This is a genomic window from Paenibacillus sp. GCM10027628 (assembly GCF_042676385.1).
In the GTDB taxonomy this organism is placed as follows: domain Bacteria; phylum Bacillota; class Bacilli; order Paenibacillales; family NBRC-103111; genus Paenibacillus_E.
In genome coordinates this window covers 1-57,506 of sequence record NZ_JBHTHA010000024.1, presented here as the reverse complement: position 1 = coordinate 57,506, position 57,506 = coordinate 1, and the positions used below count along the sequence as shown (strand labels likewise).

Annotated in this window: 56 protein-coding genes and 1 pseudogene (1 of these 57 running past the window's edge); 25 read left to right on the top strand and 32 right to left on the bottom strand. The window is 48.2% G+C overall.

Annotation, left to right across the window (positions count from 1 at the left end):
* From ACFQZT_RS18255 to ACFQZT_RS18230, 6 genes are all read right to left on the bottom strand, one after another.
* Positions 1-664, bottom strand: partial view of a sugar ABC transporter ATP-binding protein gene (locus ACFQZT_RS18255; protein WP_379302278.1) — the 5' end (the start) only. 845 nt of this gene lie to the left of the window's left edge; the window shows 664 of its 1,509 coding nt (coding positions 1-664); it begins with the start codon at positions 662-664; its stop codon lies off the left edge, out of view.
* A gap of 67 nt (positions 665-731) precedes the next feature.
* Positions 732-1,841, bottom strand: coding sequence for a sugar ABC transporter substrate-binding protein (locus ACFQZT_RS18250; RefSeq protein ID WP_379302277.1), 1,110 nt, complete (start codon positions 1,839-1,841; stop codon positions 732-734).
* 274 nt (positions 1,842-2,115) lie between these two features.
* Positions 2,116-2,871 (bottom strand): sugar phosphate isomerase/epimerase family protein, encoded by a 756-nt coding sequence (locus ACFQZT_RS18245; RefSeq protein WP_379302276.1) that lies wholly within the window; start codon positions 2,869-2,871, stop codon positions 2,116-2,118.
* Complete coding sequence (locus tag ACFQZT_RS18240; protein WP_379302275.1) at positions 2,868-3,809, bottom strand: aldo/keto reductase; 942 nt, start codon at positions 3,807-3,809, stop codon at positions 2,868-2,870. The genes ACFQZT_RS18245 and ACFQZT_RS18240 overlap by 4 nt, the downstream gene beginning before the upstream one ends.
* A gap of 291 nt (positions 3,810-4,100) precedes the next feature.
* Positions 4,101-4,745 (bottom strand): ribonuclease H, encoded by a 645-nt coding sequence (gene rnhA, locus ACFQZT_RS18235; protein ID WP_379302274.1) that lies wholly within the window; start codon positions 4,743-4,745, stop codon positions 4,101-4,103.
* Position 4,746: 1 nt separating this feature from the next.
* Positions 4,747-5,244, bottom strand: coding sequence for a hypothetical protein (locus tag ACFQZT_RS18230; protein ID WP_379302273.1), 498 nt, complete (start codon positions 5,242-5,244; stop codon positions 4,747-4,749).
* A gap of 157 nt (positions 5,245-5,401) precedes the next feature.
* Here ACFQZT_RS18230 and ACFQZT_RS18225 point away from each other — a divergent pair, with 157 nt between their 5' ends.
* The gene (locus ACFQZT_RS18225; protein WP_379302272.1) at positions 5,402-5,629 is read left to right on the top strand and encodes an alpha/beta-type small acid-soluble spore protein; all 228 of its coding nucleotides are present in this window, start codon (positions 5,402-5,404) and stop codon (positions 5,627-5,629) included.
* A gap of 137 nt (positions 5,630-5,766) precedes the next feature.
* On the opposite strand, the gene ACFQZT_RS18220 is transcribed toward ACFQZT_RS18225, so the two are convergent.
* The gene (locus tag ACFQZT_RS18220; protein ID WP_379302271.1) at positions 5,767-6,765 is read right to left on the bottom strand and encodes an ABC transporter substrate-binding protein; all 999 of its coding nucleotides are present in this window, start codon (positions 6,763-6,765) and stop codon (positions 5,767-5,769) included.
* A 216-nt stretch (positions 6,766-6,981) separates the two neighbouring features.
* Between ACFQZT_RS18220 and ACFQZT_RS18215 the strand changes: the two genes are divergently transcribed.
* Genes ACFQZT_RS18215 through ACFQZT_RS18205 form a run of 3 tightly spaced genes read left to right on the top strand, consistent with a single transcriptional unit; the run spans position 6,982 to position 9,878 of the window.
* Positions 6,982-8,001: a FecCD family ABC transporter permease gene (locus tag ACFQZT_RS18215; RefSeq protein ID WP_379302270.1), complete on the top strand. Its 1,020-nt coding sequence runs from the start codon at positions 6,982-6,984 to the stop codon at positions 7,999-8,001.
* Positions 7,998-9,047, top strand: coding sequence for a FecCD family ABC transporter permease (locus ACFQZT_RS18210; RefSeq protein WP_379302269.1), 1,050 nt, complete (start codon positions 7,998-8,000; stop codon positions 9,045-9,047). The genes ACFQZT_RS18215 and ACFQZT_RS18210 overlap by 4 nt, the downstream gene beginning before the upstream one ends.
* 21 nt (positions 9,048-9,068) lie before the next feature.
* The gene (locus ACFQZT_RS18205) at positions 9,069-9,878 is read left to right on the top strand and encodes an ABC transporter ATP-binding protein (RefSeq protein ID WP_379302268.1); all 810 of its coding nucleotides are present in this window, start codon (positions 9,069-9,071) and stop codon (positions 9,876-9,878) included.
* A 70-nt stretch (positions 9,879-9,948) separates the two neighbouring features.
* Here ACFQZT_RS18205 and ACFQZT_RS18200 read toward each other — a convergent pair whose 3' ends face one another.
* The gene (locus tag ACFQZT_RS18200; protein WP_379302284.1) at positions 9,949-10,317 is read right to left on the bottom strand and encodes an O-methyltransferase; all 369 of its coding nucleotides are present in this window, start codon (positions 10,315-10,317) and stop codon (positions 9,949-9,951) included.
* A 286-nt stretch (positions 10,318-10,603) separates the two neighbouring features.
* Here ACFQZT_RS18200 and ACFQZT_RS18195 point away from each other — a divergent pair, with 286 nt between their 5' ends.
* Complete coding sequence (locus ACFQZT_RS18195; RefSeq protein ID WP_379302267.1) at positions 10,604-11,863, top strand: methyl-accepting chemotaxis protein; 1,260 nt, start codon at positions 10,604-10,606, stop codon at positions 11,861-11,863.
* A 71-nt stretch (positions 11,864-11,934) separates the two neighbouring features.
* Here the strand turns inward: ACFQZT_RS18195 and ACFQZT_RS18190 are convergent, their stop codons facing one another.
* Positions 11,935-13,740 carry a M3 family oligoendopeptidase gene (locus ACFQZT_RS18190; protein WP_379302283.1) on the bottom strand — a complete coding sequence of 602 codons (1,806 nt, stop codon included), beginning with the start codon at positions 13,738-13,740 and terminating at the stop codon, positions 11,935-11,937.
* 156 nt (positions 13,741-13,896) lie between these two features.
* On the opposite strand from ACFQZT_RS18190, the gene ACFQZT_RS18185 reads away from it, so the two are divergent.
* From ACFQZT_RS18185 to ACFQZT_RS18175, 3 genes are read left to right on the top strand one after another with little or no spacing between them, the layout of a single operon-like run.
* On the top strand, positions 13,897-14,061 hold the full coding sequence (locus ACFQZT_RS18185) for a YycC family protein (RefSeq protein ID WP_379302266.1): 165 nt from the start codon (positions 13,897-13,899) through the stop codon (positions 14,059-14,061).
* 3 nt (positions 14,062-14,064) lie between these two features.
* On the top strand, positions 14,065-14,298 hold the full coding sequence (locus ACFQZT_RS18180; protein WP_379302265.1) for a hypothetical protein: 234 nt from the start codon (positions 14,065-14,067) through the stop codon (positions 14,296-14,298).
* Between the two features lie 38 nt (positions 14,299-14,336).
* On the top strand, positions 14,337-15,446 hold the full coding sequence (locus tag ACFQZT_RS18175; RefSeq protein ID WP_379302264.1) for a GGDEF domain-containing protein: 1,110 nt from the start codon (positions 14,337-14,339) through the stop codon (positions 15,444-15,446).
* A gap of 63 nt (positions 15,447-15,509) precedes the next feature.
* On the opposite strand, the gene ACFQZT_RS18170 is transcribed toward ACFQZT_RS18175, so the two are convergent.
* The gene (locus ACFQZT_RS18170) at positions 15,510-16,211 is read right to left on the bottom strand and encodes a DUF2225 domain-containing protein (protein ID WP_379302263.1); all 702 of its coding nucleotides are present in this window, start codon (positions 16,209-16,211) and stop codon (positions 15,510-15,512) included.
* A 46-nt stretch (positions 16,212-16,257) separates the two neighbouring features.
* Entirely contained in the window at positions 16,258-16,650 is a 393-nt protein-coding gene (locus tag ACFQZT_RS18165) for a globin domain-containing protein (protein WP_379302262.1), read from the bottom strand.
* Between the two features lie 281 nt (positions 16,651-16,931).
* Here ACFQZT_RS18165 and ylbJ point away from each other — a divergent pair, with 281 nt between their 5' ends.
* The 4 genes from ylbJ to ACFQZT_RS18145 all read left to right on the top strand — a co-directional run bounded on the left by ylbJ (position 16,932) and on the right by ACFQZT_RS18145 (position 22,429).
* Positions 16,932-18,170 (top strand): sporulation integral membrane protein YlbJ, encoded by a 1,239-nt coding sequence (gene ylbJ, locus ACFQZT_RS18160; protein WP_379302261.1) that lies wholly within the window; start codon positions 16,932-16,934, stop codon positions 18,168-18,170.
* A 46-nt stretch (positions 18,171-18,216) separates the two neighbouring features.
* Entirely contained in the window at positions 18,217-20,772 is a 2,556-nt protein-coding gene (glgP, locus tag ACFQZT_RS18155) for an alpha-glucan family phosphorylase (RefSeq protein ID WP_379302260.1), read from the top strand.
* Between the two features lie 143 nt (positions 20,773-20,915).
* Positions 20,916-21,593, top strand: a complete 678-nt coding sequence (locus ACFQZT_RS18150) for a PilZ domain-containing protein (protein WP_379302259.1) — start codon at positions 20,916-20,918, stop codon at positions 21,591-21,593.
* Between the two features lie 23 nt (positions 21,594-21,616).
* Positions 21,617-22,429 (top strand): NAD kinase, encoded by an 813-nt coding sequence (locus tag ACFQZT_RS18145; protein WP_379302258.1) that lies wholly within the window; start codon positions 21,617-21,619, stop codon positions 22,427-22,429.
* A 60-nt stretch (positions 22,430-22,489) separates the two neighbouring features.
* Here the strand turns inward: ACFQZT_RS18145 and ACFQZT_RS18140 are convergent, their stop codons facing one another.
* Positions 22,490-22,804 (bottom strand): YutD family protein, encoded by a 315-nt coding sequence (locus ACFQZT_RS18140; RefSeq protein ID WP_379302257.1) that lies wholly within the window; start codon positions 22,802-22,804, stop codon positions 22,490-22,492.
* A gap of 49 nt (positions 22,805-22,853) precedes the next feature.
* Positions 22,854-23,807: a lipoyl synthase gene (lipA, locus tag ACFQZT_RS18135; protein ID WP_379302256.1), complete on the bottom strand. Its 954-nt coding sequence runs from the start codon at positions 23,805-23,807 to the stop codon at positions 22,854-22,856.
* A gap of 89 nt (positions 23,808-23,896) precedes the next feature.
* On the opposite strand from lipA, the gene larE reads away from it, so the two are divergent.
* The 3 genes from larE to larC are packed head-to-tail and all read left to right on the top strand — an operon-like array spanning position 23,897 to position 26,443.
* Positions 23,897-24,745: an ATP-dependent sacrificial sulfur transferase LarE gene (larE, locus tag ACFQZT_RS18130; RefSeq protein ID WP_379302255.1), complete on the top strand. Its 849-nt coding sequence runs from the start codon at positions 23,897-23,899 to the stop codon at positions 24,743-24,745.
* Positions 24,742-25,530: a nickel pincer cofactor biosynthesis protein LarB gene (gene larB / locus ACFQZT_RS18125; protein ID WP_379302254.1), complete on the top strand. Its 789-nt coding sequence runs from the start codon at positions 24,742-24,744 to the stop codon at positions 25,528-25,530. Before larE ends, larB begins: the two co-directional genes overlap by 4 nt.
* 10 nt (positions 25,531-25,540) lie before the next feature.
* A complete protein-coding gene (gene larC, locus ACFQZT_RS18120; RefSeq protein ID WP_379302253.1) occupies positions 25,541-26,443 on the top strand; it encodes a nickel pincer cofactor biosynthesis protein LarC in 903 nt (300 codons plus the stop codon).
* A gap of 37 nt (positions 26,444-26,480) precedes the next feature.
* Here larC and larC2 read toward each other — a convergent pair whose 3' ends face one another.
* Entirely contained in the window at positions 26,481-26,948 is a 468-nt protein-coding gene (larC2, locus tag ACFQZT_RS18115) for a nickel pincer cofactor biosynthesis protein LarC2 (protein WP_379302252.1), read from the bottom strand.
* A 115-nt stretch (positions 26,949-27,063) separates the two neighbouring features.
* Between larC2 and ACFQZT_RS18110 the strand changes: the two genes are divergently transcribed.
* Complete coding sequence (locus tag ACFQZT_RS18110; protein ID WP_379302251.1) at positions 27,064-28,116, top strand: M23 family metallopeptidase; 1,053 nt, start codon at positions 27,064-27,066, stop codon at positions 28,114-28,116.
* Between the two features lie 8 nt (positions 28,117-28,124).
* Here the strand turns inward: ACFQZT_RS18110 and yunB are convergent, their stop codons facing one another.
* The gene (gene yunB, locus ACFQZT_RS18105; protein WP_379302250.1) at positions 28,125-28,922 is read right to left on the bottom strand and encodes a sporulation protein YunB; all 798 of its coding nucleotides are present in this window, start codon (positions 28,920-28,922) and stop codon (positions 28,125-28,127) included.
* 694 nt (positions 28,923-29,616) lie between these two features.
* On the opposite strand from yunB, the pseudogene ACFQZT_RS18100 reads away from it, so the two are divergent.
* A pseudogene (locus ACFQZT_RS18100) lies at positions 29,617-29,856 on the top strand (transposase); the annotation flags it as partial.
* Positions 29,857-29,892: 36 nt separating this feature from the next.
* The gene (locus ACFQZT_RS18095) at positions 29,893-30,555 is read left to right on the top strand and encodes a DDE transposase (RefSeq protein ID WP_379302285.1); all 663 of its coding nucleotides are present in this window, start codon (positions 29,893-29,895) and stop codon (positions 30,553-30,555) included.
* A 1,435-nt stretch (positions 30,556-31,990) separates the two neighbouring features.
* Here the strand turns inward: ACFQZT_RS18095 and sdaAA are convergent.
* The 8 genes from sdaAA to ACFQZT_RS18055 form a co-directional block, all read right to left on the bottom strand.
* Positions 31,991-32,866, bottom strand: a complete 876-nt coding sequence (gene sdaAA, locus ACFQZT_RS18090; RefSeq protein ID WP_379302249.1) for an L-serine ammonia-lyase, iron-sulfur-dependent, subunit alpha — start codon at positions 32,864-32,866, stop codon at positions 31,991-31,993.
* A gap of 14 nt (positions 32,867-32,880) precedes the next feature.
* A complete protein-coding gene (sdaAB, locus tag ACFQZT_RS18085; protein WP_379302248.1) occupies positions 32,881-33,564 on the bottom strand; it encodes an L-serine ammonia-lyase, iron-sulfur-dependent subunit beta in 684 nt (227 codons plus the stop codon).
* Between the two features lie 300 nt (positions 33,565-33,864).
* Positions 33,865-35,409 carry a choice-of-anchor Q domain-containing protein gene (locus tag ACFQZT_RS18080; protein WP_379302247.1) on the bottom strand — a complete coding sequence of 515 codons (1,545 nt, stop codon included), beginning with the start codon at positions 35,407-35,409 and terminating at the stop codon, positions 33,865-33,867.
* Positions 35,410-35,519: 110 nt separating this feature from the next.
* Positions 35,520-36,479 carry a carbohydrate kinase family protein gene (locus ACFQZT_RS18075; RefSeq protein WP_379302282.1) on the bottom strand — a complete coding sequence of 320 codons (960 nt, stop codon included), beginning with the start codon at positions 36,477-36,479 and terminating at the stop codon, positions 35,520-35,522.
* Positions 36,479-37,780, bottom strand: coding sequence for an alpha-galactosidase (gene melA, locus ACFQZT_RS18070; RefSeq protein WP_379302246.1), 1,302 nt, complete (start codon positions 37,778-37,780; stop codon positions 36,479-36,481). The genes ACFQZT_RS18075 and melA overlap by 1 nt, the downstream gene beginning before the upstream one ends.
* A 21-nt stretch (positions 37,781-37,801) precedes the next feature.
* Positions 37,802-38,626 (bottom strand): carbohydrate ABC transporter permease, encoded by an 825-nt coding sequence (locus ACFQZT_RS18065; RefSeq protein WP_379302245.1) that lies wholly within the window; start codon positions 38,624-38,626, stop codon positions 37,802-37,804.
* 15 nt (positions 38,627-38,641) lie between these two features.
* Positions 38,642-39,580 carry a carbohydrate ABC transporter permease gene (locus ACFQZT_RS18060; RefSeq protein ID WP_379302244.1) on the bottom strand — a complete coding sequence of 313 codons (939 nt, stop codon included), beginning with the start codon at positions 39,578-39,580 and terminating at the stop codon, positions 38,642-38,644.
* 15 nt (positions 39,581-39,595) lie between these two features.
* Entirely contained in the window at positions 39,596-40,888 is a 1,293-nt protein-coding gene (locus ACFQZT_RS18055) for an ABC transporter substrate-binding protein (protein ID WP_379302243.1), read from the bottom strand.
* Between the two features lie 225 nt (positions 40,889-41,113).
* Between ACFQZT_RS18055 and ACFQZT_RS18050 the strand changes: the two genes are divergently transcribed.
* Entirely contained in the window at positions 41,114-42,148 is a 1,035-nt protein-coding gene (locus ACFQZT_RS18050) for a LacI family DNA-binding transcriptional regulator (RefSeq protein WP_379302242.1), read from the top strand.
* 44 nt (positions 42,149-42,192) lie between these two features.
* On the opposite strand, the gene ACFQZT_RS18045 is transcribed toward ACFQZT_RS18050, so the two are convergent.
* The 5 genes from ACFQZT_RS18045 to nagA form a co-directional block, all read right to left on the bottom strand.
* A complete protein-coding gene (locus ACFQZT_RS18045) occupies positions 42,193-42,996 on the bottom strand; it encodes a DeoR/GlpR family DNA-binding transcription regulator (protein WP_379302241.1) in 804 nt (267 codons plus the stop codon).
* Positions 42,997-43,109: 113 nt separating this feature from the next.
* Positions 43,110-44,039, bottom strand: coding sequence for a 1-phosphofructokinase family hexose kinase (locus ACFQZT_RS18040; RefSeq protein WP_379302240.1), 930 nt, complete (start codon positions 44,037-44,039; stop codon positions 43,110-43,112).
* Positions 44,036-44,902, bottom strand: a complete 867-nt coding sequence (fba, locus tag ACFQZT_RS18035) for a class II fructose-1,6-bisphosphate aldolase (RefSeq protein WP_379302239.1) — start codon at positions 44,900-44,902, stop codon at positions 44,036-44,038. The genes ACFQZT_RS18040 and fba overlap by 4 nt, the downstream gene beginning before the upstream one ends.
* A gap of 61 nt (positions 44,903-44,963) precedes the next feature.
* On the bottom strand, positions 44,964-45,923 hold the full coding sequence (locus tag ACFQZT_RS18030; RefSeq protein WP_379302238.1) for an ROK family protein: 960 nt from the start codon (positions 45,921-45,923) through the stop codon (positions 44,964-44,966).
* Between the two features lie 19 nt (positions 45,924-45,942).
* Positions 45,943-47,151: an N-acetylglucosamine-6-phosphate deacetylase gene (gene nagA, locus ACFQZT_RS18025; protein ID WP_379302237.1), complete on the bottom strand. Its 1,209-nt coding sequence runs from the start codon at positions 47,149-47,151 to the stop codon at positions 45,943-45,945.
* A gap of 259 nt (positions 47,152-47,410) precedes the next feature.
* On the opposite strand from nagA, the gene ACFQZT_RS18020 reads away from it, so the two are divergent.
* The gene (locus tag ACFQZT_RS18020) at positions 47,411-48,454 is read left to right on the top strand and encodes an SIS domain-containing protein (protein WP_379302236.1); all 1,044 of its coding nucleotides are present in this window, start codon (positions 47,411-47,413) and stop codon (positions 48,452-48,454) included.
* Positions 48,455-48,694: 240 nt separating this feature from the next.
* On the opposite strand, the gene ACFQZT_RS18015 is transcribed toward ACFQZT_RS18020, so the two are convergent.
* From ACFQZT_RS18015 to trxB, 3 genes are all read right to left on the bottom strand, one after another.
* Entirely contained in the window at positions 48,695-49,405 is a 711-nt protein-coding gene (locus ACFQZT_RS18015) for a DsbA family oxidoreductase (protein ID WP_379302235.1), read from the bottom strand.
* Between the two features lie 100 nt (positions 49,406-49,505).
* The gene (locus tag ACFQZT_RS18010; RefSeq protein WP_379302234.1) at positions 49,506-50,825 is read right to left on the bottom strand and encodes an MFS transporter; all 1,320 of its coding nucleotides are present in this window, start codon (positions 50,823-50,825) and stop codon (positions 49,506-49,508) included.
* A gap of 89 nt (positions 50,826-50,914) precedes the next feature.
* Entirely contained in the window at positions 50,915-51,835 is a 921-nt protein-coding gene (trxB, locus tag ACFQZT_RS18005) for a thioredoxin-disulfide reductase (RefSeq protein ID WP_379302233.1), read from the bottom strand.
* 207 nt (positions 51,836-52,042) lie between these two features.
* Between trxB and ACFQZT_RS18000 the strand changes: the two genes are divergently transcribed.
* From ACFQZT_RS18000 to ACFQZT_RS17980, 5 genes are all read left to right on the top strand, one after another.
* On the top strand, positions 52,043-52,555 hold the full coding sequence (locus tag ACFQZT_RS18000; protein WP_379302281.1) for a CBO0543 family protein: 513 nt from the start codon (positions 52,043-52,045) through the stop codon (positions 52,553-52,555).
* Entirely contained in the window at positions 52,509-53,000 is a 492-nt protein-coding gene (locus tag ACFQZT_RS17995; RefSeq protein ID WP_379302232.1) for a hypothetical protein, read from the top strand. Before ACFQZT_RS18000 ends, ACFQZT_RS17995 begins: the two co-directional genes overlap by 47 nt.
* Before the next feature lie 153 nt (positions 53,001-53,153).
* Entirely contained in the window at positions 53,154-54,020 is an 867-nt protein-coding gene (locus ACFQZT_RS17990) for a VOC family protein (protein WP_379302280.1), read from the top strand.
* 164 nt (positions 54,021-54,184) lie between these two features.
* Positions 54,185-55,072, top strand: coding sequence for a DMT family transporter (locus ACFQZT_RS17985; RefSeq protein ID WP_379302231.1), 888 nt, complete (start codon positions 54,185-54,187; stop codon positions 55,070-55,072).
* A 157-nt stretch (positions 55,073-55,229) separates the two neighbouring features.
* Positions 55,230-55,655, top strand: coding sequence for a VOC family protein (locus tag ACFQZT_RS17980; protein ID WP_379302230.1), 426 nt, complete (start codon positions 55,230-55,232; stop codon positions 55,653-55,655).
* Between the two features lie 7 nt (positions 55,656-55,662).
* Here the strand turns inward: ACFQZT_RS17980 and ACFQZT_RS17975 are convergent, their stop codons facing one another.
* Complete coding sequence (locus tag ACFQZT_RS17975) at positions 55,663-57,213, bottom strand: MDR family MFS transporter (protein WP_379302229.1); 1,551 nt, start codon at positions 57,211-57,213, stop codon at positions 55,663-55,665.
* Between the last annotated feature and the right edge of the window lie 293 nt (positions 57,214-57,506).

The following is a 57,506-nucleotide window of genomic DNA, read 5'->3' as shown; positions in this document are numbered from 1 at the left end:
CGTCGCGCATAATGGTGATCCGATCGGAGATCCGGAACACCTCTTGGAGCCGGTGGGAGATGAAGACGAGTCCCACTCCCGCCTGCTTCAGGCTGTCCATAATCTGGAACAGCCGGTCCGACTCTTCCAGACTGAGCGGCGCCGTCGGCTCGTCGAAAATAATGATCTTCGCCTGATGCGCCATCGCTCTGGCAATCAGAACAAGCTGCTTCTGGGAGATGCTCAGCTCATCGACCTTGCTTCGCACGGAGAAGGATGCGCCGATCTTGCCGAGAATCGCTTCCGCTTCGCGGTGCAGCTTGCGCCAGCTCACCCAGGCTTCGCCTTGAACAAGCTTGTCCATCATGACATTCTCCGTCACGGTCAGCTCTGGGACAAGCGCCGTATCGACTTCCTGATACACGCAATAAATCCCTTGCGCCATAGCTTCCTTTGGCGATCGAATCTTCACCGAATGCCCGCTCACAGCAATCTGACCCTCGTCATTCGTATAAGCGCCGGACAAAACCTTCATCAACGTGCTTTTCCCGGCTCCGTTAGCCCCAAGCAGCGCATGAATTTGGCCGGATTGAAGTTCAAAATCAACTTCCTGCAGTGCCTTAACGCCAGGAAACGATTTGGAGATGCCTTTCATTTGCAGCAAAGGCGCGTGGTCCACCGACATCTGTTTCACCTCTCATGTCAATCTGAAAGTCCCATCGCTGATCGCCGATGGGACTCCATGTTCAACCTTATTTTTTTTCTGCAGCTTTCAACCAGTCCGTATAGCCTTGTTGGCTGCCGCCCCAGCCTTTTACGAACTCGCTAAGCTGAGTCGTATTGACTTGCTTGTCCTTAGGCAATTGATCACGGGACACGTAAACCGGATCAAGAACGACTTTCTCAGGTGTTTGATCGCCGTGCAGCTTTTGATACAGATAACGGACTTGAACGCGGCCGATATCTTTCGGATCTACCGCAGCGGAAGCCACCCACGGGCTTTTCTGATCTTGCAGCAATTGCAAGTCTTCGTCGCTCAGGTCGATACCATAAACTTTAATTTCTGTACGTCCAGCTTGTTGAATCGCCCGTGCAGCGCCTTTAGCGAACTCGTCCCATGCAGCCCAAACCGCTGTAATATCGCCTTTGTTCGGATACTTTTTAAGAATGGCTTCCATTTGCGTTTGTGTATCCAGCGCAGGGTCTTTCGCCGTTCCGAAAGCTGCGACTTCTTTAATGTCCGGATATTTCTTTTGGAAATCTTGATATGCAAGCTGTCTGCGTTCCATCGGAGCAAAGCCCGCTACCCATACTTTAACGATGTTGCCTTTGCCGCCGGCGTCTTTAGCGAGCTGTTCCAGTGTGGACTCAGCCATTTTTTGATCGCCTTGTTCCAAGGAAGTTACGCCCGGTACGCTCAAGATGGAGTCGAAGCTAACAACCGGAATTTTTTTCTCCAGCGCTTTTTTCACGCCGGCTTCCAGCGCCTCAGCTGTTCCGTGGTCGATCAGAATTCCGTCGAATTTCTGGTTGATCGCCGCATCCAAGTTGGATGCCATTTTCGCCAGGTCCGTGTCCGCAACGAATACCGTTACTTTACCGCCAAGCTTTTCAACTTGCTCTTTCACACCCTCTACATATTGAGAGGAAAAGGTTCCTGTATTGAACTGCATCACAAGCGCAATTTTCTTTCCGCTTAAATCTGCAGTTTTAGCTGCAGGTGTTGCGGATCCGGCTGCTGAACTGCTAGCCGCAGGCGTGCTGCTGGCCGTACTGTTCGTGCTCTTGGCTCCACAAGCCGCCAATAAGCTTCCTACTAAAGTGATAATGACTACTAAACCAAAAACCCGTTTCGTTCTCATTTCTTCTTCCTCCCCCAATACCTGTTTCTTTCGTACAATAACCCTAGTCATAAGCTCGGATTATTATACCTAGTTAATCACTTGGAATTAATTATTGTAAGAATATCACCCCTCCCAGAATTCGTCAATCCTTTTTTCTACAAAAAACGGCAATTGCTTTATATTGAAAAACGGATCGCCGGTCGGATAGCCTGATGAACTTCAATGTATGCCAAAAAAGCGTATCTTCGCCAAAAATAGCGGAAATACGCTTTCATATCATCTCATCTTCGCATCAAAGGATTGACTCTTCCATCCGCAGCAAATTCGTTAAACTTAATGCTAAACTATCCATCGGGTTTCCCGGACAATAATCTTGTTCAACAGCAAACCATTCTACGCCACTTTGCAACCCCCACCTTAGAATCGGAGGGAAATCGATCAACCCGGTTCCAATTTCAGCGAAATATTGTTTGCCGTCGGCAGTCATATCTTTTAAATGAAGGATCGGCATATGGAATGCATAATTGCGGATAAATGAAAGAGGGTCTTGGTCGGCCTTTTTCACCCAATACGTATCTATTTCTGCATAAAGGATCGGATCCTCAAGCAAATACTCCAGTGCAAATTTCCCATCCATCGTTGTATGAAATTCAAAATCATGATTGTGATATCCGACCCTGAACCCCGAGCCGCTGACTTTGGAAGCCACACCATGCAAATCGCTGCGCACACTGGCGTAACCAAGCGGATTTTGCAATCCATCCGGCAGCGAGTGGCAAATGATGTCCTTCGTATCGAATAAACGCGCTTCCTCCAATACGGCTTCAAGATCCGTCTTCATCCGTTCCAAACCTACATGCATACCGGCTGTTCGTAATCCGAGTTCCTTCATCACGACCGCAATTTCTGCTGCAGGGTATCCGTGTAATCCATCGATTTGGACGGCGGCCCAACCCATCTTCTTCAACTCTTTCAATACAGTTGGGAAATCCTTCTTCACTTCGTTTCTTAACGTATATAACTGAGCCGCTAACTGATGTCTAATCATTCCGCAATCTCCTCCCTTTGCAAATCAAGCCATTCGAGCTCTTGGCAAGTTAATCGAAGCTGCATAGACTGTATCGAAGATTGAAGCTCTTCAGGCTTTCGCGGTCCAATGATTGCACAAGTCGGGAACGATTGATTAAGTACATAGGATAAAGCAATTTGAATTGGCGTTACCTGCTTTTCTTTGGCAAGCTTCACCGCACGGCGATAACGCTCCCAGTTACTCTCGCTGTAATAGACTCTGACCATTTCCTCATCTGTCCGATTATCCTGCGAGAAATGACCCGAGAAAAATCCGCCCGCCTGAGAAGACCATGCGAAGAGGGGCAGTTGATGATGCGAATGCCAAAGGCAGGTTTCCTCATCCGCTGAAACGCAGCCCTCCCACCTGGGCTCATTTGGCTTAGCAAGACTCAGGTTAGGACTGTTAAAAGCAAATCCGATAAGCTTATGAGAAGCCGCATATTCATTCGCTTCCTGAATTCGGCGGAATGACCAGTTCGAAGCTCCGATAGCTCTTACCCGCTTAGCCTGAATATGTTCATTTAACTCCTCGATAATGGGCCCGACGGCGACGCTCGGATCATCGCGATGCAGGGCGTACAAATCTACGTAATCGGTGCTTAGCCTTTCCAGGCTTTCCATCAGATCCTTTCGGATCGCTTGCGGATTCACTCGCGGCCCTGGACTGCCGTCATCATGATGAGCCCCTTTGGTTAAAATGACGACATCCTCCCGAAGCTGTTTCTCCGCCAGCCATTGACCGAGAATTTTTTCTTTATTCCTATATTGATGGGCAGTATCGAACGTATTGCCGCCGGCAGCGATATATGCATCCAGCATAGTCCGCTCCGGCTCTTCCAATTTTCTTAAATCCCCGGTTCCCATAATCAAGCGGGAAATTGCTTTATCCACTCCCTGTATATGCATATACTCCATCTTCGATACCTCCAACTGTTTTTTTGCTCAAAATTGAATCCGAAAATTTCTGGTATCGATTCCAGATTAGAGCGCAGCTTTGTCATCGTTTCCATCTTTCAACTCGAGGAGCAAACCGCATTACTTTGAAGTTAATGAATCCGTTTTTCTGGTAACGATACCATATTGTACTTAACTCTAAGTATAGGGCCATAAGTGGGAGTTTGACAATACCATTATCATGAATAATCATCACTTACATAAAAGTGCCTCCGACGGGAAACTTATTGCCCGCGGAGGCTTATCGAATCTCTACTTCCTGCCGAAATCAGCCTTGATTTCGCCCCATTTTTTTGTATCCCATTTGACGATTTTGTTGGTGTATGTGTGGGTTTTGAGCCATTTAAGCGCTCGATCCACCAGCGTCCAAATCTCTTCGGTAGAAGCGTCTCTCACCAGATTCGTCGATACTTCTTTTTTACGAATCCAGCTTAGCGCCGTAACCGAGTCTGTATAAATCGTTTTATTGCTGCCCTGCTTTTGCAAATAAGCGAGCCCATGAACAATGGCGAGAAATTCCCCCAGATTATTCGTTCCTTTTGCGATAGGACCTTGATAGAAAATAATCTCACCGGTTCTCGTATCCACGCCTTTATATTCGACGATCCCGGGATTGCCCGAACAGCCCACATCGACGGATATGCTGTCGTAGTCAACTTCCGGGGTCGCTTCTTTGCTTCCCGCCTTACCCGAAGCACTCGAGGCACTCGCTTTCCCGGAAAAATCCAGCGATTTCTGCCATCCTCGCTCCAGCGCCTTCCGGGCTTCATCTTCCGATTCATAGGACTTGAACCGCGCTTGCGGGTAGCCCTTGGTTTGTGTTTGGCACTCCGCCCATGTTCGATAGATGCCGGGTTGGTGTCCTACCCAAACCACATAAAATTTTGCTTGAGCCATCTTACACTCTCCGTACTTTTTCTTGTAATTGATCCACGAGACCTGTTACGACTTTCACCGTATCGGCCAAATAAGGCCTATAATCCAATCCTTGTACAAATTGAAGATAAGTTTCTCCTAGTTCAAGTACTTTCCTGCTATAATCGGCCGTTGCGATCTGATGGCATTCCAGCTCCCTATAGGTACCGTTCGATCGTTCTTCCACCAGCTTGAGCTCTAAGTGCTCGTCGTTCAAATGATGGACGGCAAACGAAAACCCTCTGCACTCCGGATCACCGCAGCCGCATACGAAGAACGGCATCCGCTCCCACTGATCGGCAGGCGCGAACCGATTTGGCTCCGTATCGTGTAGCGTACTATATAGGAAAGCCGGAAGTCCAACGTCGACACATAGCGGCTCTTCTACAATAACGTTGTCTTCTACAGCCAAACGCACATCGGCCTGAATAATTTGCAAATCTTTATCAAACGACCACCCCGTTACAGACACATCAAACATAGCTCCGCCTCCCCCTAAATGTTCGATTTATTCATTATAGCAAAGACTGCGATTTCGTGCCTGAGTCGCTCCTATTTCATGGTGAAAATTTCCAATTTCAGAAATGAGTAGAATTTTCAAAAAAGATTATACTACCTATTACTGGAGGTGATAACAGATGGCTACAGGACAATCTCGCAGCAGCAACCAGTTAGTTGTTCCACAAGCTACGGCAGCTCTAGACCAATTGAAGTATGAAGTTGCTCAAGAATTGGGCATCCAAATTCCTCAAGATGGCTACATGGGCTTCATGGCTACTCGCGATGCAGGTGCAATCGGGGGTAACATCACTCGTCGTCTCGTCCAAATTGCTGAACAGCAGCTTGCTGGTAAATTCAGCAGATAACAGCTTTTCCCTATACTTACTCACAAAGGCTTTCCCTTAAGCTGCTTTTACTTAGGGGGAAGCTCTTCTTTTTTTTAAACCGTACCTAAAAAGAAAAGCCCCCGTTCATGATCAGAACGAAAGGCCAAATTCTTGCATTATGGTTTTACATCATAGATTTTGTAGAGATCGTCCAACATAAGATTCGCCGCTTTCACGCCTCCGGCTGTATTCCAAGTGGCATCACCCACTTTGATCAATTTGTTTTCTTTGACAACCCGAAGGTTTTTCCAAAGCGGATCATTCATCCACTCTTGCTCTTGTTTCGTGCCCTTGCCGTCTCCGGTTTCATAAGTAAAGTAAAATACTTTATCCGCAGCATCCAGCTCCGTTAGACGCTCTTTCGTAATATCTTCGAACGATTTCTCATCGCTTTTTGCGTCGGAACGCGCAATCCCAATTTGTTTAAAAATAACGCCAGTGAACATATTTCCATAGTAATATCTGGTTTTGCCACCCATAAAACGAACAACCGCGACTTTTTCTTTCAATTTATCCCCGGCTTTACTTTTGAAATCTTCAATACGTTTATCGAAGTCTGCAATCACTTTATCGCCTTCAGCTTTTTTATTGATTGTATCCGCATATAAAAGGAAGTTGCTTTTCCACTCCCCACGCAATGTTTCAGAGTACACGGTCGGAGCAATCGCTTTTAACTGGTCGTAAATTTTTTCGTGACGCATTTTATTGCCGATGATCAAATCCGGCTTCAATGAGGCAATCAGCTCCAAATTCGGCTGCGCTTCGCCACCTACCGTTGTCACGCCCTGCATGTCTGCCTTAATATGGTCGAACCATGGACTGCCGTAGTAAGATTCAACCGCACCGACCGGTTTGATACCTAGTGAGAGCAGCGCTTCCGTTCCTTCATTGGTCAAAATAACGACGCGCTGCGGGTGTGCCGGAACAGCAGTTTCGCCCATCGCATGCTTAATCGTACGAGGGGCTTCCGCTTTTGCCGACTCTTTAGGTGCCGCGGATGCCGCTGATTGTGCGCCTGGTTTCTCTCCACATGCACTTAATACCATAGTTAATACCAACATAACAGCAAGAAGCGACCATCCTCTTCCCAGCTTAAAATTTCTGTGCGATAACATGTAGTTCCCTCCATGATTCCTGATTAATTCTTTTTTATGTACGCGATTTAAGCGATCTAGACAGTGATAACGATTATCATTATCTCTCACATCGTACTAGAATGAAAAGCAGTTTGTCAATTGTTTTCATGATAATGATTCTCATATTCATTGACATTCATTGACTCTACTTATTAAAATGAATACAGCAACTACTTGGGAAGTAGGCATTTATCCATGAAATATTCCGATAGGGAACGAACGAAAAACTTCTATAGAAGCGCTGGTCTTATCGCAGCTTGCTGCTGCTTAATCTTCATGATGATCGCAAGTGTCATGTTTGGACTTCACAATTACACGTGGAATCAGGTCATTGAATCTTCACGTCATTTGGACATGTCTAACGATGCAATTGTTATACAGACCGTTAGAATTCCGAGAGCACTAATCGCCGCATTGGTTGGAGGCAGCCTTGCTGTTGCGGGAGCGCTTATGCAAGCCATTACTCGTAACCCGCTAGCATCGCCGAGCCTCTTCGGCATTAATTCCGGAGCGGCATTTGCGATCGTTCTCGCTGCCGGCTTTTTCAATGTTTCTAATCTCTCGCAATTTGTTTGGATCGCTTTTCTGGGTGCAGCCGTGAGTTCCGCTCTTGTTTATGGTTTGGGATCTCTGGGACGCGACGGATTGACGCCGATGAAAATCACACTTGCCGGATCCGCCATGACGGCTTTTTTTGCCGCGTTGACCCAAGGCATATTGCTGGCCAATGGCAAAGCATTCGATCAAGTCTTATACTGGCTTGTTGGCTCCATTGAAGGGCGGACGATGGCCATGTTGCAATCCGTGTATCCTTATATCCTTATTGCATGGATCGGAGCTCTCGTGCTTTCACCTCATATCAATGTGTTATCCATGGGCGATGAAGTAGCTAAAGGTCTTGGGCAAAAGACAGTATTTATTAAATTTATTACGGCCGTTATTATCGTCATCCTCGCAGGAGGCTCCGTAGCAGTCGCCGGACCTATCGTTTTCGTAGGCATTATTATCCCGCATATCGTCCGTTTTCTGGTTGGCATCGATTACCGGTGGGTCATTCCGTATTGTGCCGTTTTAGGTGGAATCCTACTGGTCGGAGCCGACATCGCCGCTCGTTTCATCATCATGCCGAAAGAAGTTCATGTTGGCGTGACAACGGCTATACTCGGCGTTCCTTTCTTTATCTATATCGCACGCAAAGGGGGATTGCTGAAATGAGCCATTTAAGCCGATATGTGTCGCTAAGAAGCAAAGGCTTCTCATTTTTAATCAGTAAAAAATCGATTGCCGTTTCCCTCCTTTTGCTGCTTACCGTCATTGTTGTGATGATTCTTAGCACTGGCATTGGCAGCATAGCTATCCGACCTGCCGAAGTCGTCCGCGCCGTTTTCGGATACAGCACGGACTCCAATAATATGATTGTTCGCTCCTTACGTCTCCCGCGGGTCATTGTTGCCGTTCTCATCGGCGCTTCGCTCGGTGTATCCGGCTCCATCCTGCAGGGTCTCGTGCGCAATTCGCTCACTTCGCCGGATACGATCGGCACGACAGGCGGAGCAACGCTAGGGGCTGTTTCCTTTTTCTTCTTTTTCTCGGATAAAATCAGTATTCACTGGCTGCCGGTTGCCGCCATTATCGGAGCGTTCAGCGCCACGTTGCTGGTGTACGCACTTTCTTGGAAGAACGGAATCACCCCGCTCCGGCTCGTCCTGATTGGGACCGGCTTCACAGCCGCCATGAGCTCGCTTTCTTATCTCATGATGCTTTCCGGTCCGATCATTCTTGCGAATCAATCCTTGACCTTTATGACAGGCAGCATTTATGGAGTCTCCTGGGAAAAAGCCGTCTATCCGCTGCTCCCTTGGGTAAGTCTGCTAATTCCGGTTATCTTCCTGTACTCGCGGCATGTTACGATACAATCGCTCGGCGAAGATATAGCCCGAAGCGTCGGCAGCAGGGTCGCGCGTCAACGTTTCCTATTGATAATGTTGAGTGTGGCTCTCTCCGGGGCTGCTGTCGCATTTGGCGGAGCGATCAATTTTATAGGACTAATGGCCCCGCATATAGCCCGTAAGTTGGTAGGACCCAGCTTTGGCGCGCTTGTGCCTGTATCCGCATTAACGGGATCTCTGCTGTTATTGCTCGCTGATCTGGCAGGACGTTTCTTTTTCCAGCCTCTGGATATTCCAGCCGGTGTTTTCACGGCGGCAATCGGAGCTCCGATTTTCATCTATCTGCTCTATCATAGCAGAAACCGCAGTTAAAACTGAAAGGAGAACACAATCATGATGCGCGAAACAGCTCTGGAAGCACAATCGCTTCAGTTGACATATGGAGAAAGCACGATCTTCAAAAGTTTGAATTTGCAAATCCCAAAAGGAAAAATTACAGTCTTTATCGGCAGCAACGGCTGCGGCAAGTCAACGTTGCTGCGCTCCCTGGCCAGGCTGCTTAAGCCAAAATCGGGAAGCATTCTGCTCGATAGCAGCGAGATCGCCAAACTTTCGACCAAGGAAGTAGCCAGGCGCATGGCGATTCTTCCGCAAGGCCCGACTGCTCCCGAAGGACTAACGGTGCTGCAGCTTGTCAAACAAGGCCGCTATCCTTACCAGAATTGGCTCCAGCAGTGGTCGGCTGAGGATGAGCATAAAGTGCAGAACGCCCTTCGCTTAACGAACATGCTGCCCTATGCCGACCGAAGTGTGGATTCACTGTCGGGCGGACAGCGCCAAAGAGCATGGATAGCGATGACTTTAGCGCAGGATACGCCTACCATCCTCTTGGATGAGCCGACGACATACCTCGATTTAACTCATCAAATCGAAGTGCTGGACTTGCTGTTCGAATTGAACGAGAACGAGCAGCGGACCATCGTTATGGTCCTTCACGACATCAATCTCGCTTGCCGCTACGCCCATCACATCGCTGCCATCAAAGACGGCTCGGTCTATGCGGAGGGAACGCCTGAAGACATTATTAATGAACAGTTGCTGCGGGATGTGTTCGATATGAAGTGCCGGATCACCCTCGATCCTATCTTTGGAACACCTCTGTGCATTCCTTATGGCAGGGGACGTATGCTGTCTCTGGTATGAAAAAAAGGCATCCCGCGGTCACTCCTTGAAAAGTGACCGCGGGATGCCTTTTTAGTAAAATTATAAGTGCTTAAACGGTTCTTGCAAAATTAGACATATTATAATTACTTTCCAATAAAATACTGGCAGCCAGCACATTCTGTTTGATCGTAAAGTCGTACATAATTTCTCCATGCGTCCAGTTCTTTTTGTACTTGAGCGAATCGATGGCCATTTGCCGAAATGACTGGTATTGCAGCTCAGAAAGGCCTTTATTATCAGCGATTGGAAGTACGCCCCCCTTGCTTTCCAGCGGCAGATGCTTAATGCCAAACTTACCGATTACATTGTTGCGAATGTGAATAAATACCGTCCCCGAATTGACATGCAATAACTCTTCCTTAATTTCCTTGAATACCATATCCACCTGTCTTGCCAATGGAATCAGATCCAAATTCATCATCTCTCTCCTTTGTTTATCATATTCTGTCATATTATGTAATCTATGACCATAGACCTATTATACTTAGTGATTTACCATAATTCAATCATTTTTTGCCAATATTTTGAATATTTTATGGATTCTTTATAAAAGCTTTACATTTATTCCAACCCAATATCAACCAAATGAGATGAGAATATGTCGAAATGTTGTAGAATGTTTCCAAATTCAATGTTATAATTTCAAACAAACACCATAGAATTCTGCACATATTTACATTTTTCGCAGAGGAGTCGGTATTGGAATGGGTAGCTTATCGTCAATGTCGTTCAGAAAGAAATTACAGCTCGGTTGTTATGCACTGATTGGATTGAACTCGCTGTTTATGCTGATAGTTACCTTCATGACGGATTGGAACCGCTTACTAGGAATCATTTTCCTGGTCATTATGATTGGAGGCAGCTATCCCTTCATTAAGTGGTTTGAGGGGCAATTGACAGAACCGGTTGCTGATTTGTCCAGAATCGCACTGAACATTTCCAAAGGCGATTTTTCTCAAAAAGTAACCGTAACTTCGGACGACACACTTGGTCAGTTGGGCCAATCCTTCAACAAAATGATCGATAAACTGCGGGATATTCTGAGGGATACGGGTTCGATTTCAAAGCAAGTTTTTCAAACAAGCCGGGATATTTATACGAAAAATGAAAATTTCCGTTCTGTCCTTGAACAAGTCAGCATTTCTGCTCATGAATTGGCTTCCGGCGCTGGTCAAATCTCCGAGGAGGTGTCCGGCGTATCGATCACTTCCAAAGACATCGAAACCAAAATCGTCAGCTATGCAGGGTCCGCCAAAGAAATGAAAAACCGCTCTGACCAAATGATGACCCTGGTCGAGAAAGGACGCACGTCTGTTGAAAGTCAGGGCACCGGCATGAAACGGAACGTCGAAGTGACGAAACAGGTGTCCGAGACGATTGATTTGCTGGCCCGCCAAGCTGCAGGGATTACGAACGTGACGCGCTCGATTTCGGAGATTGCGGAGCAGACGAACTTGCTGTCGCTTAACGCTTCAATTGAGGCAGCCCGTGCCGGCGAGCATGGTAAAGGCTTCGCTGTGGTCGCACAAGAAGTTCGTAAGCTCGCCGAAGAGTCGACTTCCCTGACACGCGAAGTGTTTGGCTTCGTCAAAAGTATCGAGCAAGGCATCCAGGAAGCGATCCGCAGCATTCAAATTAATGAGGATGTCGTTAAGAAACAAACGCTCCTCATCGATCAGACGGAAATCGTATTTGCCGAGATAGTCGGCAGTGTAGGTTTTATTTCTGAGGAAATTACGCGCTTTGCTGAGGAAAGCGAGCAAATGCTTGCCAGCTCCGAGCAAATCGCAGCCGCAATGGAAAATATTTCGGCCATCACCGAGCAGTCGGCAGCCGGCACGCAGGAAGTATCGGCGTCTATGAATGAGCAGATTGCTACCGTGCAAGGCATTGTCAGCCAAGCTGAGGAAATGACGCGCGTCGTCACGCAATTGCAGCAGACGATTCAGATTTTCAAACTGTAAACGAATCCCCCACTATAACAGAAATAAGAAAGAAGGCTCGCCCTTAGATGAACAAGGCGAGCCTTCTTTTCTTATTTTTGAACCTTAGCCTCTGTCAGCGCCATAAACTGTTTCACATCTGCTACCGCCATGTCGACTGCACTTTGCCAGAAATCCGGCTGCGTCACATCGACGCCAAGATGCTTAAGTGCAAGCTCTTCAACAGTCATGCTGCCCGTATCCCGAAGCAAGGCCACATACTTGTCTTCGAATGCCTGTCCTTCTTGGACCGCTCTTGCATAAATCCCTGCGCTAAACAGATAACCGAATGTATAAGGGAAGTTATAAAAAGGGACATCCGTCGCGTAAAAATGCAGCTTGGCAGCCCAGAAATGCGGATGATAGCTGCTTAGCGCATCTTTGTAGGCTACTTTCTGCGCGTCTACCATAAGCTCGTTCAAGCGCTCTGCACTAACCAATCCTTGTCGGCGTTCTTCGTAGAAATTCGTCTCGAAAATGAATCTTGCATGAATGTTCATAAAGAACGCAATGGCGCGCTGAATTTTATCTTCAAGCAAAACAATACGCTCTTCATCGGTCGCTGCGCTCTTCACGACGGCATCCGCTACGATCATTTCAGCGAAAGTGGAAGCAGTTTCCGCGACATTCATGGCATATTCTTGCGCTAGTGCCGGCATATCATTCATCACATGCTGATGATATGCGTGACCCAACTCATGGGCAAGCGTTGAGACGTTATTGAGCGTACCTCCATAGGTCATGAAGATGCGCGTCTCACCGGCCAAAGGAAAGGATGTACAGAAACCTCCTGGTCTTTTGCCCGCACGATCCTCCGCTTCGATCCAGCGATTCTCAAAAGCCTGTTCAGAGAAAGAGGCAAGCTTCGGACTGAAGCGCTGGAACTGATCCACGATCAGCTTCGCTCCATCATCGTAGGAGATCTTTTTGGAGGAGTCGCCCAGAGGCGCGTCCACATCGACCCAAGCCAATTTATCCACCCCAAGCAGCTTCGCTTTGCGGTTTAAGTATTCAACGAAAACCGGCTTGTTGCGGTCGATAACTTCCCACATGACGTTCAACGTTTTATCTTGCATGCGGTTAATGCTGAGTGGTTCTTTATGTACATTCTGCCAGCCTCTGTACTTATAAACCTGTAAACGGAATCCAGCCAAGTGATTCAATGCTTCAGCGGCATACTCCGCTTTATCCGCCCATGCGTTCTCCCATTTCTCGAAAAGCTCCAAACGCTCTTCGCGGTTCTCCGTATGTAGCTTATTAAAAGCTTGACCTGCGGACAATTCGACTTGTTTGCCATCAACTTCAATCGGCATGCGGAATTGACCAACGGTCGTATTATACAAGTCTCCCCACCCATGATAGCCATCTACGGCTAAATCATTGATCAGGGCCTCCATTTCGGGAGATAACTTTTCTTGCGCCAACTTACGGCGTTCAGCCAAATTAAAAGCGACTGCTTGAAAAGGTTCTTTCGCAAGAATCGTTGTCCACACATCATCCGGAATACCTGTCAGAACCTGATCAAAGCGGGTAAGCGAAGATAGATGATCCGCATACAAACTTTTGACTTGTCCGCCTAAAATGACCGCTTTCTTATCTTTCTGATTGTCGGCGAGCAGGCATCCTACGAATGAGTCCGCTTCGTGAACGTGTTTCAGATTACGTTGATATAATTCGACGAGTTCCTGTAGAGAAGCCGTATCTTCTGCACGCTGCGGTGAGGTCACACCTCTCACTTTTTCTTGAAATGAAGCAATTGACGTCTGCAGCTCCTTTAGGAATGCCGCGAAAGCGGAAGACTCGCTGCCGCCAGGAAAAAAGGAGTCCAAATTCCATGTTTGACTGAGTGGTAATTTCAGCAAGCTGATCACCTTTCCTTTCTTTTTTTATTAAATCATACTTGACCCGAATTCGCCAATTGCTTCCAATCTCAGCATTGCTTCTAGGTAAAAAGTATGATATCTATTAAGTATGGTTCCACAAGGACAAATCGGAACAGGATGGTGTGTACGATAATGAAACCGTTACAAATTTCACCGGAAACAGCTCAAAAGCTAGCCGAGCAACTCAAAGTGCCGCTTGAGCATCTGATGCATATGCCACAGCATATCTTACTACAAAAATTGGCAGAGCTTGCCAAGGCCTCTCCGCCTGACAGCAGCGAGCCGGAAACGAAGTAATTCTTGATCCCTTTTGCTAATACTTGGCCCTATGAGATTATCATGAAGGACGTCTATGTGGCGGAATGTCCATTTTGCCGTAGCTCTAATGTGCTGTTACCGCTCAAAATCCACGAACTGCAATCCATTCACGAAGGTAAGAAAAAGCTGCTTGTGTTTCCTTGTTGTCACAATAGACTGACGATCGTTGACACAGACCGCGATTATTTATTGGCGGATAGCGCTATACGAAAGTAATAATCGTAGCTTCCGGGCTTAAGGAGTAGGTTAGCCCTATGAATGAATATCTCATCCCACTTACAAGCGCGTGTACGTTAGTTACCCTAAACTACATCGCAATGAAGCTTCGCAACAAGATGCTCATCGAGTCGTATGAGCACCTTCTTGCCCCGCTTCTTACGGGATTAGCCAGCATCATCATGATGCTGGAGCCTCTGCCTGAGGCGCTTGGCTTAATCGATCTACGCTCACTGCCTATCTTCATGGCCGGTTTACGATATGGACTCCCATTAGCCATCCTTTCCACCGTGCTGCCTTCCTGTTACAGCTTCATTCTTCATGAAAATCACGGTGTGTTCATTATTGCCCAAGACCTAATAGCTCCCGCTTTGCTTAGTTCTTTCTTCCATAATAAAGAATATCGCAGCGGCTTCTTGGACATTCCTATTCGTCATGGCTTGCAAATATGTTTGTTCGTATTTTTCGTACATTTGCTTACTCACGGATATCTCACTGGCGTACTTTCATTGGATCATGTTATGGATCAGTTATTTATGCTCATCATCATGGCGGCTACGTTTATCCTCCTGATCGCCATGGTCAATGATGAGAATAAGAACTGGAGGATGCAGCGGCAATTGGAAATGCAGGCCAATCAAGACGGTTTAACGCGCCTGCCAAATTTGCGGAGTTTTATTTCCATCGCTAAGAATGCAATGAGAATGCGCAAAGTCTCGATCATGATGATCGACATCGATAATTTCAAGCAGTATAACGATCACTTCGGCCACTTGGAAGGAGATCAGTTGCTGCGAGACATAGCCAGTATATTGAGGCATCATGTTCAGGAACAAGATTATGTAGCCCGGTACGGCGGCGAAGAATTCATCCTGTTCAGTACGGAGACGGACCCCATGCACCTTGCCGCGTATGCCCAGCGTCTTTGCGAAGCTGTAGCCGATAGCTTCCACGGGCAGATCCACAGCGACTACCCGCAGATAACGATATCGATCGGAATCTCCATTGCCGGAGCGCTGCAGGAGGAACTACAGCAAATCATATCCGAAGCCGATTACGCACTATATGAATCCAAACGCAGCGGGAAAAATCGTTTCACCTTTTACACGGGTGCTAAGATCGTCAAACAAAAAATGAACGCTTATTAATTCAAGGGAAGCCGTCCAATCCCAGAATCATAAGCGTTCATTTGTTTATTTTGCTTAATTCGTTCATGTTGCTTGTTTCATTTCCTCCGGCAGTTCCATTCTAGCGGCAAGCATGTCTTCTCGAGTTACGACCCATTGCTCGCGACAGGCACGTATCATGCCCGCATCCATTATCTTCCGGTCATTAATCACTCTTGAGAACCATTTTACCGCGTCGTTATAGTAGCTGAGTCTGCGACTAAGCTCTCCCATCAAATACATCAAGCGGGCATTATTCAAATCCATGCCTTCGGTTTCATACACGCTTACGTAAGCATCCAGCGCATAAGCCAGGAAGCGCTTCTCCTGCTCCCAATCGCCTTGTTCACGATACAACCAAGCAATGTGATGAAGCAGTCCGGCCACGACACGTGACTTCTCTTCCTTGATCTGTGCACTGAGCAGCGCAAGCTTGTAACTTAGCAGCGCATCGTCCCAGCTTCGCTCTCCACAATAATCACGCATCGTCCAGTTCTGAACAATTCTGGACTGGAATGCATCCCGCTGCGACGGCTTCCATTTGTCTGAAAAATTTTCCGTATGCGCATAGCCGCATGTTGGACAGATTCGAACCACATAAAACTCGGGATTTATTTCTTTATAATGCATACAGAAATCCGTATCCGTCTTCGATGCTTTTTTAAAGCTGGGACGAACTTTCTTCGTCTTATATGTACGGGTGCAAAAGGTGCACGTTACCGTAATGTCATATAAAGGTTCAATCATCGTGGAACCCCGCCTTTTTCAAATAAAAGTATATAGGAGCAGAGAACTATTCGGTATCGGGTGTATTAACGAAGTGATAGGCGGAGCCTTTTAACCGTTCTAATAAAAAATCCCTTAAGTCGTTCGGTAAGCCTACTTCCGCCATCGCCTCAGCCATACAGCTCAGCCAAGCATCTGCGCGCTCCACCGTAATGGGGAACGGCATGTGTCTCGCTCGCATCATCGGGTGCCCATGCTGATCCGAATACAACGTAGGCCCGCCGAAAAATTGGCTCAAGAACAAGTATTGCTTCTCCATAACGGGTGTAAGATCCGGAGGAAACAGAGGTCCCAGCAGAGGGTGATTTTGCACTTTGGGATAAAAAGCCTCCACCAGCTTGCGAATCATCTCCGCTCCCCCCATAAGTTCATACAATGTACGGCGATCGTTGTCTGCCATGCTGCCTAACCTCACTTATCTGTAAACACTTAGTAATTTTCTAAATCCTCATCAGCCGTGTTCATTAATGTCTCACGAATGACAAACACAAAAGCACATACGACGAATCCAGCAATCACACCTGTCATATGAATCACTCCCGCTGTCAAGGATATACAACTTTTCGTAGTCCTATTTTACCATAAAAGCATGTAGATAACAGTACCAAAGTCCAAGTTTTTTGGGACGGCATGTATGTCCACCTCTTTTCATATAGTGGAATGAAGGAGGTGTGCCGTGCGATGCAAAAACGTAACTTTACCGTAGCATTACTGATCGTTTTCATCATCATTGCCATCGTGTTGTGCTTATTCTTCTTTCCACACGAAGGCATGAAGGCCGCCTTGCGCGGCGTTTCCATTTGGTGGGACGTGCTTTTTCCCGCCCTGTTTCCCTTTTTCGTCATCTCCGAAATTTTACTCGGCTTCGGGATCGTGCATTTTTTCGGGACGCTGCTCGATCCGATGATGCGTCCTGTCTTTCGCATTCCCGGCATCGGCGGTTTCGTGATGGCGATGGGCTTCGCCGCCGGTTACCCCGTCGGCGCCAGATTGACCTCCCAGCTCTGGGAGCAGGGGCTGGTGAATCGGGAAGAGGGTGAACGACTTGTCGCGTTCACCACGAGCTCCGATCCGATTTTCCTGATCGGTGCGGTGTCTGTGGGTTTCTTCCATGACGCCTCCCTCGCCATGATCCTAGCGGTAGCCCACTACGGCGGCTCTGTGATTATTGGCATCCTCATGCGATTTCACGGAAGAAAGAGCATGAGCACGCCTTTGGAAGCCAAAAGCAAGGGCTGGGTGTGGAAGCGAGCTTTTAATGCGATGCACACCGCGCGGCTGAATGACGGAAGATCAATTGGCACTTTGCTTAGCCAATCCATTCTTCATTCGCTCAACCTGATCTTCGTCGTCGGTGGACTGGTCGTATTCTTCTCCGTCGTGCTCGAAGTACTGACAGCGGCCAAGGTCATGAACGCTATGTATCTTCTGATCCGAAGCGCGCTGCAAGTGACTGGGCTTCCGCATGAGCTCTCGCAAGCGGTTATGAATGGCCTCTTCGAAGTCACGCTCGGCGCGAAGGCCGCCGGCTCTGCAGCCGCTGCGCTGGCTTTATCCAGCAAAGTGGCGATCGCCGCTTTCATCCTGTCCTGGGCCGGTCTGTCGGTTCATGCCCAGATCGTTAGCTTGCTAAGCCATACGAATCTGCGTTACTTGCCTTTCGTGACGGCGAGATTCGTACATGCTCTGCTCTCAGCTGCTATTGTGCTCCTTATTTGGGAGCCTATGCAGCGATTTCGTGACGGTGCAGCCGTATTTTTACCGGAATACGACGCCGCATCCCCCCTTTCCAGCTTTCTGAAACTATTGCTTCCCGTCAGCGTGACGATCATACTTTCAACTTTTTCAGTCATCGCGCTCCTGTTTGCCGCATACTCCTTACTTAAACTGATGTATGAAAAGGTTGGTGGAACAAGATAATATGGGTATTCATGAAAATCCAAACAAAGGAAGAGGACACCAAGATATGCTAGCTGCCTTAACGAAACCAATACAGCCGTTACCGCAAGCTATTCAGCGACTTACGGATCTTGCATACAATCTCTGGTTCAGCTGGAATCCAGATGCGCTCAAGCTTTTTGCCCGCATGGATGAAGCGAAGTGGGAGCAATCCGGTCATAATCCCGTGCGCCTGCTTCAAGATTTGGATCCATCAGCGCTGCAAGCTCTTAGTATGGATCCGGATTTTCAGATTGCCTATCAACATGTGATTGCGCAATACGATTCATATATGCATGGAAGCACATGGTTCCAAGAAAATCATGCTGACAGAAGCTATGTGCGGATTGCATACTTCTCAGCGGAATTCGGCTTTCACGAGTCGCTGCCCATTTACTCAGGCGGGTTGGGCATCCTGGCCGCAGATCACTGTAAATCGGCGAGCGATCTTGGAATTCCTCTCGTAGGTGTTGGACTTTTATATAAGAAGGGGTATTTCACTCAAAAAATCGACCTTTCCGGTGGTCAACAGGCCGAGCTGCTGCAATATGATTTCAGCAAGCTGCCAATTAAGCAAGTGATGAAAGATAACCAACCTCTACTTGTTTCTATAGATATGCCGGGGCGGGCAATCTCTTTACAAGTATGGTACGTCCAAGTCGGCAGAAATACTATTTATTTGCTGGATGCCGATCATGACGCCAACAACCAGGCGGATAAAGAGCTTACCGCTCAGCTTTATGGAGGTAACCAAGACACGCGTATCGCGCAAGAAATTGCGCTCGGCATCGGCGGTGTTAAGGCCCTTCGAGCTATTGGGTATTATCCGAACGTGTACCATATCAATGAAGGGCACGCAGCCTTCCTTACGCTTGAACGATTGAAGGAACTACTGCAACTTGGGCTTCCTTTTCATGTAGCGGTCGAGACGGTCCGGGCTGCCACCGTCTTCACAACACATACCCCTGTACCTGCAGGGCATGACACGTTCTCCATCGGGATGGTAGAACATTATCTAGGACCGCTGCTCCAAGATTTATCCCGTCACAAGCAAGAAATCGTTACCCTCGGTCTCGATTACCAAACAGGTCAATTCAATATGACCCATTTGGCGATGAACCTGGCAGGACTTCGCAATGGTGTCAGCAAGCTGCATGGTCAAGTATCCCGTGAGATGTTCCGGGAGTTCCATGGCAATATCGATGCGGAAGAGGTGCCCATCGATTCGATTACGAACGGTGTACATTTGGACACGTGGATTGCGCCGGCATGGAAAGAATTGCTGGATCGCTTCCTCCCCGGCACCTGGAAGCAAGAGCAGGCCAATAAGGATCAATGGCAGACGGTCAAGGTCATACCGGATGATTCGGTGTGGAAGGTGCATATGCAGCTGAAGGAGGATATGATCCGCTTTGCGCGGCGTAATTTAGCTGAGCAGCGCAGACGTAACGGAGAGTCTGAAGAGCGGATTGAAGAAGTTAGACACTATCTGAATCCGAAAGCTCTGACGATCGGTTTCGCCAGAAGGTTTGCCACTTACAAGCGGGCCAACCTGATTTTTAACGATTTGCACCGGCTGAAGAAACTGATCAACGACAGCGAACGACCGGTACAATTTATTTTCGCCGGCAAAGCGCATCCTGCTGATTACCCGGGGCAAGAGCTGATCCGTGAAATTTATCGCATTTCGCAGAAAAAAGAGTTTTTGGGCAAAATCGTCATCCTCGAAAACTACGATATCCATATGGCCCGCTACTTAGTGCAGGGCGTCGACGTCTGGCTCAACAACCCCCGCAGACCGCTCGAAGCAAGCGGAACGAGCGGACAAAAGGCGGCGTTAAACGGTGTGCTGAATTTCAGCGTGCTGGACGGTTGGTGGGAGGAAGGGTACAACGGTTCCAATGGATGGGCGATCGGATCTGCCGGCACTGCGGACTGGGCTGCACAAGAAAAGGAAAATACCGCGTCCATCTATAAAATTCTGGAGCAGGAAATCATTCCGCTCTATTATAATCAAGGCGAGCTTCCGCATCAGTGGATTAGCCGGATGAAGCGGTCGATGGAGACGCTTAGTCCAGTGTATAATACGCATCGCATGGTGCAGGATTATACCGAATTGACCTATTTGCCTACGGCAGACCGAGCCCGGCATTTTGCTGGCAACGGATATGAAGTTGCAACGAGGGTCGCTGATTACAAAAGATTCATCCTCAGTAATTGGTATCATGTCAAAATCATCGGCGTTGATGACCGTTCCGCCAGAATTTCAACCGTGGCTCCGCTGAATCTTAACGATCCGTCTACCAAAGAAATTACGGCTGACGTTCTTTTCGGACCCATTTGGCCACCCGATGCGGCCGTCGAAGTTATTTATTATGAGGAACAAGGAGGCGCTTGGAAACAACGGGTTGTTCCCATGGAGCCCGTAGGCGAAGTTGTCGAACAAACCCAAAAATATCATGCGACCATTCCCAGCCATCTCGTTCACGGCCCGCACTTCTCTATTCGCGTCCGGCCGGTCAGCTCCAATTTTGTCCATGACTTCGAACTCCCATTGGTAACGAGCACGCGATCATGGAAATAGAAAGGTGCGGCGCAAAATTTCCCATATCTCGACAAAAGCCCCGTTTGGGGCTTTTCTTATTTACTTTTATTGATTATTATGAAAGAAGAAATGATGCTATGTTTCACGGTTCATGAATGCAAATCTATCCAACTGGTGATGCTATGGATTGGAATAAAGCACTAGAACTAGAATTGATTGCACCGAAAGCCGATTGTGGACTGATTATCGTCGGCGAATCCAAGGATGGACAACCTTTCTGCTGTGAGGAAAGTTTTAAGATTGAACAAATTGGCGATTCTTCATTCGTTGTATTGTTAGAACTTTCAGGTCTTTATCCACTAGATAAGCTCGAACTTGTGTCCTTTATTGAATTTTCCTTTAAAGACCGCGGACTTTTATATTTTACATACGTCGACCTGATCGGACTCGAATTGAAAAAAACGTGCTGCCTGCTTACACTCTCGATTCCTGATGAAATTTTCACCCAGCAAAAACGTCTTTTCAATCGCTCGAGGCTATCGGTTCGAACCCCCGTTACGCTGCGCATTGTCGGAATTCGCAGGCAATCTGCGCACAAAGGCGTTGCATTTGCCGGACAGTTGCTTGATATTAGTGCTGGAGGTCTTTCATTTGTCACTACGAATCGGCTTTTTTGTCCCTTATTTTTGGAATTCAGTTTTATTCTGCCGCACTTTCCGCAGCCCATTACGGTATTCGGCCAAATAGTCCGGGTCACGAATATCGGCCACGATGCCTATCGGGTCGCCGCCGAGTTCCGGGATACTCCCGAAACGATTCTTAATGAGATTGAGAAATACTGTTCCAAAGAAATTTCTTAGCCCTACTTAGGAGGATTAGACCATTGAAATACAATGTGATTGAACGAGGGGATGAAATCTCCAAGAAGTTAACGGAGCGGTTTCATGCACTCGCTGCTCAGCAAGGTATGCCCAGGGATGAAGTAAATCCGGACATCGTCCTCTCGATTGGCGGAGACGGCACGATGCTTCAGGCGTTTCATAAATATGTGCAGCAGCTACCTCAAATCGCATTTGTCGGTATTCATACGGGCCATCTCGGTTTTTTTGCGGACTGGAAACCAGACGAGCTGGATGATCTGGCTTCGCTGATGTTTAGCGTCACAACTCCTGAGGAGCTTCGTGTTGTTCAATATCCTGTGGTTGAAATCGAAATTACGACAGAATCCGGCGTTGAAACGCATCTGGCGCTCAATGAATTTACACTGAGAGGCATTGAAGTGTCCTTAGTCGCACAGCTTCAGATCAACGATGAGATGTTTGAAATGTTCCGCGGCGACGGCATTTGTATTTCTTCTCCTGCCGGCAGCACAGCTTATAATAAAAGCTTAGGCGGCGCCATGGTGCATCCATCCCTTGAGGCCATTCAAGTCGCCGAAATCGCATCGATTAATAATCGCGTATACCGAACGCTCGGATCGCCGATGATTTTGCCGAAGCATCACCATTGCGATATTATTCCTAAGGCTCACCAGAACATGCTTTTATCGCTTGACCACCTCTATATGCAGCGCAGTGATGTTGTATCGATTCGCTGCCGCGTAGCGTCCAATGTGAAGGTCAAGTTCGCCCGTTTCCGCTCATTTCCATTCTGGAACCGCGTTCGGGAAGCCTTCGTCGGTTATGACGTTAAATGAAAAAGACGCCCCATTCGCTGCTTTAAGCGTTGGCGGGCGTCTTTTGTTTGGAAAAACTTCTTATGAAACCGGTACGCTTGTTTCTACCGGCGCGCTCTGCTTGGTGTTTACCTTCTCAATAATAAAGTAGGCGCAGCCGAAGTTGCAGTACTCATTTAAATAATCCTGCAGCGCGGCAATCGAGCTTTCCTTCGTGGCCTTCGGATGATTCTCTTTGAAGAACCCCCTTAACCTCAATTGGCTATAACCCCAATCCCCTACGATATAATCATAGCGTTCCAGCACTTCGCTAAAGCGGTCCCGGAACACTTCAAAGTTCCAGCCGTTTTTGTGGTCGGTCACTAATTCGTATGTCTTATTTGCGATATGGATCATGATGTTAGGAAGCTCTCCTTTCTAAGACCCGATTATAGGTTAATTTTTGCTATGCATTGGTAGCAGTTGCTGATTGAACCTGTTCATGTGCATGATAAGAACTTCGTACCATCGGGCCGGATTCCACATGCTTGAACCCGCGTTTCATTCCCTCTTCTTTAAGGATAGCAAACTGCTCCGGGGTATAATACTTCTTTACATCCAAATGGGTAGGAGAAGGTTGCAAATATTGCCCAATGGTCATGATGTCGCAGTCAATCCCGCGCAGATCGTCCATCGTTTGCAGCAGTTCGTCCCACTCCTCGCCAACACCAATCATGATGCTGGATTTGGTAGGAATGTTTGGTGCTATACGTTTGGAACGTTCGAGCAGTTCAAGCGACCGGCGATATTTCGCTTTGGATCGCACACGATCCGACATGCGTTCAACGGTCTCGATATTATGGTTCAAAATGTCCGGTTTCGCTTCCAGCACCGTAATGAGCGACGCTTCGCGCCCCAAGAAGTCCGGAATGAGCACTTCGACGGTACAAAGCGGCATTTTGCGGCGAATCGCTTTGATCGTCTCGGCGAAGATCATCGCGCCTCCGTCCTCCAAATCGTCACGGGCAACGGAAGTCACCACACAATGACGCAGACCCATTTGCAAAGCAGCATCAGCTACACGTTCCGGCTCCTGAAGATCGAGTTCGGTCGGAAGGCCAGTCTTCACCGCACAAAAACGGCAAGCCCTCGTACAAATATCGCCTAATATCATAAATGTCGCGGTCCGATTCGCCCAGCATTCGTGAATATTCGGACATTTAGCTTCTTCGCAAACGGTATGCAGCGTCTTGGAACGCATCATGGACTTGAGTTCTTTAAAATTCTCACCTGTGGTGAGTTTAATTTTGAGCCATTCAGGTTTTCTCTCTAGAGGTTTGGTAGGCACCGGTAAATCCCGCCTTTTTATTGGTTTCTCGTTGTTGTTATTATAACATGAATGCTTGACAAAACAATCCACTTTGCCAGTCAGTTGTGATACACTTAGCTAGATGGGCCAAAGACCAAAGCAGTCCGGCATTCATAAGGGCTGTATGGGAGGGAAGAAACATGAGCATAACAGAAATTACACGTGACAAAGACAGACGTTTAGGCGAAATCCTTAGGGGGATGGGCCGTGTGTTAATCGCCTTTTCCGGAGGCGTAGACAGCACTTTCGTCCTGAAACGCGCGCAGCAGGAGCTCGGCGATCAAGTGTTAGCCGTCACCGCAGCGTCTGAAACGTTCCCGTCACGAGAGTTTGACGCAGCCGTCGAACTTGCCGAACAAATTGGCGTCCCACTGTACAAAACAGAGGTTAAAGAGCTGGAGAATGCGAATTTCGTCGCCAACAATCCGGACCGCTGTTACCATTGTAAAACGGGACTTTATTCACATTTGCAGCAGTTAGCCAAAGAATTAGGCTACCCTTATATTCTGGATGGTTCCAATGTCGATGATCTCGGCGACTACCGTCCAGGCCTACAAGCCAAGAACGAGCAAGGCGTTCGAAGCACACTTCAGGAGGCTGGCCTTACCAAGGAGGAGATCAGACAGCTTTCCAAAGAACTTGGTCTCAAAACTTGGGATAAACCGTCCTTTGCCTGCTTATCCTCCCGCATTCCCTACGGGACGAAGATCGAAAAGTGGAAAATCGACCAGTTGGACGAAGGCGAATACTTCTTGTCCCAGCTTGGGCTCTATCAAGTGCGCGTTCGTCACCACGATAAAATCGCCCGCATCGAAGTGATGCCGGATGAAATTCACAAGGTTGTCGAGCATCGAGACGCCATTTACGAGAAGTTCAGCAAACTCGGCTTCACCTACGTGACGCTGGATTTGCAGGGCTACCGGACCGGCAGCATGAACGAAGTGCTGTCCAAGGAAACTAAAGAAAAGGTGAAAGAAGCATCCTTATGATGGATTTGGAAAAGATATTAAAGCTCGTCCAGACGGGTGACCTGGACATCGAAGAAGCAAAACGGCAAATCATCAAGGATGGCAGCGGAAGCGGAAGCGGAAGCGCTAATGCCACCCTTGATCTTGGATTTGCACAGCTGGACATCGAGCGCGAGAAGCGGACAGGCTTCCCCGAAGTGATCTTCGGGGAAGGCAAGACCGCCGAGCAGCTCGAGGCGATTTTCCGGCGGCTCATAGAGCACACCGACCGCGTGCTCGCCACGCGGGTAGATAGTGCCAAAGCCGCCCATGTGGTAGGTGCCATCGAAGGCGTCACCTACCACGAAACCGCACGGGCGCTCACTTGGTTCAAGCGCCCGATGCTTAAAGTCCACGACGGCTACATCGCCGTCGTGTGCGCAGGCACCTCCGACCTCCCCGTGGCGGAGGAGGCGGCTCTTACCGCAGAATGCCTGGGCAGCCACGTCGAACGGGTTTTCGATGTAGGCGTCGCCGGCATTCACCGGCTGTTCCGCCGGCTCGACCTCATTCGCGGTGCGAACGCGATCGTCGTTGTCGCCGGCATGGAGGGCGCGCTCGCCAGCGTCGTCGGCGGGCTTGTGGCCAAGCCCATCGTCGCCGTGCCGACGAGCATCGGGTATGGCGCGAACCTTGCAGGCGTCGCGCCCCTGCTGTCGATGTTAAACGCCTGCTCGCCAGGCATCTCCGTCGTCAACATCGACAACGGCTTTGGAGCCGGCTACTACGCCGGTCTCATCAACAAAAATATGTCGAAACGAGCGTGAGACTCCGATTATGCGTATTTTATATTTGGACTGCTTCTCTGGCATCAGCGGCGATATGACCCTCGGCGCACTTGTTGATGCCGGAGCAGATCGTGCTTACATAGAAGAAGAGCTTACCAAAATCAAACTTGAACCCTATATGCTCGAGTGGAAACGAGTCGTGAAACGCGGTATCTCAGCTCTCAAGCTTGATGTTCTGTTGGATCCGCAGCACCCGCCTAAGCATCATAGGCATTACTCCGAAATTGTCCGCGTCATTCAAGAAGCGGGTTTCAATGAGCGAGTAACCGCACTTAGCTTAGCTATTTTCGAAAAAATCGGCATCGCCGAAGCCAAAATTCACGGTATTCCCGTGGAAAAAGTCCACTTCCATGAAGTTGGAGCTATTGACTCAATCGTTGACATTGTCGGTGTAGCATTAGCCATTGATTCGCTGCAGATCGAGCGCATCTATGCCTCACCTGTCCCCCTTGGTTCAGGCACGATTCATATTGATCACGGTATATATCCGGTCCCTGCTCCAGCTACCTTGGAGATGATGCGCGGTTTGCCCATCGCTTCTACCAACTACAGCTTAGAATTAACCACGCCAACGGGCGCAGGCATTATATCCGGCATCGTAGACGAATTCTCCAAAAGCTTCCCGCCAATGATCGTCGATACGATCGGCTATGGAGCTGGAACCAGAGATTTGCCTAATCAGCCGAATGTACTTCGTGTCGTTGTCGGTAAAGTCGATCCGTTGATTGGCAAATGGCAAATTACCCATGAGCATCTTGCCCATGACCACGGCCATGCACATTCCCATGAGGATCATCATCATCATTCTCACGATGACCATCACAGCCACTCGCATGATCATCATCATGAGCATGAGCATAAACATAATCACAACCATAATCATGCCCAATGAGAAAAACGCCTCATCCTGCTCGCCAGGAAGAGGCGTTTTATCGTTCCATAAACTGTTTTCTCACTTCGTCATAAACCTTTTTGAGCGGCACTTGATGTTGCCTGGCGACTCGCTCACATTCTTTAAACTCAGGAGCATACTGTACCAACTTCCCCTGGTGATAGCCAACTTTAACACTCATGGGCCCCCACTGCGTTTGTACGATTTCGAAATCCCTGGCTAACCGATGACAAGATGCATGCATATACCGGACGCCAAGCGTTGTTGTTTCACTGAATATTACCTCTTCTACCACGTTAAGCAGTTCAGATTCCACAAGAACGTTCAGCATAATGCCGGGTCTCCCTTTTTTCATAATAATCGGCACCACAAAAACATCGTTGGCACCAAGATCAAAGAGCTTGTCCATAATATAAGAGACCCACTCGGGATTCATATCATCCAAATTAGCTTGAATGAGCAGCATCTGATCATCCACATGTTCTTCTCTGTGATTGAAACTCACACACCCCACCCCTTATAGGCATCATAGCAAAAAATGGCTGCAATCTAAAGTGATGGGATAAACATCCCAATAACCGCGCATCCTAAGAACTAACATTTCAGGGAGGATGATAGAAATGAAAAGCAGACCTATTTGGCCTCGGGTTCTTGTTCTGAGCCTTCTTCTATCTGCAACCGAATCGGAAATTCAACTCGTAAGTGCCGCTTCTTCAATTGAAATCCCCATACATGATAATGCGCCAGCTCCATCCAAAAATACAAGCAACCCTAATGCCGAACGCAAAGAGCTTTTTGAGAAAACAAGTACGCTTACAGGGATTCCCTGGACCTATTTGGCTGCAGTAGACCAATATGAACGGACCATGAATCGCGCTAGAAAAAGACCCGCCCACCAAGGTCTAACCAGCATATACTTCGCCGAATCAGACTGGACAGGCCTAATGAACCCTGATCAGCAGGACACGAATCCGCGAAGCATTGCCTTGTTCAACGGTTATGGAAGAGACGGTTCTGGCGATGGCGTGGCAGATCGCAGCAATGACTTGGATGTACTTGCTTCAATGACAGTTCTGATGAGCAAATTGGGGACAAGAGAAGAACAAATGCATATAAGCTTATGGAATTATTATCAAAATTCCCGTAGTGTTGAGCGAATCATACAGTTCGCCGCGATTTATAAGGCATTCGGCAGGCTGGATTTAAATGAGCATGCATTTCCTTTACCTATCGGGGCCGATTACTCTTACCGCAGCACCTGGGGAGATAGCCGCGGTTGGGGCGGGCATCGCATTCATGAAGGTACGGACCTATTTGCTCGTCATGGAGTTCCGGTTCGCAGCACTTGCTACGGCATTATTGAAATTAAGGGATGGAACCCTTACGGCGGCTGGCGGATTGGAATCCGCGACGTAAATAACCTTTATCATTATTACGCACACCTTTCAGGGTACCAAAAAGGCATTAAGGAAGGCGACATTGTGGCGCCCGGTCAAACTATCGGCTGGGTAGGCAGCTCAGGATACGGCAAAAAGGGGACGTCCGGTAAATTCCCGCCTCACTTGCATTTTGGCCTTTACCGGGATAACGGACTTGCCGAGTGGAGCTTCGATCCCTATCCATCCCTTCGTAAATGGGAGCGCGAAGATTATAACAAACTTAAAAACAAGTAAACCGCCTCTTAATGTGGCGGTTCTTCTTTCTCCTTGCTTTCTTGCTGTGGCAACGTATTTTCTCCTTTTGGAGCTGTCGTGCCGACGTTCGGCAAGCTTGGTATAGAAAGGTTCGGTGGAACAGCTTCCTTGTTGCTGCCAACTGGATTCCCTTTATTATCAAAATAATAAGTAGGTACATCACCAACGACCAAAGAATATGAGATAGGGATTTCCGTCTCTACAATTTCCGTATCGGAATCAAATGGAATAATTACGGACACCTCTGCAATAATGCGGACATATACCTCGAAAAGAACCATATTAATTCCTGCGTTCTGGGAACGCGTGTTTAAGTCAACCTTTACACTCCCAACCGGAAGCAGCTTAATAGGAATATCCGGACCGAAAGAGGCCAAAATAGCGCTATTCATTGCCTGCCCAACCGGGATATGATCGGAAATTTTTTGCAAATTGTTCAATTCGCCCTGTACAGTTCTAATCGTATCCGAAGTAATCCGCATGTGTTCCGCATAATTAAGCATAAACCCGGTGATTTTACCGTTTTTGTCTGTTTTCCAATCGATGAGCTGTTCGGCATTTGCATTTCCCGCGACATGATCGGCAATTGCGCTATTTATCGCTTGTGTTGCGATCTGCTTGATACGGACTTTAGCCAAATTCATGAGCGGCGGGCGCAAATTGCGCTCTACAAACATGAATGACTGAACAGCAAACAAGACAAAGATGAGAAGCCCAATAAGCAAAACCCGTTTGCGGCTCGCTTTCCCCGTAGGCCGGCTCCTCCACCGTCGTCTTCGCAGCATTCCTTTCCCCCCCGCCTGCTTGTGCTTGTCATTAGTACCACTTTATGCAGAACTAGGACAAAAAAGAAGAGCCCAAAACTATGGCTCTCCTCTTTAAAGATGAACGAACTAAAGAGCATAGTCTATTTTGACTGTCTTTTGCCCTGCCTTTGCCCTGTCTTTTTGCCCTGCCTTATGCCCTGTTTTATGCCCTGTCTTTTTGCCCTGTCTTTTTGCCCTGCTNTTTATGCCCTGTCTTTTTGCCCTGTCTTTTTGCCCTGCTTTTTGCCCTGCTTTTTGCCCTGTCTTTTGCCCTGCCTTTTGTCCTGTTTTTTGCCCTGTCTTTTGCCCTGCCTTTTGTCCTATCTTTTGCCCTGTCTTTTGCCCCGTCTTTTGCCCTGCCTTATGCCCTGTCTTTTGCCCTGCCTTATGCCCCGTCTTTTGCCCTGCTTTTTGCCCTGTCTTTTGCCCTGCCTTTTGTCCTGTTTTTTGCCCTGTCTTTTGCCCTGCCTTTTGTCCTGTCTTTTGTCCTGTCTTTTGCCCTGTCTTTTGCCCTGCCTTTTTGCCCTGCTTTTTGTCCCGTCTTTTGCCCTTTCGCTTCTGTATATCGTTTTCGGTTTCCTTATCGCCACTATCCCATAGCCTCAGTTTTAATAACTTATAAAAAATGAAATGGCGCAAAATAATTTCCAGTTTTTTGTTGATATAAGATCAAATGTTCGGTATAATAAAAAGGAACAAACGTTCTTTACTTGAGATTCAGAGTGGAGTGAACAGTATGGATTTTGGCAACATGTCATTGGAACAGTTTCGGTTGGAGTTTTCAACTGAGGAAGCATGCATTCAATACGTATATCAAACAAAATGGCCGAAAGGCTATACTTGTCCCCGATGTCATCATCGGCATGCATACATAACCAGGACACGTCGACTTCCGCTTTATGAATGTTGTCATTGCCATCACCAGACTTCACTAACAGCAAATACGATCATGGAAGCTAGTCGGACAGAACTGCGAAAATGGTTCGTGGCTTTCTTTCTGATTTCCCAAACGGATAAAGGGATCAACGCTGTTGAGTTATCAACCATCATTCAAGTTACCTATAAAACAGCTTGGTCCATTTTACATAAAATTCGTCGAGTTATGAACAAAACAGATCAATCTACACTTCTCACAGGCTCAATCAGTGTTAACTCGGCCGTTTATGGACGGCCTTACCATTCATCTGTAAACAAGCACCCTCAAGAGAATTTGCTTCTTGTTGGCTCCTCACTCAACCAGACCGGTGAGCCTTCCTATATTAAAATTAAAGTTGTTACTTCAGAAAATCCAAAAGACAAACATATTAACCAAAGTGTAATGAAATCTTTCACTAAGCAGCATATTGATCAACATGCGAAAAGGATTGACTTTGTCACTGGATTCTATACGCCAAAGCACAAACGTCCGCTTCTTGCTTTCGCTACCCAAGCCAGCAAATGGATCAACGATACCTTTCATGGGCTTGGAGCAGCTTATTTGCAAACTTATTTAGACGAATTCAGCTATCGTTTAAACCTCTCCATTCAGGGTATACCTATTTTTAAACATTTGATCCATCAATGTGTTTCTATGTCTTTTTCTGATCCGACTAATACCCAATGCGCTGCATGATATTAGCCCAAATTATGCATTCTTAAAAGACTAAGTTACTATTCTTAGCATGGCTCGTTTACTATCTTATAGAATTCCATTGCTTCGACTCATGTCCTCTTATTACCTAACATTCCATTTCGGTGCTGTGAAACAAACCGATCTACTTGTTTTTCCCCTCACTGAGTCAATGGGATAATGACCATAGAGAAGCTTTTTCTTATTGCCATACAATCCAATTCAATTGAGGGGAATCGAACCGATCTACTATTTTTACCACTCAACATGAGTCAATGGGATAATCACCATAGAAAAGCGTCTTCTTATTACCAAACGTTCGATTTCATTTTCAGAGAATCAAACAGACCTACTGTTTTTCCCACTCAACTTGAGTCAATGGGATAATGAACATAGAGAAGCGTCTTCTTATTGCCAAACATTCCATCTCAATTGCGGAGAATCGAACCGACCTACTGATTTCCCACTCAACCTGAAACAATGGGTTAATGACCATAGAGAAGCGTCTTCTTATTACCAACCGTTCCATCTCAATTGCGAAGAATCGAACCAATTTACTGTTTTTCCCACTCACTGAGTCAATGGGATAATGGCATGAGGAATATCACTTGGTTCAATTAATACAGGACCAGGGCAGGGGTAAGTTTGTGGGTTGGGTTGGGTTGGGTTGGGTTGGGTTGGGTTGAGTTGGGTTGGGTTGGGTTGGGTTGGGTTGGGTTGGGTTGGGTTGGGTTGGGTTGGGTTGGGTTGGGTTGGGTTGGGTTGGGTTGGGTTGGGTTGGGTTGGGTTGGGTTGGGTTGGGTTGGGTTGGGTTGGGTTGGGTTGGGTTGGGTTGGGTTGGGTTGGGTTGGGTTGGGTTGGGTTGGGTTGGGTTGGGTTGGGTTGGGTTGGGTTGGGTTGGGTTGGGTTGGGTTGGGTTGGGTTGGGTTGGGTTGGGTTGGGTTGGGTTGGGTTGGGTTGGGTTGGGTTGGGTTGGGTTGGGTTGGGTTGGGTTGGGTTGGGTTGGGTTGGGTTGGGTTGGGTTGGGTTGGGTTGGGTTGGGTTGGGTTGGGTTGGGTTGGGTTGGGTTGGGTTGGGTTGGGTTGGGTTGGGTTGGGTTGGGTTGGGTTGGGTTGGGTTGGGTTGGGTTGGGTTGGGTTGGGTTGGGTTGGGTTGGGTTGGGTTGGGTTGGGTTGGGTTGGGTTGGGTTGGGTTGGGTTGGGTTGGGTTGGGTTGGGTTGGGTTGGGTTGGGTTGGGTTGGGTTGGGTTGGGTTGGGTTGGGTTGGGTTGGGTTGAGTTGGGTTGGGTTGGGTTGGGTTGGGTTGGGTTGGGTTGGGGGCTAGTTTTTGTTCGGCACCCTTATTGGAGATTAGAGCTTTTAATCTACTGGGAACGCTTTAAAATTTAACAGAGCCACCTTCATAAAGAATGGTGGCTCTGTACGTTTCTGGATTTGTTCTATTTTTTTCGTAGGTCGCTCATTATTTTGCGTCCGGTTGGCGTTTGAGCCAGGCCGCCGCCGGCGGTTTCGCGATGTTTTTCCGGCATTGACGAGCCGACTTCGAGCATGACTTGCACGACTTCGTCGGATGGAATGACGCTGCGCACACCTGCAAGGGCCATATCAGCGGCGGCTAGTGCCGTTACTGCACCAAAACCGTTGCGGACGATGCAAGGTATTTCAACGAGGCCGCCGACAGGATCGCAGATCAGGCCGAGGGAGTTTTTGAGGGCAAGGCCGACTGCGTGGATCGCTTGCTCCGGCGTACCTCCCCTAAGCTCGACGAGAGCGCCTGCTGCCATGCCGATAGCTGAGCCGACTTCTGCCTGGCAGCCGCCCTCCGCGCCTGAAATAAAGGAGTTATTAGCGATGACGTAGCCGATCGCGCCAGCAGCGAACAAGCCGTAAACCATGTGATCGTCAGACCAGCCGAAACGCTGCTGGCAACTGACAAAAACACCAGGAATAATACCGCAAGATCCTGCGGTTGGCGTCGCAATCACCCGTCCCATGGAGGCATTGACTTCGGAGACGGCAAGCGCGTACGCCATCGCCTCGCTAGCAGCCCCGCCCAGATTCGTTTCATTTTGCTCTCTGTAAGTCATAACTCGCTGCGCGTCCAATCCTGTCAGTCCGCTGCGAGAGGTTGTATTTTCATGCAGTCCTTTGTCCACTGCTGTTTTCATGATCTTGTAGTATTCACTCATTTGAGCAAACACTTGCTCAGATGGCTGGCCTGATTCCGCACATTGCTCTTCGAGCATCACATGTCCTATGGACATGTTTCTCTGCTCGCTAAGTTGTCTTAGCTCTTGCAGTGACGTAAAATTCACGACGATTCTCCCCTCTAACTATGATCTCTGCTTAAATCAATGACATCCACGGATTGAATGGCTGGAAAGTTCAGCAATTCAGCGATCAGGTCCGAGGTGACCGGTACATCCAGCTCCATCACTGTCAGCGCATCGCCGCTGCGGCTTTTACGATCAACCGACATATGTCCAATGTTCGTTTGTCTCTGTTTGAGTAACTGCGAGACATCCGCAACAACGCCCGGCCAGTCATTATGTTTAATAACGAGAGACGGGTATGAACCGGTTAGCTTTACGCTAAATCCGTTGATCTCGATAATTTCAATATTACCTCCCCCGATTGACGTTCCCACAATGGATAATTGTTTGGATGACGATGCGGAGGAAAGAAAGATTTTGGCCGTGTTCGGATGTGTAAACAAACCTTTACCTTGATCAAAGGTGATCTGCATACCACTTTGTTCTGCGATATCTAGCGATTGTGTAATTCTAGGGTCATCGGTTGGCCAGTCCAGCAGCCCGCCGACAATGGCTAAGTCTGTTCCATGACCTTTATACGTCGCAGCAAAGGAACCATAGAACAGGACCAGCGCCCGATCCGGTTGTTCACCGAATAATTGCCGAGCCGCTTTACCGATCCGGACTGCACCTGCCGTATGAGAACTGGAAGGCCCTACCATGGCCGGGCCAATAATTGAAAAAACATCTTTAAACCTCATTCGAGGAAGCCTCCATACCTGTAAAAAATCTTACTCTATTTTATTTCGCTACAGGCTGTCTCGGCTCCTCTTTAGAAAAATGTGGATGCTCAATTTTTGCCCCACCATCATCGCGGCGCTCGGATAAATGCCTCATCATAAGCGAAGCCTGCCACTGTCCCTATCTATATGTATTCTTGCTCATATCGTTAATTGTAATTGTTTTACAGTTAAATGCAAACTATACCATGATATACGAAAGAACCTCGAATCCCCATACATCGGGTTTTCGAGGTTCTTGTAAGGCATTAATGCATAAACCTACTCATCCGCTCCGATATTCACAGCTGTGCCCTGGACTCTGGATTGACCGTCGATGTCAATAGATCCAATGATAGCCGTATCCGTCGAGCCTGCATCGATGGCTGGCGATGTGGACTGCAGATGATAATCGTTGGTTGAAACATTGACGAATTTAGGATCGATAAATAGGGAGTGAGCATCGTTGCCGGTTCCTGATTTGTAAGCGGAGAAGCCAGTGTACTCGGTGTTTTTCCAAGTCCAAGTCGAATTGGAACTGCCTCCTGGAGAAAAATAAAGATTGTAATCGACGACATTGCCTGAATTCTTGGTGTACTCGTTATAGATAAGGACATTGGAGGAGCTGGCTACCATGATATTGTTTTTAATGATGTTATTTTGCGTATCATACTGTACATACAATTGGCCGCTGCCGTCACCGAGTGTGTCGTTTTTGTAGAGGGTGTTGTTGACAATTTTGCAATTGACAGTTGAGCCACGCAACGTGTCATAGCCGCCCATGGCAATGCCGGTCAAGCGATTTTTGTATACCATGTTGCTGCGGATCGTAATGTTACTTGTCGACTTGCCAGCATGCTCGGACGCAATCTCGATACCGATATCATTATTGTAGCTGTAGTTTTGCTCAATGACGCTGTCTTTGCCTCCATCGACGTAAATACCATCTGCCGCATTGCTGTTGTTAGGGAGGGTTTTGCCATAAGACGGGTTATTATTGGACGTTATATTATAAACCTTGTTGCCTTTAACAAGTCCATTTCGGGCCTGATCGTAGGAGACGTTAGGGGACTTGCCCTCGAAACCGATCAAATCGATGCCGATGTTGTCGTTGTCGTGAATGACATTGTTCGTCACGTTGAACGTATCGACGTTGCCATTCAGCACTAGCGACTCGCTGGAGCCGAGCACGAGATTGTACAGCTCGTTGCTGTTAATTGTAATGTTGTTAATGGAATCCGGAGCTTTCGTGCCGTATACGGCAATCCCGTGCGCATCCCGCCCTAGCAGATTGCTTCCCGTTGGCGTGGATGTATTTTTGATATCGTGCACTTTGTTGTTCGATAAGTTAATATAACTTCCGGATCCGTGCACATAAATACCTACCGGCATTACGCCGCTTGCTGACGTGGTATAGTTACGGATTTCAAAGCCCTGGATCGTAATGTAATTAGCATCGGTCAAATCGACGATGCCTTCCGTCCCGCTGACGGATAGACCCGTGCCATCGATAATCGCCGTCTCTGAGGCATAATTCGAGAACGTTATCGCGCCTTGCGCAGCCGATCCGGAACGGGTTATTTTGAGCTTCTGATTATATACGCCTCCGCGCACATAGACCGTGCTGCCAGGCACGGCAACGTCTGCTGCATGCTGAAGCGTTTTCCACGGCGCGCCGCTCGTGCCCGCATTGGAATCACTGCCCGTGGTCGCCACATAATATTCTGTTCCTGCAGCAGCAGCTTTGGTCGCTCCGACCTCTCCGAACACTAACGTCAATGCGGCAATGGACATTCCAACGATCAAATTTTTTCCGATTTTCAACATGAACCATCAGCTCCCTTGGGATTTGTCCTTCGTTCAAACAGTCCGACTGATAAATAAACAACTTTAAGTTAAATCCCCTATCACCCCCTTTATAGAGCCAAGTCGGCGGACTATGCCTCCTGCTCTTCCGCTTGTATGCGCATGACTGCCTCAACTGTCGGCAAATTGCCCGTGCCTCCAACGCCAAGTGTCGATAAAGCTCCGCAGGCATTCGCATATCGAAGCAGCGTTTCTCCCGTATAGCCCTGAAGATAGCCCTGGATGATCCCTGCGTTGAAGCAATCGCCAGCCCCTGTCGTATCTACGGGGGAAATTCGGTAAGGCTTGGTTGAGACGACGGACTTATCACTATTACGCAGCGTTGCTCCTCGCGAGCCTTGCTTTACTGCTACAACCCCCACTGCCGACAGGTGATTGGCAAATAAATCACTGAGATTGCTGCAAGCATATATGCCCAAAACCTCCTCTTCACTCGGAATGAACAAATCCGTATGCATGAGCAAGGCACTAATGCCGTCCCGGTCCCACAAATTACGAACATCCCAGCCGGTGTCAAAGGAAGTGCTGATGCCCTGACAGCGTACTCGTTCGAATAAGGCCGGCCAATGCGGACGCATACCATCCTGCAAATAATAGGAGCCAAAATGCAGATGGTCCGCTTCCTGAAACAGCGACTCTGGGATATAGGCAGGCGTCAGCAGCGGAATGCTGCCCGGGTATGTCAGCAATCCTCGATCCGATGGCGTCGAGAATGAAAGCGTCACGCCTGTTTTCACGCCCGGCAAAGCGGTGATATATTCTGTATTCACACCCATGCGCTTAAGTTCCGCCATACAAAACTTGCCGAAATCGTCATCGCCCACTACGCCGACGAATCTCACATCCAGCCCGAGGCTAGCCAGAGCACATGCCGTAATTGCCGAAGACGAGCCTAGGACGACATTGAAGCCTTCGATCAATTTCTCCCGATTCCACTCCGGCACGACATCTTCGCCAGAAACAATGATGTCGACGTTCAACTCTCCCGCTACAACGACAATAGGAGTACGAGCCCCCTCGTTAGCGGCCATCATCGAAGTGCCGGGATGAAATCCCGCTCCGCTTCATAGAGCTCCTCAAACATATCGCTGATCTCAGCCAAAGAGCATACCGCTGCCGAAAGCGGATCCACCATAAGCGCATATCTGGCCATTTCTTTGTCGTTGCTTAGCACAGCGCCTACAGCAAGCTCAAAGAAAGCCATATTGGTACGGCATAACGAAGCCAAATGTTCGGGCAAGCTGCCGAATTGGCAGGGGTTGATGCCGTTCCTATCAACCATGCAGGCAACTTCAACCACACCTTCCGCCGGCAGGTTATGAATAAGCCCCATATTCGGAACGTTTCCATAAATGACTTTGGTTTCATTCTTGAGCATCGCTTCAATGATGATTGCAGCGTATTCATTGCTGGACTTCAGTTCAATCGGCTGCTCTCCTTCCAACTGCCGAATGATCTTCTCGTCGTTCTCCTTACGCCATATCGGCCAATTATCCGCATAGTAGCCCGTGGCCCCGTTGTAGCCTGAATTGCAGTGAAGGTCGATTAATGCTTGCCGCTTCCGATAATACGGAATGTACTCGGAAAAATGGCCGCTTGATTCAGAAACGAAAGCGCCCAAATATTTCATCGCATCGAAGCGAACCGGATCTTTTCGCAGCAGGTCCGGATTCTCAACCCTTTCACGCAATACCGGATATAGATCTTTTCCTTGATGTGTCAGCTCAACGAACCATGACATATGGTTGATTCCACCGGCTCGCCATTTCATTTGTTCGTAAGGTACACCCGCATATTTCGCCAATTGCCGGGATGTATTTTGAATGGAATGGCAAAGTCCAACGACAGGAATGTCAGTAATGCGGGAGGTGAGCAGCGTAACCGCCGACATCGGATTCGTATAGTTGAGAATGATGCTGTCGGGGCATAGATCCTCGATGTCATGAACGATGTCCATCCAGCTCGGAAGCGTGCGCAATGTTTTGAACAGTCCTCCAGGTCCGAGCGTATCGCCGATACATTGATTGACACCGTATTTCAAAGGGATTTCATACTCGTATCGGACGGTTTGCAAACCGCCGACCTCGATTTGGTTAATGACAAACCTTGATCCGGCTATCACTTCCCTGCGGTTTGTAGAAGCAAGAACGTCCCACTTTTTGCCCGTCATCTCAATGATTCTGAGCACGAGCCGGCGTGCGATATCCAGACGGTTCTCGTCAATATCCACCAGGGCAATCGTACCGCCTTCTATGCCATCAATATTCAAAATGTCCATCGCAATCTCTTGTGTAAAGGCGCTGCCTGCGCCAATGATTGATATTTTCGTCATTGGTATACTCCTTGTGTCCGATTATTTCATGCCTGTCATCGTTAGCCCTTTAATGAACTGTTTCTGGAAAATCAGAAAAACAATAAGTACTGGAATGGTAATTAGTACGGCCGCTGACATCACCACATTGTAATTGACAACATGCGTGCCATTAAAATAGACCAAAGCCAATGGAACGGTCATTTTATTCATATCGTTCAGTACTATAAGCGGCCACAAATAGTTGTTCCACGAGTTCATGAAAGTGAAAATCCCTAATGCCGACAGCATTGGCAAAATAAGCGGCGAAATGATGCCCAGCATCAGCTTAAGCTCTCCCGCCCCGTCTATGCGTGCCGCATCCAGCAGATCCTGCGGAATTTCTTCGATAAATTGCTTAGCCAGAAATACGCCGTATGAACTTACTAAATTAGGTAAAATGATTGCAAACAAATGATTAATGAGACCAAGCTTGGCTGTAATTAAATAGGTGGGGATCATGATAACCTGGAATGGAATCATCATCGTCGCCAAAATCAAAAGAAACAAAATCCGTTTGCCCTTAAATGAATGCTTCGCAAACACATATCCGGCTAGTGTGCTCGTGAACAGCGTCGCCACCGTAATGACAATGGACGTGAATGCGCTGTTGAGCAGCCATTTGCCGAACGGGGCATCGCGCAGCACAATCCTATACCCGTCCAAGCTGGGATGTTTAGGGAGGAAGCCGCTTGACCCCGAGATGATATCCACATTGCTTTTTAAAGAGGACAGCACCATCCATAAATATGGCAGCAGCATGATGGCGGCAATTCCCGTGAGCGCAGCAATCACAATCGTATCGATCCAAACATTTCTCCGATGCATGTATCTAGCCTCCCGTCAATATTCCCACTGCGTACGGCCCCATTTCAGCTGCAGCAATGTAATCAATAAAATGATGACCAGAAACACAGTAGCCAAGGCGGAGGCATCGCCCATATTCGAATTGGAGAAAGCCTGGTCGTAGATATGCAAAGCGAGCACTCTTGTTTCGTTGAATGGTCCGCCTTTGGTCATAATCTGGAATTGCGGAAACGCCTGAAAATAAGAAATCACCGTTGTAACCGTTACGAATAACGTCGTTCTCCTCAATAATGGTAGCGTCACATGCCTGAACAAATGCCAGCGGTTGGCTCCGTCCAAAATAGCCGCTTCGTAATACATATCCGGGATGGAATCCAATCCCGCCATAAAGAGCACAATGTTATACCCGATATCCGCCCACAGCGTCATCATGATAATAGAGAGAAGCGCATAATGCGGATCGCTCAACCATTGAACCGGAGCGATGTGAAACTGTCCAAGCACCATATTGAACAAGCCGTTATGGAAATTGAACATCGTGCTCCATACAATGGCCGTGCCTGCAAGAGGCGCAATCGTCGGCAGAAAAAATACAGTGCGGAACAAATCCCTCAACCAGCCAATTTTAACGCTTTGGATAGCTGCAGCGATCAATAAGGTAAGGATGATATTGACGACGACCGTGATAATGACGAATTTAAATGTGACTTCAATCGACTTCAGAAAAACGGCATCGTTAAACATTCGGATATAATTTGCCGCGCCTACGAAAATGGCGTGATCGCTGAGCGGGTTATATTTGAATAAGGACAAAATTAGACTCCACCCGATCGGAAGGAATGCAAATATACCGAATAACAGCAAAACTGGCATTAGTGAAATGAATATGAATCGTCTTCCGCTACGGTATCGGACTTGACCGGCTTCGGCCGCATGCGGTCGTTTGCTTTTGCTGGTTACTATACTGTTGTCCATGCCTGAACACTCCGATCATTTATGTTGATCTTGGCTATCGTTAATGGCCTTTTCGATTGTACGGAGTCCGTCTTCGACACTTTCCTGGCCGGTCGTCATCAATTGAAAATGATCGTTGACTTGCTTGAAGAAGAAATCGCGATCTGCAACGGGTCCAATCCATTGGCCGTACTGCAGCAAGCCTAAAGAGGTTTTCATATACGGATTTTCCTTGAGAAATTCGGGGTCCTCGGCCACTTCTTTTTTGGCCGGAACAGTGAATGTACTTAAATTCCAAGCGCGTAAATTATCTTTGGCGCCCATGAACCGGATAAAATCCAACGCTTCATTCCGTGCCTTACTCTTCTGCGCCACTACGGCCCCCCAACCGGATTCCGCAGCGAATAACGGTTTCTCGGAAGTAAAGGACGGCACCGGCACATATTCAAAATCATTCAGCTTATAGTTGTTCAGTCCCGCTGCGATCGTCCAAGGTCCGCGATACGTCATGGCGGAATTGCCACGGAAGAAATAATCCGATGTGTCCAGCTCGCCGCCGAAAGTTGTTAAATCCGCCACTTTATCATCGGTCACCAACGATTTAAGCGCTGTCATCGCCTTGACCGCTTCCGGCGTCTGGAAATTCACATGATCGTGATCTCCCCAAATTTTGCCCTTTTGCTGCAAAATGAGCGAGAGGAATGTGAACGTAATATTGTCACTGGAAACGAAGTCAAACCCCTTCACCTTAATTCCGTTGCCATCGCGAACGGTCAGCTTCTTCGCAGTATCGACGAGCTCAGGCCAAGTTTCCGCCGGTTTCGCAATGCCTTTATCTTTCAGCATCTGCGGGTGTATCAGCATGCCGCCGTTTTCAATGTTGTACTCCATCGGCAGCCCGTAGAGTTTATTGTTCCATGTGTAGCCACCTAGGGGAGCGTCGTAATATCCTTTGCGTAAAGCTTCGCCGTCAGGCAATTCGGCGAGAAGGCCGTTCTTGGCATACTCAGGCGCCCATGTACCGAATACTTCAGCGATGTCGGGAGGATTTTGCGCGGAAAAAGAGGCTTTCAGCTTTTGGTTATAGATATCGTACGGGAAGGACTGGTAATCGATTTCTATGTTGGGGTGGGCAACTTGGTAGGCATCGATCAATTTCTTGTAGGCACCCATAAAAGCGTCTTCCTGGTGGCTCCAGAAAACAAGCTTGATTTTCCCTTGCGCAGACGCCGTTGATGATGCATCTTGCTTTGGATCATTCGAACAGCCAACCAATGCAAAAATAGTGCAAACACTTGCAAAAATTGCAGGAATTCTTGAAAAGCGCATAAATATTACCCCTTCCAACTTATATATAAGTTCATTTCCTTTATTTACAAGAAGAATATATCGCAAATTTTGGAAATCGTCAACACATTTTTCTCATATTTTTGCCGCAAATTATTTTATGATTTTGCATACATTTTGAGTTGACCTTCACGATCTTTTTCCTTAACATAGAGAATAAGATTTTGCCGCAAAAAATACGGAACCATGAAAAAGGCAGGTCATGTTATGCCCACATTAAAAGATATTGCCGAGCGCGTAGGCGTTTCCATTTCCACCGTTTCACGCGTCCTGGCCAATGAGTCCAATCGCGCGGTTAACAGCGAAACCAAACAGAAAATTTGGGAAACCGCACGCGATCTGGGCTATCACATCAAGCCCCCTGCGCAAGAGACTGCGCCAGTCACCAAGGGAATCGGGTGCATCGTCTCGACGATGCAGGACCGCCACTACCACCCTTATTTTTCTGTCATATTTGACGGTATCGAGAAAGAATTATCCCGAAACGGCTACAAAATCGCCTTCACGCATACGCAAGAAGATTTGAAAAGGCCCGAAATATTGCGTCAAATTACCGATGAAAATCAAATAGAAGGCGTTATCGTCATTGAAGGTATAGACAGCAAAATTTACAACTATGTGAAAAAGCATATCAAACACATCGTAGGCATTGATGTATCCGATCCCACGATCCCGACAATATCTTATGACCGTGTTGAAGCTGCCCGTATGGCGGTCAAGCACCTGATCGATCAAGGACACCGCGATATTTTGTTTATTGGAGGGACCGGTTTATCTGGGGAGTTCGACCGTGAGAAACGGTATCGCGGCTACAAGCTTGCCTTGGAACAAGCTGGCTTGTCTCCCAGCCCCCAGCATGTACTGAATGCCGAGTGGGAGCCGGACAATGCGTACCAGCTCATGCTGAAGTACGTGGACGAACACCGCGGCCAGCTGCCGACTGCGGTCTTCGCAGCCAGCGACATCATGGCCATGGCGGCAATGCGGGCTATTTCGGAGAAGGGTTACCGCACGCCGCAGGATTTCGCCATCGTCGGCTTCGACGATAACGAGCCTTCCCGGTACACGGTGCCGCCGTTATCGACGATTCACATCCCGACTTACGAGATTGGGATTGTTGCGGCAAAAACGATCCTGCAATGCATCCATTCGCCTTTTCCGCTCCCGATCAAAATTATTTTGCCGTTTGAGCCGATTTTCCGTCAGTCTAGCGATTGGCGGGTGCCGAATTCGGCTCAATAATGCAAAGAACCCAGCCGTCAAACTATGGCTGGGTTCTTTGCAATTTATGTGGTAGAGACAGTTTCATCCTTCGTGACATGAACAGCAATCCGCTGCTCCTTGCATGCTTGTTCAAACCAACCTTCCGGCTGCTTGTTCGTAATGATTCCTGTTGCGGACCGCAAGGGAATAATTGTAAATAAGGCTGTTTTTTCCAATTTGCTATGATCAAATACCGCATACACTTGACTGGAGCGTTCAATAAGCAGTTGAGCAATTCGGGCTTCCAGCTCCGAGTGCATCGTGAAACCATGCTCAAGAGAAACGCCGTCGATGCCAAGAAACATTTTGGTGACGTTGATCTTTTCAATGACACTCTCCGCAAGCGGGCCCGTGAGTTCATAGCTTTTGGGACGCATAATGCCGCCGATGACAACGACCTGAACGCCTTCCGCATCTGCAAGTTCTGACGCGATGTTCACGGCATTCGTAACGATGGTGATATTGCGATGCCTTTTCAGCGCTCTGGCGATGAAAAAAGTCGTCGTCCCGCCCGTCAAGCAAACGACATCTCCTTCTTCGACCAATGTCGCCGCTACTTCAGCGATTCTTTCTTTCTCCTGGCGTTGAAAGAATCGCTTGTCGGCGAATGGGATCTCGGAAGGTGTCTGCATGCGCGAGCCTTCGTAGATCGCCCCACCGATCGTACGAATGATTTGCCCGGATTTCTCCAGCACATCCAAGTCACGCCTTGCCGTAGCTTCCGAGCAGCCGATTGCCTCAATGATTTCTTGAAGTGAGATTTTGCCGTGTAATTTAATAAGCTCCAGCGTCTTCGACCTGCGCAGCTCGCTCTTTGAATATTCCATAAGTCTCTCCTTTGACGAATCCATGTCCGTCATCCATGCTATCCTGATTTTGGAGGATAAAGGATTAGATTGCAAGTGGGCTCGCATGGAGGCAAACTTTTGAAAGAATACTCCTACAAGGCGATGACTTCCACTTGCTTGACGTAATCCAGGAATCGCTCGTATTCGATATGACCTGCTTGATCAGACATTGCGTTTGCAGCAGCAGCAGCTGTTGCAATGCGCAGCTTCTCGGTCGGCGTATCTCCGCGTTCCTCGGCAAATGCCATGCCCGCCACAAAAGAATCGCCGCAACCGACGGTATTGATAGCTTGAATGACAGGCGGAATAACGCGGTATCCTGCACCGTCGATAAAAGCGATCGTACCCCGGCTTCCCAGCGTGACGCAAACCTGCGCGATCCCTGTGTCAGCCAGCTTAGCTGCCGCTAATGCCCACTCGTCTTCACTTAGTGACTCCTGGCCCAACCATTGCGCCAGCTCGTGCTCGTTCGGCTTCACGAAGTGGGGCCGAGCTTGCAAGCCGCTGCTCAAGGCAGCTCCGCTCGTATCGAGAAACGCCCGTGCGTTCGCCGACTGTATAATGCCGATGAGCTCGGCGTACAAGTCCGCGGGCACACCAGGAGGCAGGCTGCCCGAGAGTACAACAACGCTGGATTGCAGAGCGAGCCTGTGCAACGTCTCTTTCATCTCAGTAATATGGGCACCGCTAATTTCCGGTCCCTGTTCAAGCAGTTCGGTCGATACTCCATTTGACTGATCGATGATGTTCAAACAGACCCGCGATTCTCCGGGCACACGGACAAATGAGGTCTGGATGCCGCGTTCAAGCAAGCTCCCTTCAATAAAAGAACCGCTGCTGCCGGCAACGAATCCGGATGCAGTCACTTCCCCGCCAAGCAATCGAACGACTTTGGCTACGTTGTTGCCTTTGCCGCCGGGCTCGGCAATTTGCCGGGCTACGCGATGCACGCTACCCAGTCCGAATTGCTTCACGTAATAAGTCTTATCAATGGCCGCATTCAGCGTAACCGTTGTAATCATCGAACATCCCCAGCCTTGCCGATACATCCGCAAAGCTGCATTTTTTCAATAGCCAGGCGCTTCACGGCTTCTTTTGCCGGAACCATATATTTGCGCGGATCATTTTCATCCGGATGATCAGAGAATACATGTTTGATTGCATCCGAGAAAGTGATGCGCAGTTCTGTGGCGATGTTCATTTTAGCCATCCCTAGCGATACGGCTCTCTTTACTTGTTCAGCTGGAATACCGGAACCGCCGTGAAGCACCAACGGAGCCTCTACGCGATCGGCAATTTGCGCGATCCGTGCGAAGTCAATGTTCGGCTCCCCTTTGTAAATTCCGTGAGCCGTACCGATAGCCGGAGCTAACGTATAAACGCCGGTGCGCTCAATAAACAAGCTGCACTCCTCCGGGTCGGCAAGGAGAGCATCCCGCTCATCGACAACGATGTCGTCCTCGACGCCGCCCACTTTACCCAACTCCGCTTCCACGTTCACTCCCGCAGCAGAAGCTACTTCCATCACTTTGCGCGTACGCTCAACATTGTCCTCAAATGGATGCATGGAAGCATCAATCATGACTGAAGTATAGCCCGCACGGATACACTGTACGATCAACGGAAAATCGGTGCAGTGATCGAGATGAAGCGCAATCGGCAGTCCTGTTCGATTAGCCGCAACGGTCGCAGCTGCTGCGATATAATCGGGGCCTAGGTGCTTGACTGTACCCACCGTGGATTGAATAATGAGCGGGGATTGCGTTTCTTCCGCAGCTTCGACAACAGCTTGAAGCATTTCAAGCGTATGGACATTGAAAGCCGCAACGGCGTATTTGTTTTTTCTAGCAGTTTGCAACATAGCAGTGGATGATATAAGTGGCATAATAAGTTCCTCCTTAGAGTTTTCCTGAGTAAAGTGGTTTCGTAAGTATTGCTGCGTCTATCTACTTTCTATTGCGATGCAGCGCCCAAAGCGCGCTGCCGACAATGCCGGCATCGTCATTAAGCTCGGCACTCTTGATGGCAAAATGATTCTGATAATCCTGAAGCAGCCTGGCATTGAGCTCCTGCTTCATCGGCTCAAAAATAAGGTCGCCCGCTAATGCGCCGCCCCCGCCGATAACGATAACGTCCGGTGAGAGAATCGGAACGACCCAAGCAAGCGCCCGGCCGAGTGCCTTCCCTGTCTGCTCCAATACTTCCTTAGCCAACTCGTCGCCTTCCAGGCAAGCCCTTGAAACATCACTTGCCCGGATTCCCGTAATGTCCGGGAACCAGTCTTTGAGCAAACTTGCCTGCCCCTGTTCCAGTCGGTGTCTGGCTTGACGCGCAATGCCCGTAGCCGATACGATCGTTTCGAGGCAGCCCATTCTCCCGCAATTGCATACGAAGCTTACTTCATCCATCGGAACATGCCCGATTTCTCCAGCCATAAAGCGGTGACCATGATAGATCTCCCCACGCTCCACGAACGCAGCAGCCAGCCCCGTACCAATGGTAATGCCATATACGTAGTCGTGGCCCCTACCAGCTCCAGCGACTGCTTCGCCATAGGCATACATGCGCACATCGTTATCGATATAAACAGGTTTGCCCATCATTCGCTGCAGCTCCGAAACGACCGGAACCTGCTGCCATTGCACGTTAACCGCCCTAATGCTCATTCCCGCTTCTGGGTCCACAAGACCCGGGATTCCTAGACCTACAACTTCCAGATCCTCAGTAGAGATGCCAATCTCTGCTCTCAGCTCTTCGAGAACAGCAGCGATCCCTTCCAAGATAAGCCTCGATCCTTTTTCCGGAGCCGTCGGGTATTTCCGCTTGATAAGCACTTTACCCGTTTCATCCATCAAACCGCATACAATATTGGTGCCGCCAACATCAACGCCAGCTGCGTATTTCACAGACATCCCCCCTTCAAGCTCATTCATTGATTTCTCGCTGATACACCCGTTGGCCAAGTACAAAGGTTTGGCTTACTTGAAACCGGTCATTCACCAGAATGAGATCAGCATCTTTGCCAAGCTCGATCGAGCCTTTGGCACGTTCTATGCCTAATTGTCTAGCCGGATTGATGGTCAAAGCGGGCACCAGATCCGCAAGCTCCATTCCGGTAAATGAAACGGCATTCGCTAAAGCCTCGATCATCGTCAGCGAGCTGCCTGCCAGGCTGCCTTCCGAAACACCATCCTGCTTCAAGAACACTTTGCCGTTCTTCATGATGACCGGCAGCTTCCCCAGCACATATTCGCCATCGGGACAACCGGCGGCACTCATGCTATCTGTGATCAAAACCACTTTGTCTTCCGGTTTCACGCTAAACACCCAGCGCACCAAATCAGGATGGACATGGTAACCGTCGCAAATCATCTCGGTTGCGAGCTGGTCCAGCATCAGTGAGCCTCCGGCAGCGCCTGGCTCTCTATGATGCAGCGGCCTCATGCCATTAAACAGATGGGTGACTTGGGTAGCTCCCCATTCGACAGCGTGCCTCATCGTTTCGAAATCGGCGTCCGTATGGCCCAATGAAATCGTGACGCCTTTACGCACCGCGTGCCTAATGACTTCTTCAGCATGATGAAGCTCAGGTGCGATTGTCATCAGCTTGATTGTCCCTTGCGAAGCCGACCAGAATGCTTCAAACTCACCGATCGTAGGCTCACGGAGATCGGCGGGATTCTGCGCACCGCATCGTGCGACGTTGAGGAAAGGACCTTCAAGATGCACGCCAAGCAGGCTAGCTCCTTGAGATTCTTCTCCCGACTGCATGGCCTGTGCGGCTGCGCGAAGCGCACGGATGATTTCTTCATGCGATGCAGTCAGCGTTGTCGCAAGCAAGGATGTTGTTCCATTCGCCGCATGGAACCTGCACATGCCGGCAATGTGTTCGGGATCCCCCGCCATCGCGTCGTAACCGCCGCCGCCATGAACGTGAATGTCAATGAAGCCCGGAAGCAAAAGCTGGCCGCAAGCATCTATGCTCTCCAGGACATCCTCTTTCTCTGTCACAGGGGCTGCTGACTTGCTTATTGCTGAAATGATGCCATCTCTAATCAGTAAACTACCTTCTTCGATCCAACCTTCAGGCGTTAAAATGCGTGCATTATAAATGCATGTCACTTTATTCAGCATCGACATCTCCCCCTTTTGACGCAGCCAATCATCGCGGACTGACCATTACATATTTATGATTATAATAATCTTGATATCTGATTTTTTCAATCTTTTTTTGATTGCAAATGCGCATATTTCGAGTAATTTTAAATAAATAAGCCTAAAAAAGATCGATAAAATCAAAATTTGATTGTAAAAATCATTTTTAGATTGAAAATTTGATTCTCATGATTTAAACTGTCATTACATCACAACCATTTATAGGAGGTCATTATTCATGAGCTTAACTTATAGTGAAATCAAGCAGCAGTATACGGCATTACAACAAACTTATGACTACTTGTTATCAAAAAGAGAGGAAATTGTCGCGTTTGCCCGCGCACAATCCGTCACTTCGATTACCTTCGTCGGCTGCGGCTCCAGCTATTGTTTAAGTGAATCGGCCGCTTTCTCCACTCGCTTACGAGCCGGTATTCCTTCAAGCGCGCTCGCCGGCGGCGACTTAATGCTAAATCCGCAGCGATACCGAGCTCTGCTGTCCGATACACTGCTGGTTGCTCCATCACGTTCCGGAAGCACCAGTGAGGTGGTCGAGGCGGTACGTTTGATCCGCGCCGACAAGCACATTCCGGTCTTGGCGCTTTCCTGCGTCACCGACTCGCCGTTATCGAAACGGGCCGACTTCTCGTTAGAGCTGCCATGGGCGTTCGACCATAGCGTTTGCCAAACGAGAACCGTTACGAACCTATATACAGCTAACCTTTTATTAGCTGCTTTCCTTGGCAATGATGAGCCGCTGATCGCCGACATTCAGAAGGCGATTCAGCAAGGCGAAGCTTATATGACGCACGTGGAGAGCGGCATCCGCGAAGCGGCGAGCTTCGAATGGACCAATGCCGTCGTGCTGGCTGACGGCGAACTGCAAGGCCTCGCATCCGAAGGTGCGATTGCATTAACGGAAATTGCCAAGGTGCAGGCACACTCCTTCCACCTCTTGGATGTTCGTCATGGTCCTATGGTAACCGTAGGCCCCGATACACTCGTTATCGCCGCGATCTCCGGCGATGGCACTGAGCATCAGCGCAATCTGATGCGTGATATTAAAGGCAGAGGCGCGAAGATCATCGCATTCGCTGATCGTGCAGGAGCTGTGCCGGCGGAACACGTTGATTTGGCTGTCATCTCCGACAATGAACTGGATATTGCAGCGCAAGGTATTCCCTTCATCTTCATTCCGCAAATCGTCGCACTGGCCAGCGCCGAACGTCAAGGCATTAATCCCGATCAGCCTGACGGTCTTGTCGCTTGGGTGAAGCTGTAAGAAAAACCGTCAGGGTCTTCCCTGACGGCTGCACACTTCAAATCCGTAACGATGAAAAACATCGCTATTCACTCGTTTCCATTTACTTTTGCGTCACTAACGCTGAATAACATCGTTCCAGCTTCACTCAGCGTCCCATATCGTCGAACTACCTTAGAATGGTGAGCCACACGTCCTCCTGGCAACAACAAACAAGCCTATCTCCCTTTCCCGGGAATAGGCTTGTTTTTTATAGAGGGTCTATTCAATACTGCACGAGCCGTCAGCGCACATATCGCCGGATCCGCCCGCTGCTCCGTTCAGGACAGTAAGTGGCTTCATCTCGTTCCAAGCTTTCTCGAGCGCATCAAGAAACACGGAAGCCGGTTGTGCGCCGGATACCGCATATTTGCGGTTAATGACATAGAACGGAACCCCGCGAACGCCCAAGCGGGAGCCTTCAAGCTGATCGGCGCGAACCTCATCAGCGAATTGATCGCTCGCCAACATCGCCTCGGCAGCATGAGGGTCCAGCCCTACTTCGGTAGCAATGGCGAGCAAAGTATCCCTCTGACCGACATGCTTCGAATCCGTGAAGTAAGCTTTGAACAGCAGCTCCGCGACCTCTTTGCTTTTGCCATACTGCGCAGCGAAATGCAGGAGCCTATGAGCGTCCATCGTATTCGTGAGAACCAGCGTATCGAAATGAAAGTCCAAACCCTCGGCTTCCGCCTGTTTGCCAAGCTGTGCATTCATCGCTTTTGCTTCATCGCGGCTCATCCCATACTTGGAAGCAAGCATATCATGCACATCATGAGCTACATCCTTCGGTGCGTTCTCATCCAATTGAAAGCTCTTGTATATGATCTCTACCTGATCCTTATGGGCAAACTGAGCAAGCCCGGATTCAATTCGACGTTTACCGATATAACAAAACGGACACGCAATGTCCGACCAAATTTCCACTTGCATATAAATACCTCCTCTTTGTTACTTCATCAATCTATCCCCGCAAATGATTCTCGTGCAAACTGCAACTTGAATAAGCACATTATAAATCATTCTTTGACAACTAGGCAAGGCTGCCTTGTGCACTACGCTTGTACCATACGAGCATTGCAAGAGAGATCAGACTTACGATGAATAAAATACCATACACATGTCGGTATGCTTGAAGGAGAGGGATATTCGCTTGTACATCCAGCAAAATTCCGCAAACTGCGACGGAAATGGATCCGCCGAAAAATTGAATGAGCTGCATCAAGCCCATGCCCGTCCCTATCAATGACTTTGGAAGAATCCGTGACGTTTCGTTGTTTAAGGAAGCAATTGTCGCTGAGAATGCCGGCGAGAAACATAAATATCCGCATAGAATAACAGCTGGGGAGGCGCCTACAATCCCATAGAAAGCAACCATCACCAGGGCTAATAGACAATGCCCGATTATCAAAAATCGCAGATTGCCATACCTGTCAATCCAACGCCCGACGAATCGAGTAAGAAAGACCGACAAAATCGCGCCTGGCGCGATCGTCAAGCCGATCCACATGGCCGACATTTCAAATAGATGCGCTAATACAAGCGGCATGAGAAACAAATTGCCAAGATTCAGCACCAAAATACAGAAGCCGATGACAAGCAGCTTCCGGTACGCTGTTTTGGTCAGCAGCGTAGGATTAATGAATGTTTCTTTCCCCCGCTTCATATGCCAAGCATGCATAATAAGTGACAAGCAGCTAATGACAAGCCATGCGACGGATCGCTGAGTCACAGCTAACAGGAGCGTTGCCGCATTGACAATGGTTAAAATAGAACCAAAGACATCAAAACGGAATTGGACCGCATTTTCTTTAGGCAGCAGGCGCAAAAGGACGGGAAGAATAACCAGCACAAGGCAGGTTATCGCGAACAACCCGTTCCAGCCAAGATATTCGCTGATCAAGCCGCCGACGATCGGTCCTAGCCCGAAAGCCATGGCGCTTCCTGCAGAAATCATAGCGATGGCCGCTCCGCGTCTTTCAATCGGAATATAGCGGCTGGCCAGCACCAGTCCAAGGCCGGCCATCACACCGGCCCCGGCGGATTGAAGAATACGGGCTGTAAGCAAAGCGTTGAAGTCTCGCGCAAACAGCCCGAAGATAGACGAAAGCCCGAGCACCAGAAGCCCTACGGTCAGCAGTCTGCGAATCGGTACAACATCCGAGAGCCTGCTGTAAATGACCGTCGATAAAGCATATCCGATCGAGTAGCTCGAAATGACCCACGAACCAAGGTCCGGAGAGATGCCAAGATCTTGGATAATACTTGGGATAGATACATTAAACATGGTTGTATTCATCACGACGATGAACAAGCCAATGGTCCACACCGGCATTACAATTTTATCATTCATTTGTATCCGTCCAATCTAAACAAGAGATATGAAAATATCCTTTCATTATACAATTATCTGACCAACTGAAAAAGAGCTGCCACGGCAGCTCATCTAGTATAATATCGTTGACAATCCAATGCAGCCATGCAGCCGGAACCGATCGCGTTCAAAATTTGCCGATATCTCCGGTCCTGAACATCCCCACAGGCAAAAACACCGGGAATATCGGTTTCTGTTGTCCCGGGCTTCACTATGACATAGCCATGTTCATCCAAGGGGATCTGATTGGCTAGAAACTCCGTATTAGGCCTGCTTCCTATCGCAATGAATACTCCGTCCGCATCCAATCTTTCCTCCAGTCCCGACACTTGATTGGTTACTTTGAGCCCCTTGACTCCTTTATCTCCTGCAATGACTTCAAGCGGAGTCCGATTCGTCAGCCATTGGATTTTACGGATTTCACGCGCTCTCTCTAGCATTGCCAAAGAAGCACGCCATTTATCGGTCCGATTGATAACCGTAATCTCCGCCGCGTAGTGGGATAAATAGATCGCCTCCTCCATCGCCGAGTCACCTCCGCCAACAACAACAACTTTTTTATCCCGAAAAAAGAAAGCGCTGCAAGGTGCGCACGTGCTTACCCCTAGTCCTTGGAATTCTTTCTCTCCAGGTATGCCTAAAAATTTGGCCGTTGTCCCTGTAGCGATAATTAATGTCTCTGTACTAATCTCGCCCCAGCCTTCAAGCCAAACTCTAAAAGGCCGCTTCGATAAATCAACCTTGTAGACATCGCCAATCTTGACTTGGGCTCCGAACTGCTCAGCTTGTTTAAACATATTATCGAGCAGGTCCGGTCCGCTTATCCCACGAAGAAAGCCTGGGAAATAATCAATTTCCATCGTCGTCGTTAAATGATAGCTGGGCTTCTCGCCTTTAATAACGAGCGGCTTCAGACCTGCTCTTGCCAAATAGACGGCAGCCGTAAAACCGGCAAGCCCACCCCCAATGATGATGCTTTTGTATTCCATATGAACCTCCCGGCACTGTCAACATTTTCATTATTATGACTCTTTGCAGTGAGCTCTATTCGGTAATGAATAAGAGCCGTTATTTTAAACACACTATAGAGAGCAAGCAGCAAATCGAAAGGGGTTAACGTGGTGGAAAAAATATTATTAAGAATTTTGTTCGTGTCGTCGTTAGCGGCTGCCCCGTTCATTTTAAAACGTAAGAACATGCTTATGTATCTCATTGTATTTTTTGCTAAGTGTGTTTTATCCAGTTCACTAGACTCCTATTTTATTAAAAAAGGGAGGATTTCTTATCCAGTCCGCCCCATGGCCAAAACGTTCGACACCAATATTTTGTACGATTTATTATTTTATCCTTTGCTTAGTATAATTTGGGTTAGATCAACCTATAACAGCAAACCGCTGGAAATGTTAACAAGAAGCTTATATTACAGTGTACCGATGTCCGCCTTGCAATGGTTTTTGGAACGAAAAACCGCATTGTTCAAGTGGAAAGCTTGGTCGGTTTGGCATTCATTTGCATCGATTAATTTTACGTTATTTACGATACGAGGATTGGTAGGGCTAATAAGAAGACTAAACCCCATATCTGCAGAGGGAGAACATGAAAGGAACGATATCGAACCCGAAAAAAACATAAATCGGCCTTCATCCGGGCTCATTGCAAATATTGCTGGCACTCGTTCGCCATACCATCACTATGAACAAATCCGATAAAATCGAGAAATTACTATGGAGTATTGCACTCCCAGGGTTTGGTCAACTGCTGAATCAAAAATATATAAAAGGGATAACGCTTGTCATTCTGGAATTTATCGTCAATTTCAAATCCAATCTCAATGTCATTATTATCGACAGCTTTAAAGGGAACATCCAGGCAGCCGTGCAGCATACGGATTATCATTGGTTGATGTTTTATCCGTGCTTATACATGTTCGGTATTTGGGATGCTTATAAAGATGCGGGCGATACGGCTGAATTTGCCTACATTCCATTTGTGTTTGGTGCTTTTCTAGGTACAGTAGGCATCATTTATTCCGATGTTCTCCGACCTTTCGGTGTTCTTATGGGACCGGTTTGGCTGCCTATGATTTTTTCATTCGTTGGAAATGCGATAGGCATTGCTTTGTTTTATTCATTACAAAAGCAGCCGAAAATGTAAGAAGGGATGCTCCCGTCAGCTACGGACCGTCGGGAAATCCCTTCTTTTGGCTTTAAAAAGGAGGGAGCGGAGCGTGCAAAATAATTAATTGACGCAACTTAATAACTATAATAAACTTAATTACAATAAGTAAGTAATTGGGAGTGAACTATGATGTCCGTATCTCTTCATTCAGATATCAAACTTGGAATCGTTAAGCTGAAAGTGTCTGACTTGGAACGTTCTTTACGCTTTTACCAAGAAGTTGTCGGCTTGCAGATTCTTAAAGCTGACTCGAAACTAGCAGAGCTAACGGTAGATGGGCGTCACCCCTTTCTACTGCTCGAAGAAATTCCGAATGCTCATATTACAGCCCGAAGGTCCGCTGCCGGCCTTTATCACTTCGCTATCCTGCTGCCCACTCGTCAAGATTTGGGAGCTTCCTTGCGGAATCTGGTACAATCCGGCATTCATATCGGTCAAGCCGACCATTTAGTTAGTGAAGCTCTATACATTACCGATCCGGATAATAACGGCATTGAAATTTACTGCGATCGCCCGCGTGACACTTGGCGCCGCGATGCCGAAGGCAACTATATTATGGCTTCCGATCCGATTGACTGGGACGGCCTGCTGAGCGAAGCGTCGGATGTGCCTTGGAACGGCTTGCCCGTGGGCACGACAATGGGGCATATTCACTTCCATGTGAAAGATTTGTCGGCGTCCAAACGATTCTACTGTGACGTTCTCGGTTTCGATATCGTTGCTGATGCTTCAGCGACCATGAGAGCATTATTTATTTCCGCCGGAGGCTATCATCATCATATCGGCATGAATCTTTGGGCCGGCCAGGATGCTCCCGTACCCGCTCCGAATGCAACGGGGCTAGATTATTACACGATCATTTTTCCAAATGCGAATGAGAGAGCGCTTGCTGTACAGCGTTTACAGAATGCCGGATATTCCGTTTCAGAACAAGAAGGAGCCCTTGTCGTTATTGATCCTTCAAGTATCCGGTTGAGAATGGTAAGTGAGGCGTAGCAAGTCCTTATTTAACGACAAATTCGATCGAATTCAGCGATCTCCATTTCCCAGCCCCTATTAACCTTGGATTTACGCCTTGAGCCGCAACTTTACCCTGCTGCCGGATCGTGCTTATAATGGTAAAGTTGCTTAGACTAACGAACCGGAAAGGGACAGAATTCATGGCTAACGGGGCTATTATATTACGTTTGCTAGGCGTATCCCTGTTGTGGGGCTGCAATTATGTAGCAAGCGCTTATTTATTGCGGGATTTTTCACCGATTTTTTTGTCTTATTCACGGCTAGTGCTGACATCTGTCTTTCTAGTATCTATTGCTTTGATTAATAGAAAAATGAAGCGGCCAACGAAGCAGGAATGGCTTATCCTTGTTTTTGCCGGTCTTTTCGGCACGTTATTCAACCAGTTCTTCTATTTCATCGGGCTGCAGCACTCTACAGCCGGCAATGCTTCTCTTATTATCGCATTGTCCCCGGTAGCGACTACGTTCTTGGCCCGAATGTTTCTGGGAGAATCCATCACTTTTAATAAATTGGCAGGAGCTTCACTTGCGTTAGCAGGTGTCGTGCTCATTGTGCTTTTGGGAGGCAAAAGCATTGGGATTTCCATGGGGGATATCCTGATCCTGCTGGCCATGCTGGCGTTATCGGTCAGTCTGCTGTTCATCCGGAAGCTATCCGCAACGATGCCTTCCTACGATATCACGATTCTCGCCACTGTCATTGGCACTGTTCTGATGACCCCCGCAGCGCTCTGGGAAGCGAGCCAAGGTCATATGCACATCAGCCTGCATGTAACAATGTGGTTAATATTGACTTGCGTAGCGATCTTCGGCCAAGGACTCGCCGGCTTTTGGTGGAATCAAGGGATTTCCGTTGTCGGCGCTTCGACGAGCTCGATGTTTATGAACATCCCGCCGTTTGTTGCCATCGTAATCGCATATTTCGTCTTGCACGACCCGATTCAAATTGCTCAAATCGCCGGTGGCGTGCTCATCCTCATTGGCGTCACCGTTTCAAACCGCCAGAAAAGTACGCCGGCAGCCGCATAATTGCATGAAAACAAGCTTAGTCAAAACCGCAATGAACGTCGCGGAGACTAAGCTTTTTTTATTTGAAGTTTATGACAATACTTGTCACTATTACGGGTTACAATAAACATCAAGCAGGAACAAAATATGAAATATGAAAACTAAGGAGATGTTAAGAATGAGCTTACTGTTGAACCCTTTTATCATGTTGGACGGAAGTGCCAAGGAAGCGATTGAATTTTATGAAAAATCATTAAGTGCCAAAGTTCTCTTTAAACAGACCTTTGGCGAGGGCCCGCAAAGCCCCAAATTCCCTTTATCCGCAGATGAAAAGGATCGTATCGCACATTCCGTGTTAAAAATCGGAGAATCGGAAATGATGGTTTCCGATTTGATGCCGGGTCAAACCCATCAGATTGGAAACCAAGTGAACATCTGTATTACGGTGAACGAAACCGAACAGGCCAAGCAAATCTATGAGGCTTTACGGCAAAACGGTCAAGTGAATATTCCTCTGGCAGCCATTCATTTCAGCCCTGCTTATGGAATGGTCACAGATCAATATGGCGTTACGTTCCAAATTTTCACTAAGCGCCCCAGCTAATATCAGATTAATGGTTGCCACTTATTTCGGCTTTCGCTTTGCCATGCCCGCTTTTTTGACCTTCGGTGGGAATAATCATCCGGGCATTGCCCATGAACAGGATCGTGAGGAACGCCAGAACGGGTAGAAGGATAGCCCACTGAAACATCGTCGAGATCGAGGATGAAAGGAAACTGACGATATTGTCCATGATTTCCTTGGGAATGGCTGCCCGTTTCTCGGGAGTCAACAGCTCGCGCGCATTGCCGAACGTTTCACCGAGAGATCCGCCCGCACTGCCGAATGTGTCGCTCAGCTTGCTGGTCAGTACGTTACGCTGAATGATACCAAACACCGTTAGTCCCACCGTCATGCCGAGTGAGCGGACGAATGCCAGCGTCGAGTTCGCCGAGCCTCTTTGGCGCATGTCAAAGCTGTGCATGCCTGCCACCCCGAGCACTGAGAACGAAAACCCGACGCCCAAGCCGGCAACGATCATATAAACGGTCAGCAACCAGTTTGACGTGTTCGGTGTAAGCGTGCCGAGCAGGCACATACCGAGCATAAACACAATAGCGGAGAACAACATGATACTTCTATAGGACGTCTTCGCCGAAAATATGCCGCCGGCTTGCGAAGCCACCACCGAGCTTAACGTCATCGGCAGCAAGATGAGCCCCGAATTGGTCGCCGACCCGCCCGTTACGCCTTGCACATAAATCGGAATAAACATCGAGAACGTGATGAACCCCGCGCCATAAAAAAGACTGGTGATCGTGCTTGCCGCAAACAGCCGCTTCCGAAACATCGAGTAGGAAAGGATCGGCTCCTCGGCCTTCGTTTCCGCAAACAGAAACGCTGCCATCAACACCGCCGCCGCCGCAAACATTCCGACAATGATGGGGGAAGCCCACGCGTATTGCTGCCCGCCAAGTTCCAGCGCAAACATGAGGCAAACGATCGAGCCGACGAGCGTGGCGGCACCCCACCAGTCAATCCGCTGTTTGGCGTGCTTCATCGATTCATGATAGAAGAAAAAGACAAGCGCAAATGCGATCAAACCGATCGGCAGGTTGATGTAAAAAATCCAGCGCCACTTCAAGTAGTCCGTCATATATGCGCCGAGCAGCGGGCCGATCAAGCTCGACGCTCCGAATACGGCCCCGAACATCCCGCCCATTTTGCCCCGTTTTTCCGACGGAACGATGTCGAACATGATGGTAAAAGCGATCGGCATCAAAGCGCCGCCGCCGATCCCCTGGATGGCACGATAAATGCTGAGTTCGACAATATGATGCGCCGTACCGCACAGGATCGAACCCAATAAAAACAAGGAGATGCCGAATACGAAAAAACGTTTTCTGCCATACATATCCGACAGCTTTCCAAAAATCGGCATAGCGGCCATCTCGGCAACGAGATAGGCGGAAGTTACCCAAACGAATTTGTCGAGGCCGCCGAGATCGGCAACGATCGTTCCCATAGCGGTCGCTACGATCGTATTGTCGATCGCCGCCGCGAGAATACCTAGCAGCAACCCCGCGATGACAAAACCTAATCTGCTTCTTTGCTGTACCATTCTTTTTTGCTCCTTTTCATTCATTTAGATGACAGTCACTTTACTGAGATTTGCTTGGAGAAATCCATTCCTTTTACAACCATCGTTTAATTTGCCATTTCGAACGCCCCCTCATTTTTAACTGAATCAATTTTCGTCTCTATAGTAATAATATTACTATTAATAATATTACTATGTCAATGGGCTTTAAAAATTTTTCCTTTTGCTCGGAAATGAAGAAAGACCTCAGTACAATCGGGTAGGAGGCTACCCATTAGTTGAGTAGCCGACCTCCCACACCACCGTACGTACCG

Excerpts from the sequence above, each read along its gene's own strand:
- ACFQZT_RS18250 (WP_379302277.1), bottom strand. The coding sequence starts at position 1,841 with ATGAGAACGAAACGGGTTTTTGGTTTAGTAGTCATTATCACTTTAGTA.
- ACFQZT_RS18245 (WP_379302276.1), bottom strand. The coding sequence starts at position 2,871 with ATGATTAGACATCAGTTAGCGGCTCAGTTATATACGTTAAGAAACGAA.
- ACFQZT_RS18240 (WP_379302275.1), bottom strand. The coding sequence starts at position 3,809 with ATGGAGTATATGCATATACAGGGAGTGGATAAAGCAATTTCCCGCTTG.
- rnhA (WP_379302274.1), bottom strand. The coding sequence starts at position 4,745 with ATGGCTCAAGCAAAATTTTATGTGGTTTGGGTAGGACACCAACCCGGC.
- ACFQZT_RS18230 (WP_379302273.1), bottom strand. The coding sequence starts at position 5,244 with ATGTTTGATGTGTCTGTAACGGGGTGGTCGTTTGATAAAGATTTGCAA.
- ACFQZT_RS18225 (WP_379302272.1), top strand. The coding sequence starts at position 5,402 with ATGGCTACAGGACAATCTCGCAGCAGCAACCAGTTAGTTGTTCCACAA.
- ACFQZT_RS18220 (WP_379302271.1), bottom strand. The coding sequence starts at position 6,765 with ATGTTATCGCACAGAAATTTTAAGCTGGGAAGAGGATGGTCGCTTCTT.
- ACFQZT_RS18215 (WP_379302270.1), top strand. The coding sequence starts at position 6,982 with ATGAAATATTCCGATAGGGAACGAACGAAAAACTTCTATAGAAGCGCT.
- ACFQZT_RS18210 (WP_379302269.1), top strand. The coding sequence starts at position 7,998 with ATGAGCCATTTAAGCCGATATGTGTCGCTAAGAAGCAAAGGCTTCTCA.
- ACFQZT_RS18205 (WP_379302268.1), top strand. The coding sequence starts at position 9,069 with ATGATGCGCGAAACAGCTCTGGAAGCACAATCGCTTCAGTTGACATAT.
- ACFQZT_RS18200 (WP_379302284.1), bottom strand. The coding sequence starts at position 10,317 with ATGAATTTGGATCTGATTCCATTGGCAAGACAGGTGGATATGGTATTC.
- ACFQZT_RS18195 (WP_379302267.1), top strand. The coding sequence starts at position 10,604 with ATGGGTAGCTTATCGTCAATGTCGTTCAGAAAGAAATTACAGCTCGGT.
- ACFQZT_RS18185 (WP_379302266.1), top strand. The coding sequence starts at position 13,897 with ATGAAACCGTTACAAATTTCACCGGAAACAGCTCAAAAGCTAGCCGAG.
- ACFQZT_RS18175 (WP_379302264.1), top strand. The coding sequence starts at position 14,337 with ATGAATGAATATCTCATCCCACTTACAAGCGCGTGTACGTTAGTTACC.
- ACFQZT_RS18170 (WP_379302263.1), bottom strand. The coding sequence starts at position 16,211 with ATGATTGAACCTTTATATGACATTACGGTAACGTGCACCTTTTGCACC.
- ACFQZT_RS18165 (WP_379302262.1), bottom strand. The coding sequence starts at position 16,650 with ATGGCAGACAACGATCGCCGTACATTGTATGAACTTATGGGGGGAGCG.
- ylbJ (WP_379302261.1), top strand. The coding sequence starts at position 16,932 with ATGCAAAAACGTAACTTTACCGTAGCATTACTGATCGTTTTCATCATC.
- glgP (WP_379302260.1), top strand. The coding sequence starts at position 18,217 with ATGCTAGCTGCCTTAACGAAACCAATACAGCCGTTACCGCAAGCTATT.
- ACFQZT_RS18150 (WP_379302259.1), top strand. The coding sequence starts at position 20,916 with ATGGATTGGAATAAAGCACTAGAACTAGAATTGATTGCACCGAAAGCC.
- ACFQZT_RS18140 (WP_379302257.1), bottom strand. The coding sequence starts at position 22,804 with ATGATCCATATCGCAAATAAGACATACGAATTAGTGACCGACCACAAA.
- larE (WP_379302255.1), top strand. The coding sequence starts at position 23,897 with ATGAGCATAACAGAAATTACACGTGACAAAGACAGACGTTTAGGCGAA.
- larB (WP_379302254.1), top strand. The coding sequence starts at position 24,742 with ATGATGGATTTGGAAAAGATATTAAAGCTCGTCCAGACGGGTGACCTG.
- larC (WP_379302253.1), top strand. The coding sequence starts at position 25,541 with ATGCGTATTTTATATTTGGACTGCTTCTCTGGCATCAGCGGCGATATG.
- ACFQZT_RS18110 (WP_379302251.1), top strand. The coding sequence starts at position 27,064 with ATGAAAAGCAGACCTATTTGGCCTCGGGTTCTTGTTCTGAGCCTTCTT.
- yunB (WP_379302250.1), bottom strand. The coding sequence starts at position 28,922 with ATGCTGCGAAGACGACGGTGGAGGAGCCGGCCTACGGGGAAAGCGAGC.
- ACFQZT_RS18095 (WP_379302285.1), top strand. The coding sequence starts at position 29,893 with ATGGAAGCTAGTCGGACAGAACTGCGAAAATGGTTCGTGGCTTTCTTT.
- sdaAB (WP_379302248.1), bottom strand. The coding sequence starts at position 33,564 with ATGAGGTTTAAAGATGTTTTTTCAATTATTGGCCCGGCCATGGTAGGG.
- ACFQZT_RS18080 (WP_379302247.1), bottom strand. The coding sequence starts at position 35,409 with ATGTTGAAAATCGGAAAAAATTTGATCGTTGGAATGTCCATTGCCGCA.
- ACFQZT_RS18075 (WP_379302282.1), bottom strand. The coding sequence starts at position 36,479 with ATGGCCGCTAACGAGGGGGCTCGTACTCCTATTGTCGTTGTAGCGGGA.
- melA (WP_379302246.1), bottom strand. The coding sequence starts at position 37,780 with ATGACGAAAATATCAATCATTGGCGCAGGCAGCGCCTTTACACAAGAG.
- ACFQZT_RS18065 (WP_379302245.1), bottom strand. The coding sequence starts at position 38,626 with ATGCATCGGAGAAATGTTTGGATCGATACGATTGTGATTGCTGCGCTC.
- ACFQZT_RS18060 (WP_379302244.1), bottom strand. The coding sequence starts at position 39,580 with ATGGACAACAGTATAGTAACCAGCAAAAGCAAACGACCGCATGCGGCC.
- ACFQZT_RS18055 (WP_379302243.1), bottom strand. The coding sequence starts at position 40,888 with ATGCGCTTTTCAAGAATTCCTGCAATTTTTGCAAGTGTTTGCACTATT.
- ACFQZT_RS18050 (WP_379302242.1), top strand. The coding sequence starts at position 41,114 with ATGCCCACATTAAAAGATATTGCCGAGCGCGTAGGCGTTTCCATTTCC.
- ACFQZT_RS18045 (WP_379302241.1), bottom strand. The coding sequence starts at position 42,996 with ATGGAATATTCAAAGAGCGAGCTGCGCAGGTCGAAGACGCTGGAGCTT.
- ACFQZT_RS18040 (WP_379302240.1), bottom strand. The coding sequence starts at position 44,039 with ATGATTACAACGGTTACGCTGAATGCGGCCATTGATAAGACTTATTAC.
- fba (WP_379302239.1), bottom strand. The coding sequence starts at position 44,902 with ATGCCACTTATATCATCCACTGCTATGTTGCAAACTGCTAGAAAAAAC.
- nagA (WP_379302237.1), bottom strand. The coding sequence starts at position 47,151 with ATGCTGAATAAAGTGACATGCATTTATAATGCACGCATTTTAACGCCT.
- ACFQZT_RS18020 (WP_379302236.1), top strand. The coding sequence starts at position 47,411 with ATGAGCTTAACTTATAGTGAAATCAAGCAGCAGTATACGGCATTACAA.
- ACFQZT_RS18015 (WP_379302235.1), bottom strand. The coding sequence starts at position 49,405 with ATGCAAGTGGAAATTTGGTCGGACATTGCGTGTCCGTTTTGTTATATC.
- ACFQZT_RS18010 (WP_379302234.1), bottom strand. The coding sequence starts at position 50,825 with ATGAATGATAAAATTGTAATGCCGGTGTGGACCATTGGCTTGTTCATC.
- trxB (WP_379302233.1), bottom strand. The coding sequence starts at position 51,835 with ATGGAATACAAAAGCATCATCATTGGGGGTGGGCTTGCCGGTTTTACG.
- ACFQZT_RS18000 (WP_379302281.1), top strand. The coding sequence starts at position 52,043 with ATGCTTATGTATCTCATTGTATTTTTTGCTAAGTGTGTTTTATCCAGT.
- ACFQZT_RS17990 (WP_379302280.1), top strand. The coding sequence starts at position 53,154 with ATGTCCGTATCTCTTCATTCAGATATCAAACTTGGAATCGTTAAGCTG.
- ACFQZT_RS17985 (WP_379302231.1), top strand. The coding sequence starts at position 54,185 with ATGGCTAACGGGGCTATTATATTACGTTTGCTAGGCGTATCCCTGTTG.
- ACFQZT_RS17980 (WP_379302230.1), top strand. The coding sequence starts at position 55,230 with ATGAGCTTACTGTTGAACCCTTTTATCATGTTGGACGGAAGTGCCAAG.
- ACFQZT_RS17975 (WP_379302229.1), bottom strand. The coding sequence starts at position 57,213 with ATGGTACAGCAAAGAAGCAGATTAGGTTTTGTCATCGCGGGGTTGCTG.